This is a genomic window from Pseudofrankia sp. DC12 (assembly GCF_000966285.1).
Taxonomy (GTDB): domain Bacteria; phylum Actinomycetota; class Actinomycetes; order Frankiales; family Frankiaceae; genus Pseudofrankia.
In genome coordinates this window covers 6,810,660-6,868,330 of the sequence record NZ_KQ031391.1, presented here as the reverse complement: position 1 = coordinate 6,868,330, position 57,671 = coordinate 6,810,660, and the positions used below count along the sequence as shown (strand labels likewise).

Sequence of the window (57,671 nt, the reverse complement as noted above, 5' to 3'; positions counted from 1 at the left end):
TGGTCGATGAGATCAAGGCGTGGCAGTCCCGGCCGCTGGACGAGGTCTATCCGATCTTGTATGTGGACGGGCTGCGGATCCGGGTCAAGGACAACGGCGTGGTCACGACCAAGGTCGCCTACCTGGCCGTGGGCGTCGATGTCGACGGGCGCAAGCACGCGCTGGGCTGCTGGATCCAGGACACCGAGGGCGCGAAGTTCTGGCAAAAGATCCTCGCCGACCTTCGTAACCGCGGCGTGCGGGACCTGCTGATCGTCTGCCGCGACGGCCTGACCGGCCTGCCCGAGGCCGTCGTCGCGGTCTTTCCCGAGACCGTCGTCCAGACATGTGTCGTCCACGTGATCCGCAACGCGATGCGTTTCGTCTCCTACAGCGACCGGAAATCCGTCGTCAGGGCGATGAAGGAGATCTACACCGCGCCCACTCTCGAAGCCGCCGAACTCGGCCTCGAAGCCTTCGACAAGAAGTTCGGAACCCAGTATCCCGGCGCCGTCGACGTGTGGCGCCACGCGTGGACCGAGTTCATCCCTTTCCTCGACTACCCACCCGAGCTCCGGAAAATCGTCTACACGACCAACGCCATCGAGTCGATGAACTTCCAGCTCCGCAAAATCACGAAGAACCGCGGACACTTCCCCGACCGCGACGCGGCAATGAAACTACTCTACCTGGGGCTGAGAAACATATCGAGCCAACGAGGCGGCGAGTCCGGCACCGGAACCCACGGCTGGAAAATAGCCCTCAACACGCTCGTGAACCTCTTCCCGGGACGACTACCCTTCTGATAACCTGAACCCGTAAGCCGCAGTTTCACCTTCGGCTTACACGGAAATCGTGACAGGCTCCGCGCCGAGCCTGTCAGATTTTTTGTGTAAGGGGTTTTCCCGCGTTCCGGTAGTTACCGGTCCACGTCTTTCGCCCTGCCGGTGACACCTGCTGTTCTATGGTCCGGTCTGTGACCGGTGATCGCCGATCCGGGTGTTCCACTCAAGTGGGGAACGGTGCGGCGTGTCTGGAGTTGTGGGGTGTTCCGGCTGTGCCGCTCACCGGTCCGGCCGGTTTCCCGTGGGCCGTTGGGGCGTGTGTTCACCATATCGCCGCGGACGGGCTGGTCGATACCGACACGCCGCTTCGGGTGGTGTTTCCTGTGGCCTGGCCTGGTATTCACAGGTCGTCGGAGAGAAGGTCGCCTGATGCGAGCAGCAACTCGAACATGAGGTCCTGCAGGCCGGGGTGGTCAGGGTCCGCGAGTTCGGCGCAGGCGGCCTCGGCCGCTTCGACCCCGAGCAGCCGGGAGCACAGCGCGCCGGCGCGGCGGAGCAGGTCGGCGAGGTCCTCGGCGTCGGCGCGGCGCAGCGTGACGGTGGCGGCGAGCGCGGCGGCGACATCGTCGGGCGGGCGGGTGGCGGCCATGACATCGAGCATCACCCGGTCACAGAGCCAGGGCGGGGATCCGCCCCGGAAACGCGGTCGCGAGTTCGGCGAGCGCGGGCCGCCAGCCCTGCGCCGTGTGCCCCTCGATGAGCTTCCCCGGCGCGGCCCGCTCGGCGCGGGGCTTCCCGGCCTCCTTCGCCCGCGCACGGGCCCGTTTGTCCTCGATGTCGACGATCGCCAGCCACAGCAGCTTCACGACCGCGTCGTTCGTCGGGAAATGCCCCCGATTCTTGATGATCTTCCGTAGCTGGTAGTTGAAGCTTTCGATCGCATTCGTCGTATAAATGATCTTCCTGAGGTTCGGGGTGAACTCCAGAAACGGCACGAACTGGTCCCAGGCCCGTTCCCACACCCCGACCGACGCCGGATGCTTGCGCCCGAGCGCCGACTCGGCGAACTCCAGCAGCGCCTGCTCGGCCGCGTCCAACGACGGGGCGGTGTAGATCGGCCGCATCGCGGCCGCCAACGCCTTGCGGTCCGTGTAGGACGCATACCGCAGCGCCGCGCGGATCAGATGCACCGTGCACGTCTGCACCGTCGTCTTCGGCCCGTAGGCGTTGCCGATCGCCTCCGGCAGGCCCGTCAGCCCGTCGCAGCACACGACCAGGATGTCGCGCAGCCCCCGGTTCCGCAGCTCGGCCATCACCTGCGCCCAGTGCCGCGCCGCCTCGACCTGCTCGACCCAGATCCCCAGCACATGCTTGACCCCGTCCAGGTCAACCCCGACCGCCAGGTGCACCGCCTTGTTCCGCACCGCCGAGCCCTCACGGACCTTCACCACCAGCGCATCGACATAGACGATCGGATACACCTCGTCGAGCGGCCGGTGCTGCCAGGCCTTCACCTCCTCAAGCACCTCGTCGGTGATCCGCGAGATCGTGTCATGCGACACCTCGACACCCACCGTGCGGGCCAGATGATGCCCGATGTCGCGGACCGTCATCCCACCCGCATACAGCGAGATCACCGTGTCCGACAGGCCCCCCAACCTGCGTTCACCCTTCGGGATCAGCCGCGGCTCGAACGTCCCCGCCCGATCCCGCGGCACATCGAGCTCGACCGGCCCCAACCTCCGTCATCACCGTCTTACGCGACGACCCGTTCCGCGCGTTCCCCGCCCCCGCGCCGGCGTCCTTCCCGTCGGCCAGGTGCGCGTCAAGCTCCGCCGCGAGCCCCCGCTCCAACACCTGCTTCAGCAGCCCCGACAACAACCCACCCTGCCCGGTCAGCTTCACCTCACCACCCACAGCCGTCCGCGCGAGCAACGCCGCGACCAACTCGTCAGCGACCCCGTCCGGCAACACCAACTCACCCGGCCGCCCCGCACCACCCTCACCAGCCGGCTGCACCGGCACCAGCACCCCGCCCTGCCCCGACTCCAGGTCCTGGACCCGCCCCACCTGTCCGTCTAGCGTCGCCATTTCGGTCCTCCTCCGCTCCAGGGGCCTTCACACCCCTAGAACCTAACTCTAGGTCTCCACCCCCTTACACAAAGTTCCTGACACCCTCGCAGCGGCGCCGCCACGACGAGGCCGACGATCACCCAGTTGTTCCCGAAGCCGACCTGGTCCGGGCCCTTCGCGGAGCCGTCGTGGAACCAGCCCGCCGCCCACACCTTCTTCCCCGCCCGGTGGAACAGGGTGTCATCGACCACGACCCGCAGCGGCCCGGCCGGGACGAGCCGGTCGACGACGAGGCGGGCGAGCGCCAGGCCGACGTTCTCGGGCGACCAGACGGCCCGCGCGAAGAACCGGTGCGCCCGGTCGTGCGGCCACAGCGCCGACAGCCCGCAACCGACGAGCATCCCGCACACCGTCCGCCGCCCGCCCGTGGCCAGCATCCCGACGACCAGCGCCCGGAACACCCGGAACGACGGGGCGGTGAAACACGGCCGGAAACCCTCCAGCAACACCGCGAGAGAAACCGGTATCGTCACGTCCGGGAGCATCAGCGTCCAGCTTTCGGGTTGGTACAGGAAACGCTGATGCTCCCGCCACCGGCCCCCAGAGCTGGCCTTCCACCCCCCCGCCACGCGCCGCGATACCACCGGCAGGCACCCGGGAATCATCCACCCGAAAACGATCAGGCCAATCATCCAGCCATTACCAGCCGCAGATCCTGATCAAGAAAACTGCGAAACTCTAGTCAGGATGCCATTAACCACTCCACCTTGCTGCAGAGAACACGCTTTGCAGTGTGGATAGAGAGTAGTGATAGCCCGTCGATAGGCGCGATGGCCAGTGGCGGGTGCCGTTGTCATCCCAGACCATGCCGGCGGCGTCGTCGGAATCGACCGACGTGGCGTGACTGGCAGGCCGCGGGCGCTGGCCGAGGCCCATCACGCTGCTGAAAGGTCAGATCCGGGTCTCGCGCGACGATCTGAACGTCTGGCTCGACGGTCTGACCCCCGGCGTCTCCGCTGATGAGCCGAGCCCCCAGTCGGTGGCCTGGTCCCCTCCGACGACGAACGGAGGACGACCTTCGACGTCCGGGTTTGGTCCAGGGCCTCGCGAAGATCGCACTGCGTGTTGATCGGCTACGCTAGGTAGCGAGGTACTGGACGGCTCTATTACGGTCGCGGCCAATCTCCTGCACAGTTTCCTTGATCTTGGTGACGCCGTGGAGGCGTAGTAGGCCGAGCGCGAGATTGCGGATGATCGCGAGATTGTGCGGGCCGTTTTCTTGGTGGGCTTGGCAGGCATCTTCCCGCCAGGTGGTGTCGCGGACGTAATGGACACGGTTCTCTATGCCCCAGTGCATTCGGACGTGGGTGTTGATAGCGTCCGGAGCGGCGCGCTCACCGCGCAGGCTGGTGACAATGAAGGCGTATTCCTTGCTGAGACGGGCGCCGGTGAGATCGAATTCTTCGCGGCAGATGACGGCTATTGTTCGGGCCCGTGGGAAACGGATGTCATCCACGGGTCGCGTCCAAGTCGTCCAGCGCTTGATACTTCCGCGGGAGCATTCCTCGACCTCATGCCCCGGTGTTTTCTGAATAACCGGCAGGAGGCGATCGAAGATTTGCTGGAAGAGCTTCGTCTGGTTCCCCTTGACAGTGAACACGTAGTCGATTCGTTTTTTCCAGAGTAGGATCGCGGTTTTGACCTGCGTGTGCGCGGCGTCTGCGGTGATGACGGTTCGGCCGCGCTCGTGTTTGATGTTTTTGAGTAGGTTCGCGACCTGGGTGATCTCGTTGGTATCCGCGGGGACCTTGGTCTGGGCGATGACGACCCCCTGGTTGTGAGTCATGGCAGAGAACAGCGTGAACTGCTGGTTCTCCGTGCTCCAAGCGCCGCGCAAGACCTTACCGTCCAGGGCGATCACCAGATCGCCGTTGTGATCGCGGGTCGCTTGTTCGTGCAGCCAGGTGCCGACGACCAGGTCCAGCACATGCGAGTTGACTCCTTTGAGGGTCTCGCGGATGGTGGATTCGCAGGGAACGGTGTAGCAGCCCCGAAAATAGCCGTAGGGCGCGCCGAGTGCGGCGAGGAGCCCTTGGGAGAGGTCGGCCGCCTCGCTTCCGATCTCGCGGTAACACGTGGCGCCAGCGAGCGTCGCGACGGTCGCCGTGGCAAGCACGAACTCGAGGTCGTAAACCCGGCCCCGGGCGTCGCGGAAATCCTTCACAAGACGCAGCATGGCAAGAAGTCGACCGATTTTTTCTTTGCCGGCGTTGTCAAGGCCGCTCGACAAAGCGGCGCCGGTCTGGCATGATGACACTTGGCGGCCTTCTGTCTCGGGGGATTGTTTGTTCGCACTCTCATTGTCCCGATCAGGAGGCCGTCGTTTCGCAACGGCGGCTCTTGTTTTCGTCAATTCAACGGCCATGGCGACTGGGCGCACAGCGGCGGATTTTCGGGTAGGCATTCGTAGCTGCCGATGGCGTCATTTCCGATAGCTCGGAAGCGCGGGCGGCGAGATTCCGGCCGGAAGGAACTGCACCCGCGAGACCCGTCGAAACCTGGACCGAGAGCTTGATCGTGACGATTACTCAGAGCGATAGTTCGCTACCTGGAGTGATCTTCCCTTGGCCCTGGGGTTTGGTCCCTCAAGCGGATCCGCCTCAAGGCGGTTTCTGTAGGCAGGTTCTCTGACAGTTCGGGGGCCGGCCCCGCGCGACGCGGAGATCCTCGAACGGTCCCGGGAAGCAGGCGCGTTCACGAAGTCGCTGTTGTCCACGACGTTGACGGCGGGGTCGCTGCGAGCCGTGATCGTCGATGACGCGGAGCCGGGTTCGATCGAAACGGCCGAGCTGCCTGCGAGGGGAGCGGCAGCGTCAAAGGCTGACTTGCTTGAGTTCCGTACTTGTCGCGCCTTGGCGGCTCGCCATGGCGTCCCCCCGGCGTGGCCTATTCAGGAAGCTTGACTCCGGCTCTCTGAATCCAGGCCACGCCGGGCGTGGCGTTCAGTAGTGGCCATGCTGGCTGGGACAGGCACTCCTTCGGGCCCGAGGGGATGCCCCGGGCCGGGTGATGGCGCTTCCAAAGTCGATCTCTGGCCTGTTCTGGGCCTGTTTGAGGTAGCGAAACGACGACAGACAGAGCGAGATCTCGAAAGGCAAAGTTCCTGGTAGACCAGCTGATCGTCTCGTTCGTGCTGGTCAGGGAACCAAGGTCTCTGAATCCGGCTTACAGGCCGACTCGTCCCCCAAACGCCTGTGGCACAGGCACTTCGCCTTCGTGATCTAGATCGTGATCTAGATCGTGGCCTGTTCTGGGCCTGATTCTTCTTCGATCATGGTTCCGAGTGTGCGGTCCACGGCGAGTCGGGTGCCCTCGTCGTTGTCCGGGCCCCGCGCGAGCACGGGTTGGGGCGGGGCGGCTCGGGCGGCGGTGACGACCTGGACTGGGCCGTGGTGCCAGCGGCGTGCGGGATTGTCGGCGTGCAGCAGCCGTCCGTAGCGGTGCCGCGGGCCGGGTACGCCGCGGACGACGCTGTCCCGGGTCGGCTGGTAGGTGGGTGCGCGGATCGCGTTGCACCAAGCGGTGCTCGCCGTTCGTCTCCTCGGCGGCATATCGGGCCAGCTCCTGCGCAAGGTAGGTCTTGCCGGTGCCGGCGATGCAGGCCGGCCTCGCCGTCACGGTCGCGCCGCACCATCTGCTGCTGTCCACCCAGGAAGCCGCGGACCTGCTGCGCATCTCGCGCACCACCCTGGTCCGGCTGCTGGAGACCGGAGTCATCCCGCTCGAGAAACCCAGTCGCCACCGTAGAGTCCGCCTCGATGACCTCCTCGGGTACCGCCGCCGCCAGCGCAACGCCGCGGAGCTCGCCTTCGCGGACATGGTTACCGACACCGAACGTCTCGGCCTCTATGACGTCGACCCGGACGAGGCACGCACGGCTCTCAAGGCCGCGCGTACGAAGACCCAAGGCTGACCGCAGGTGTTCAGCGCGCCGCTCGACACCTGCGTCCTCGTGCCCAGCGGGGCACGTGACGTGCTACTTGAGATCGCCAGTACCGGTGCATACCGGCCACCGTGGCCCACGGAGGTCCTCGGTGAGCTCGACCGGACACTGCGCACGCTGCTAGGTAAGCGAGGAACCTCTCCGCAAGAGACCGAGGCCTGCCTGACTCGTCTCTTCCGGCAGATGCAGACCGCCTTCCCGGACGCGGTCGTGACGGGCTGGGAGCCGCTTGTGCCCACCGTCGGACTGCCCGACCCCGATGACCGGCATGTGGTCGCCGCCGCCCGTGCTGGCCGCGCCGACGTGATCGTCACCGACAACCTCGCCGACTTCCCGCTCAGCGCGCTACCGCGCCACTGACCCGTCAGTCCCTGGACGGCTTCCTCCTCGACGAGCTCGATCTTCACCCCGACCAGGTCGTGACCGCTGTCCGTGCCATCGCTGCCAGGACGGGAAGGTCAGGCCCCGCGCTGACGGCCTACGACATCGCCGGCTACCTGCGCACACACGGGACGCCGGTCTTCGGCGAACGCCTCTTGGCTGCACTCGACCCCCCGCGCACTGGCCACGCTGGCTGATCCGCTGACGGCGCCTCGCCGCCTCTGAGCAAGCCCCACCACCCGACGACGATGACGCCGAAGATCAGAAAGACGCGTTGCCCTGGGAGTTCAAGGACCTGCGGCTCCACCGCGCACGGGAGAGACTCAAGCTCGCCGAGTGGGCCGTCGTGCTCGCCTACGTCGACGGGACCGGACCCGAGAGCTGGGACGACGCCGCCCGCGCCGCCGGCCAGACACCCAAGGCCGCAGCGCGCGTCCGCCGCAAGATTCGCAGGGACAACAAGGAAATCACAGCGCGACGAAGTCCGGACATGGTCTCACCCTCAAGGTGGCATACCGCAGTCAGATGACGCCAAACCGTGGCGGCCTCCGACTAGACGGACAGCTTGGGCCGGTATCGCCGCAACCTGCGGGCGACCCGGTTGGCACCGTTGCGCGCTCGGACCGGCTATGCTGGCGGTAATCAGCTCGTCGAGCTCCTGCCGCGAGTTGTCCGCGCGTCGTAGCGCAGGCCTGTCAACACCCGTTTCTCAGCATCGGGCCTTCGCTCCGCGTGTAACTGGTCGAGATCCTCGGATCCCCGGTTGTCGGCGGGACATCGCACAGATAGCGATTTTTCTTGTCTTCGTTCACCGATCTTGGCGTGCCTGCGCGCCTGACCGCCGTTCTCACCCGTCTCGCCATCGAGACGCCCACCCCCATCCAGCGGGCGACGCTGCCGGACGCCCTCGCTGGGCGTGACATCCTCGGCCGCGGCCGCACGGGATCCGGCAAGACATTCGCGTTCCTCCTGCCCGTGGTCGCACGGCTGTCGGGCGGGCCCCGGGCCCGCGCCGGGGCTCCGCGCGCGCTGATCCTGGCGCCCACCCGCGAGCTCGCCGCGCAGATCGACACCGCTCTGCGGCCGCTCGCCGCCGCGGCCGGCCTCACCTCGTGCACCGTGTTCGGTGGCGTGGGCCAGAACCCGCAGGTGGCCGCGATCCGGCGGGGCGCCGACATCGTCGTGGCCTGTCCGGGCCGGCTCGAGGACCTCCTCGCGCAGGGGCACTGCTCGCTGGCCCAGGTGAAGATCACCGTGCTGGACGAGGCCGACCACATGGCCGACCTGGGGTTCCTTCCGGCCGTACGCCGGCTGATCGGCCAGACCCCGGCCGGCGGGCAGCGGATGCTGTTCTCGGCCACCCTGGACCGGGCGATCGACACCCTGGTGCGCCAGTACCTGCGCAATCCGGCCGTGCATGAGGCCGACTCCACCCAGTCCCCGGTGGGCACCATGGCGCACCATCTGCTGCACGTCGAACGGGACAGCCGGCTCCCCGTGCTCGTCGATCTGTCCAGCGCGCCGGGACGCACGGTCGTGTTCACCCGCACGAAGCACGGGGCCAAGGCTCTGGCCCGCCACCTCAACCGCGCCGGCGTGCCCACGGTCGAGCTGCACGGCAACCTCAGCCAGAACGCCCGTACCCGCAACCTCGACGACTTCCGCGAAGGCCGGGCCTCGGCGCTGGTCGCCACCGACATCGCCGCCCGCGGCATCCACGTCGACGACGTCGCCCTCGTGATCCACGCCGACCCACCGGCCGACCACAAGGCATACCTGCACCGTTCCGGACGCACCGCGCGCGCCGGCAACAGTGGCACCGTCATCACCCTGGCGACCACGGATCAGATCCGTGAGGTCACGCTACTGGCCCGCGCCGCCGGCATCCGGCCGACGACCACGCGGGTCGCGACTGCCGACCACCCGATACTCTCCACGCTCGCTCCCGGCGCTCGGTCGCTCACCAGCCCCGCGGTCGCGATCGAGCCGGAGACCAGAACCAGCCCAGCCCGGCGAGTGCCAGCCGGCGCAGGCCGCGGCAGCGAGCCGGCACCTCGGACGGGCAGACGGCGTGGGGGCCGCCCCGCCGGCGGCCGCGGCCACCGTGCCGGGCGAGGCACGGCCGCTCGATCTCTCGCGACCACGGCGCGCGTCAGCTCAGCAGATCACGAGGCCGGCCCGTCGACCGCGGAACGACCCAGGTCGCGACCGGCCCACAGCGCCGCGATGTTCAGCGCGCGCGCCCGCTGACCAGACGCACGAGTCAGGAGAGGCGAGGTCGCCCGCCAGGGTGCTGACGGGCGGGCGCAGACGCCGAGGCCCGCGGTGACGGAGCAAGCCTGTCGGCGCCGCGGCGGTGATCACCGCGGCGCCCCGCCCGATCAGCTGGAGCGAGTTCCCTGGCGGGTCTTGGGCAGGCCGAGTCGTTGTTCGGCGACGAGGTTGCGGGCGATCTCGGTGGTGCCGCCCTGGATCGTGACGACGCAGGAATGGCGCGCGGCGCGTTCGATCTCGCCGCCGGCGGCCGGCGCCGCGGCGCCCCCGGCGCGGCCGGGCAGGATGCCGCCGAGACCCGCCGCGTCCTGGAGCTCACGGCTGGCCCGCTGGTAGGCGGTCGAGGCGAACAGTTTCGCGATGGTGCCCGCGACCGCGGGCGACTTTCCGGCGACGCTGAGCCAGGCGGTCAGCGCGGTGAGCAGAAAGGCGGCCTCCGCGTCAGACCTGGCTCGGGCGATCGCCGTCAGCACGGCAGGGTCGTCGGCCGGGCGTTGCCCGCCGAGCCAGCCGTCCGCGGGCGCTGGAACCCGGGCCCACGCCGTCACGGCGCCGAGCAGCGGTTCGAGCATCGCGGTGCTCCCCATGACCCCGCGCTCCAGGCTCAGCCCGATGGCCATGACCTGCCAGCCTCCGTCCACCTCGCCGAGCCGGCAGGAGTCCGGAACGATCACGTCGTCGTAGAAGACGATATTGGTCCGCTCGTCGGCGATCGTGTGGATGGGCTGGATGGAGATGCCCGGGGTGTCCATGGGCACCAGGAACATCGTCAGGCCGCGGTGCTTGGGCACGTCAGGGTTCGTCCGCGTGAGCAGCAGGCAGTGGGCGGCGGTGTGCGCGAGGGTGGTCCACATCTTCTGGCCGTTGATCCGCCAGGCGGAGTGCGCCTCGTCGACGGGCACGGCCCGGGTGCGCGCCGCGGCCACGTCGGAGCCCGAGCCCGGCTCGGAGTAGCCGAGTACCGCCGTGGCCTCACCCGCCAGCAGCGCCGGCAGCACACCCGCGCGCAGCGCCGAGCCTCCGATCTGGTCTAGGACGCCGGCGACGATCATTGTTGTGCCGATCCCGTGGTACGGGGCGTCGGCCAGTTCCAGCTCGCGGAACAGGACGGCAAGTTCGTAGGGGTCGCGGGCGGCCCGGCCGCCGGGCTGCGCGGCGGCGAGCCAGCCCCGGCGCGCCAACGCCCGGTGCAGCGCGGGCACATGCACGGTGCCGGTCCGGCGTGCCTCGTGGCGGATCTCGTCCGTCAGCCAGGAGCGGACGAAGCCGCGGACCTCGGCGGCGAACGCGGCGAGAGGCTGGTTGTACGCGAAGGACGTGCCGTCGGAGTCCCGCGGGCCGGCCGGGGCCACCGTCCCGACCACCCCGGGCGCCCGCCCAGCGGAGTCGGTGCCGTCGGCCGGTCCGTCGACAAGGTCGCGGCCAAGCTCCCGGGCGAGGCCGCGCGGTGCTCCGGCCAGGGCCGGGTAGGCGCGCGCCCGGCGGAAGAACAGCTGCGCGTCGTGCTCGACGGCGACGCCAAGGCCTCCGTGGTACTGGACGGCGCGTTCGGAGGCCTGCCGGGCTGCGTCCGTCGCGAACAGGGCGGCCATCGCCGCGAGCTGGGGGCCGTCGGCACCGGTGACCGACGCGTGTCCGGTGTCGAGGCTCCAGGCCGCCTCCCGGGCGAGCAGCGCCGCCGCGTCCACCAGCCCCGGCAGGTCGGCGAGGCCATGCTGTACGCCCTGGAACGACCCGATCGGCACGCCGAACTGGACGCGATCCTTCACCCACCGGACCGCGAGCCGCAGCGCGCCGTCGGTGAGGCCGGCGAGCCAGCCGGCCATCAGGACCAGCCACTCCGATCGGGCCCGGGCAAACGCGGCCGGCGCCGCGTCGCCGCCGAGCACCTGCGCGCCATGCAGGTCGCGGTCTGCGACGGCGAGGTCGCCCTGGTTGGGGAGCGTGGCGTCGGGCGGAGGAGCGGACCGGCTCGCGACGAGCTGCCCGTCGACGACCGCCAGGACCAGTCCCGCGACCGCCCCCGCCGGCACGGCCACCCCTACACCGGCGCGCACCCGCGTCGCCAGTGTCGCGATCAGCTCGCCGGCCACGACGGCCGGTAGGTCGGGGTGCTCGGGCGCGGCCGCGGCAAGCAGCCGCGCGGCCGCGACGTGCTCGGCGAACGGCACGGGCGCGAGCACACGGCCCAGCTCCACCGCGGCCATGACCGGCGCGTGCAGCCCGGTCCCGCCACCGTCGAGCTCCTCGGCGACCGCCAGGCCCGCGAGCCCCGCCGCGCACAGCTCGGCCCAGAGCGCCGGGTCATGCCCCGACGGCTCGGCCTCCCGCGCCGCCACCAGGCCGGGACGCCTGGCGAGCACGGCCGCGGCCAGCTCCCCAGCCGCCCGCCCTGCCTCGTCCACCGACAGATCCATCCGCGCTCCCCATGCTCGTTCCGCGCGGCGGGCGCTGCTGACGGCCCGCCGAGAGACGCAACATGTATATATTATTCGCCGCCGGATCCCGGTCCTGGGAGTCGGTTCGCGCTGGTCCTGGGCTTGCGGGCTCGCCACGGACCAGGTGACCGACCGCCTGTCCGCCGACGGCGGGCCGTGAACGCCCTTGCCGTCCGTTCCACGTGGATGCTAGATAAATCTAGAGCTTTCAACGAGGGGACGTCGTCGCATGAAGGTTCCGTTCACCTGGAGGCCGACCGGCTGGTTCATGATCGGCTGGTCCCAGGAGTTCCCCACCGGCCAGGCGCGCCCGCTGCGCTACCTGGGCGAGGACCTGGTCGCCTACCGGGGCGACGACGGCGCGCTCCACGTCCTGCAGGCCCACTGCCGCCACCTCGGCGCGCACCTGGGCCACGGTGGCAAGGTCAACGGCGACTGCGTCGAGTGCCCGTTCCACGGCTGGATCTGGGGACCGGACGGGCGCAACCGCTACATCCCGTACCAGGACCGGCCCAACCGTGCCGCGGCGCTGCGGGTCTATCCGGTCCGCGAGCAGTACGGCTGCGTGTTCCTCTGGCACCAGCCGGACGGCGCGGCCCCCAGCTGGGAGATGCCTGACATCTTCCGGCTCTACCCGCAGTACGAGACCGACCCGGCCGCCTACTACCCGCCGTACCCGGCGCTGTCCCGCAAGTCGCAGCGGGAGCCGGTGCACCCGCAGATCCCGGGCGAGAACGCCGCGGACAGCATGCACTTCCGCTACGTCCACCACGCCACCGTCACGCCCGTCCTGCTCGACTGGCAGGCCGACGACCACGGATGGCTGTTCGAGACGGGCTGGCCTGACAGGCGGAGCGACGACCCGAACGCGATGGCGCTGCGCATCCACAGCTACCTGTTCGGCCTCGGCGGAGCGATCAGCGCGTTCGACGGCGCGGACAACTACCGCCTCATCTTCGCGACCACGCCCGTCGAGGACGGCTGCTCGGACATGTTCTACTCGATCTGGTGGCCCCGTCTTCCGGGTGACACCGCCGAGACTCCGCCCGCCGACGTGCTCGAGCGTCTCGAGAAGGAGTTCCTGTCCACTCTGGACGACGACCTCGAGATCTGGCGCTACCAGGACTACATCGAGCACCCCGTGATGGCCGTCCAGGATGCCAAGCCCTACATGGCCTATCGGCGCTGGGCGACGCAGTTCTACGAGATCGCGCCGGGGGAGTAGCCGCCGGGATGGAGCCAGGGCGCGAACCGGGCGCGTCTTTCTGGACGGAATCGCGTGACCGTAGATCGCTGGTCAGTAAATACCCAAAGGTCTGCTGCCAGGCTCGGGTGATCAGACTGGTGGTCGCGGTCATCTGGGCGCGCGACTCCTTCTTGGCGACCTTGCCGGTCGCCGTCCTGGGCAGCTCGGCGACGAGGTGCGGCGCCTCCGGGCACGTGAAGACGGCCAGCCGCCTGAGGCCCGGTCCCACATCGCCTCGGTACGCATGGCCTGGTCGGGTGGGTGCGCTCGTGCCGGTGTGCCGTCGCGCGGAGGCGCCGCGAGCCGCTCTCGTCCGTGCGTCCCGTTGCAGTGACCTGAAACATCTACATATACCCAGAGGTCACGCGACGTCGCGCCTCGGAACGCGGTCAGCGTGGCCGGGCCTCGGCGGGCTCGATCAACGCCCGCCTGCACGTCACCTGGGACGGGGCGGCGGCGCCGCGCAGGCCGGGACCAGCCCGCTCGACTCGCGCCTTCACGCTCGCCGTCGTGTGAGTTCTGGTACGGGTCTTCCGGCGAGCCGGCGAGTATCAGCGCAAGATCCAGCTGGAGAGCATGGCGATCGCCTTCGCCGCCGTCCTCGTTGGCCTTCAGGTCGCCGTGCTGCTCGATGCCGCTGACATCATCGGGCTGCGTCCCCAGCGAGGCGATCGTCATCGGGGGCGTGGGGATCTGTGAGCCCGGGTGTGAATCGGGCGAGCGGGCAGACTTGTCGTGACCATAGAGTCACTGCCTGCTGTCATGGAATGGGGGTCGACATGAGACTTCTCACCGAGCGGCACCCGGCGCCGTACCGGACGCCCTACCCCGCACCGCTTCTTCCCTCTCGCCCCGCGCCGTCGCGCGTGGCTGTGTCCGCGGACGATGTCGGGCGGCTGCTCCTGCGGGCAACCGTCGGCCTGCTGCTCGCCGGGCACGGCGCGCAGAAGCTGTTCGGCCTGTTCGGCGGAGAGGGCCTCGCCGCGACCGGCAGAGGCTTCACACACCTCGGCTACCCTCCCGGCAACCTGTTCGCCGGGCTCGCCGGAGCCTCGGAACTCCTCGGCGGCCTTGGCCTCGCTGCCGGCCTGCTCACGCCCTTGTCGGCCGCGGCCGTCGTCGGCGTCATGATCAACGCGATGGTCGTGACCGCCTCGAACGGGCTGTGGGGCACCAACGGAGGCATCGAGTACCCACTGACCATCGCGGTCGTCGCGCTCACCGTGGCGGCGATCGGCGCCGGACGTCTCGCGCTCGACCGCCTGTTCCGGCGCCGTGACGGCGGACTGCCCGAGATGCTCTTCGCTCTCTGCCTGGGCGGTATCAGCGCCGCCATCGTGCTGGCGATCTAGTCAGCCCGGATCAGAGGCGAGGGAGTACATCGGTGAGCAGGGTGTCGAGCGTGTGGCGGGCGCTGGCGTCGTCGTGGCCGAGAACCATCGACAGGTCCGCGACGCCGAGCTCGCGGTAGCGGGTCAGACCGTCGAGGATTCGCTCAGCCGAGCCGGCGAGCACGTGGCGCTCGACCTGGGCCCCGTCCGGCACGGCCGATCCGGCCTCGACGTAGATCCGGTGGGTGAGTGGTCCGCCGCCGAGATCGCGCCACCGTGCGGCCAGCGGCGCGTGTTCGTCGGGCAGCGCCCGGGATGCCTGACAGGGCAGCCCGAGCCGGGCTGCCAGCCGCATCGTCGCCGCGGCGCCTGCCAGCCAGATCGGCGGGCCACCCGGCGTGAGCAGCTGCGGGGACAGCAGCTCACCGCGCAGGCCGGCGCGCAGTTCGTCGAGGCATTCCCGGAAGCGTCTGCCGCGCTCGGCCGGCGTCCCCCCCGCGGTAGGCGAGCTCGTCGTCCCAGAACCCGGCCGCGACGGCGAGCACGAACCGGCCCTCGGCCAGCTGGTCAAGGGCCGCGGCCTGCCGGACCGGCCCGTCGATGTCGCGTACCGGCAGAACCGCGGCGGTGATCCCGATGCGGATGCCTGGGTACCGCCCGGCGAGCCAGGGGCACCGGCGAGGCCGTCGCGACGCCGGCCAGTACGACGGCCGCGACCAGCAGGCACCCGATCGCGTGGGCAGGCTCCGACGGGAGTGCCGCTGGTGGTGACGCCGCCGGTGGCCGAGGCGTACGCGGGCAATGCTGTCGCCCACAGCATCACGAAGACCGCCAGGAAGAGGCCGCCGTAGCCGACGGCGAACGACGGGCGTTCGGTCTGCGGGGCCGAGCCGGTCCGCGTGGCCCGCCACCGCTGGTAGAGGACGGGGCCGGCGACGACCGCGAACGCCACGACACACAGCCACAGGACGACCGCTTGTGCGCCGTTGTTGCCGTCGCCGACGACCGGCGACGGCAGGCTGCGGTCCTCGAACGGCACGTGCTCGTTGATCCCGGCCGCGATGACCTTGAGCAGGCGGTTGATGTGCCACAGCACGGCGGGCAGCACGCGCAGCCGGTAGACCTCGCCACCGAACTCCCGGTAGATCCGCAGGCCGGAGCTGAGTCGTAGGACGTGCGGCCGGTCCGCCTGAGCCAAGAGTCGGCCCGCCGCCGAAGGGCCTGCCTTGCGGTGCCGTCCGTCGCACCCGCCCGGCGCCCGGGGGTCTCGTCGCCTGGCTGGCCGGCCCGTGTCGGCACCCTCGCGCGGCTGCTCCGGCGGGCTGAGAAGACTGTCCGACGACGCACGCGGCGCGCTGAGCGGGTCTTCTGGTGCGCTGTAGATCTAGACTGAGAACGGCAACACGTGCCACGTCGCAGGGGAGTGGGTCAGGTATGACCGCGCCAGGGCAGCCCGCCGGCAGCTACGGATACGTCAACCCGGCGCCGGGGCAGATCCCGCCGCCGACCGCGCCGAGCGGGCCGACGCAGGTGGGTCCGCCCGGCCAGCCGACGGGCAGCCAGCGCCGCAACCACGGCGGGGTCAGCTGGGTCGTCTACGCGGTCACCGTCCTCATCCTGATCCTGGCGATCCTGGTCGCGCTGTTCGTCGCGAAGAACGGCCAGACGGTCCCGATCTGGCTGTTCGGCAGCCGCAAATACATGTCTGTCGCCGCGGCGCTGACCATCGCCTCCGGCGCCGGCCTGGTCGTCGGGCTCCTGGTCGGCGTGATCGCGCAGATCCCGCTGCGCCGGCGGCTGAGGGCGGCCAAGCGGCGGCTCGAGGGCTGAGCGGCCCCGCGTGCCCTCGCGCGGGTGAGACGTTGGCCGCGCAGCGTCTCTCGGCGGCGGGTGCTTGGATATGGTCCGGCGAGTGACGGCCTATCGCACCGACATCCCGACGGACGCGGTCGAGCCGACCCGCCACCCGGACGCGCCGGCGCCCGGCTTCGTCCTGCCATCGCACTACGCGAGCTGCTTCGGCTGCGGGCCAGCCCAGCCGCACGGCCTGCACATGCGGATCGTCGTCGGCACGGGCTGCGAGCTCACCGCGACGTTCGAGGTCACCGCGGACCACCAGGGCGCGCCCGGCCTCGCCCACGGCGGGCTGCTGGCGTCAGCGCTCGACGAGATCCTCGGCATGCTCGGCCACCTGACCCGGATGAGTTGCGTCACCGCTCGGCTGGAGACCGACTTCCGCCGGCCGGTCCCCGTAGGTACCACCCTGTACCTGAGCTCCCGGGCCGACGCGGTGGCCGGCCGCAAGCTGTACGCCAGCGGGGAGGGGCACCTGGACGCGTCGGACGGGCCGGTCGCCGTGCGGGCCCGCGCGCTGTTCGTCCAGGTCGGCCTGGAGCACTTCACCAAGAACGGTCGTTCCGACGAGATCGCCGCGATCAGCCGCGACCCGAGCCTGATCACCCACATCGGCGACTACACCGTCGGCCCCTGAGCTGCCCTGAGCGTCCTTGGCCAACGGGCCCGGGGGCGGAGGGTTCAGTGCCCGCGCGCCACCCACGCGTCGTAGTCGTGGGCCTCCAGCCCGATCCAGGTGTCGTCGCCGTGGCCGGGATGCACGATCGTGTCGGGGGGCAGGGCGAAGAGCTTCTCCCGGATCGACATGAGGATCGTCGGGAAGTCCGAGTACGACCAGCCGGTGCCCCCTGGCCCGCCGCGCATCAGTGTGTCGCCGCTGAACAGCGTCGGCCCGGTGGCGAACCGCCCGAACAGGCAGATCCCGCCGGGGGAGTGCCCCGGGGTGTGCAGCACGTGCAGCGTCCCGCCCGGGACGGGGATCGGCGCGCCGTCGACGAGGGCCCGGTCCGGCCGCCGCGCCGGGTAGACCGACTCCCAGAGCAGGTGGTCGGCCCGGTGCAGGGCGATCGGCGCGTCGACGAGGTCCGCGAGCTCGACGGCGGCGTTGATGTGGTCGTTGTGCCCGTGCGTCGCGACGATCCCGTTGACCCGCCGGCCGTCGACCGCGGCGACGATCACCGCCGGGTCGTGCGCCGCGTCGATGACCAGCACCTCGGTGTCGTCGCCGAGCAGCCACACGTTGTTGTCGACCTTGACGGTCTGCCCGTCCAGGCTGAAGTCCCCGCGGGTCAGCACGCGCTCCACCCGTGGAATGACCGGACTGCTCACGAGCGATCCTCTCGGCCTCGGCCGGCGCGGCCGTGCGGTGGCCGGCGCGTGGTCAGTGCGACGGCGACGGTCACCCGTCAGGCGCGTTGGACACGCATGATCGCACCTGAGCCCCCCACCGCGCTCGCCTGGTGACCCACCGCACCCGGCCCCAATTTTGGCGGTCGCTCCGCAGCCCCGGCCAACGGGTAACCAGGAAGAACGCTTTGAGCCAATCGCGGCCCTGTTCCTGACCCTGGACGGGGGCCCGGCCTCGATTTCCCGCCTTGGCGTGTCGGCCCCACCCATCGCCGCTTACGGCCCATCTTGTCGGTACGCTCCAGACGCGCCCCGGGTCTGCTGCTGCCCCCACGGCCTGTGCCAACGCAGGCCGTGCCACCCGGAAAGACGAATGGCAGGTTCAGTCGTGGCTGGTTTCTCCGACGCGCCCTCGGTGGGCGGCACCTCTCGGGTGCCCTTCGGCGAGGTCAACATCGACAAGCCGCGGATCCCCGCTGAGGGCCGGCTGGAGATGGCGCAGGACGACGAGAACGTCGGCCAGGTCGGGCCGACCGGGCGGCCGATGCCGTTGTTCCCGGTGCCCGAGCAGCTCCCGTCGCACGGTCCCGCCTGGATTCTCGCCATGTGCAACCAGAAGGGCGGCGTCGGAAAGACGACCAGCACGATCAACCTGGGCGCCGCGCTCGCCGAGTACGGCCGCCGGGTGCTGCTGGTCGATTTCGACCCGCAGGGCGCGCTGTCAGTCGGCCTCGGCATCAACCCGAACCAGTTCGAGCTGACGGTGCACGACCTGCTGCTCGGCGGCGGGGACACCCACGTCAACGATGTGATCATCGAGACGCAGGTCGAGGGCCTCGACCTGCTGCCGAGCAACATCGACCTGTCGGCCGGTGAGGTGCTGCTGGTCAGCGAGGTCGGCCGCGAGCACAGCCTGGCCCGCGCGCTGACACCCGTCCACGACGAGTACGACGTCATCCTCGTCGACTGCCAGCCGTCGCTGGGCCTGCTCACCGTGAACGCGCTGACGGCCGCTCATGCGGTGATCATCCCGCTGGAGTGCGAGTACTTCGCGCTGCGCGGGGTGGCCCTGCTCCTGCAGACGATCGACAAGGTCCGCGAGCGGCTCAACTCCCGCCTCGACCTCGCCGGCATCCTCGCGACCATGTACGACGCCCGCACCCTGCACGCCCGTGAGGTGCTGGCCCGGGTGGTCGAGCGGTTCCCCGAAGAGGTCTTCCACACCGTGATCAACCGGACGGTCCGCTTCCCGGAGACCACGGTCGCCGGCGAGCCCATCACGACCTACGCGCCCACCTCGGTCGGCGCCGCCGGCTACCGGCGGCTCGCCCGGGAGCTGATGAGCCGCCACGCGCGGCCTCCGCTGGTCGGCTGACTCGGCCCTTCACCGCGAGAGCCCCGCGCCGCGCCGGCGACGCCGATCTGGCCGGGCTGGGGCGGGCAGGCGCCCTCCTGGGCGCTGCGCGACCCGCGGGTGGGAGAATCAACGCGACCCGGGGCGTTAGACGGGTGACGGAGACGGACTGGCGGGTCGGGACCGGTCCGCTGCCCTACAGAAGACGGACGAGTCGTCGTGCTGTTTCACCTGGCCGAGCCTTCGGCCCTGCTCGGGATCGTCGTCGCCCTGCTCATCGGGGTCTACGCACACGACACCGCCCAGATCTACGCCGCGAAGCTGCTCGGCGACCCGTCGGCCCGCCGGTCCGGGCGGCTGACGGCCCGGCCGCTGCCTACCCGGGTCAGCCCGTTCAGCGCGGTGTCGATGGTCCTGGTCGGCAACGGCTGGACCGAGCCGATCCGGATGAACGAGGTCTGGCGTAAGCGGCGGTTCCACATCTGCGCGGCGCTGCTCGCCGGGCCGCTGGCCTACCTGCTGCTCGCGTTCGGTGCGATCGCGGCACTGGCGGCGGTCACCGACCCGGGCCACATCGCCGACGGCAGCCGGGTGATCGAGGTCGGCCGGGTCGGCGGGTTCGGCGCGCACCTGCTCCTCTGGATGGCGATCACCTTCGCGTCGATGTTCGTCCTCAGCCTGATCCCGATCCCGCCCACCGACGGCGGCAGGGTTCTGTTCCTCCTGGCCCCGGCCTCGCAGGGCTGGAAGAACGCCAACTACAAGCTCACGGAGTCCCACCTCGGCGTCGTCCTGCTGCTGGTGATCCTCCTGATCCCCGTCCTGCTGCCGAGCCTTCCGAACGTCGTCGGCCAGCTCGTCCCGCCCTTGCTGCGCGGGCTGGGCGGCATCGTCGGCATCAGCCTGTGAGCAGGCCCAACGAGGGGTGACCGCTTCGCCCGCTCCCGGCTGGCCATGTCGCCGGATGGTCGGTGATCGGCGGTAGCGTTGCGCCATGACGCCGGGCCGTGGATCCGCTTCTTCGGGAGCCGCGGTGCTGCGCGCGGTCCCTGACGAGGGGGAGGCCGCCGTGTCGGCCGAGGAGGCCGCCGAGCCGATGGCCGCCCAACCTGCGCCGCCACCCGGCCCACCCGAGCCGACCGCCGGCGCCGGCACCCCATCCGCGGACGCGTTGCCGCTGACCGCGCGCAGCGGCCGGTCCGAGGCGTTCCTCGTCGAGCTGGAGAACTTCTCCGGCCCGTTCGACCTGCTGCTGTCCCTGATCGCCAAGCACAAGATGGACGTCACCGAGGTGGCGCTGGCGAAGGTCACCGACGAGTTCGTGGCCCACCTGCGCCGGCTCGGCGACCGGTTCGACCTCGGGCAGGCCACCGAGTTCCTCGTGATCGCCGCGACCCTGCTGGACCTGAAGGCCGCCCGGCTGCTGCCCACCTCCGGCGGTGACGGCGAGGACGAGGACCTCGCGCTGCTGGAGGCCCGCGACCTGTTGTTCGCCCGGCTGCTGCAGTACAAGGCCTACAAGGAAGCTGCGGCGATCTTCCAGACGCTGATGGCGCTCGAGTCCCGGCACACGCCGCGCGCCGTCGCGCTGGAGCCGAGGTACGCCGCCGCGCTGCCCGAGGTGCAGATCACCGTCGGCCCTTCCGAGCTCGCCGCGATGGCGGCCCGGCTGCGCGAGCCGGTGCTGCCGCCGGTCGTCGCCGTCGACCACGTGCACGCCCCGCGGGTCAGCGTCCGGGAGCACATGCTCGTGCTGATCCAGCGGCTGCGCGAGCTGGGCGCCGCGTCGTTCCGGACGCTGTGCGTCGGCTGCCGGGAGACCATCGAGGTCGTCGCCCGGTTCCTGGCGCTGCTGGAGCTGTTCCGTGAGGGCCGGATCTCCTTCGAGCAGGACACTCCGCTGGGCGAGCTGATCGTGCGCTGGAGCGAGCAGCAGCCCGACGGCACGGACATCGGCGGCGGCCTCACCCCTGTCGCCGAGCTGCCCGCGCGCAGCGACTTCGACGACGACCTGGACCCTGACAACGAGGACGCGGACGAGGAGGCCGGGCGTTGACCGAGGACCCCGCCGAGCAGCATCCCCAGAACATCCCCGGCCCGCGCCCAGCCCCCGAGAACGCCGCCATCGAGCCTGCGGAGGCACGGGTCGAGGACCCGGCGGCAGTCGACGAGACCGGGTCCGCGGGTGAGCCGGACGAGACGGTGGCGCAGGCCGAGGAACCGACCGCGGCCGGCGCGGCCCAGTCCGCCGGCGAGGCCGACGGCGTGCCTGCGCGGGTCGAGGACCCGGCGGTGGTCGGCGAGACCCTGCCCGCAAGTGAGCCCGACGGCGTGCCCACGCGGGTCGAGGAACCGGCGGCGCTCGGCGAGACCGGGTCCGCTGAGGAGCCGACGCCTGGCGACGAGCCCGAGCCCGATCTGGCGAACCGCCCGCCGCTGGTGGCGCTCGTCGAGGCCGTGCTGATGGTCGCGGAGAAGCCCGTCGGCGTCGCCGAGCTGGCCACCGGGCTGTCCGCGCACGCCCTGGAGGTCGAGCGGGTGCTCGCCGAGCTCGCGGCCCAGTACCGGGCGGACGGCCGCGGCTTCGACCTGCGCAACGTCGGCGGCGGCTGGCGGTTTTACACCGCGGAGGAGTGCGCCCCCTGGGTCGAGCGGTTCGTGCTCGCCGGCCAGATGTCGAAGCTGTCCCAGGCGGCGCTGGAGACGCTGGCCGTCGTCGCCTACCAGCAGCCGGTCAGCCGCGGCCGGATCTCCGCTGTCCGCGGGGTCTCGGCCGACGGCGTGATCCGCACCCTCACCGCCCGCGGGCTGGTCGAGGAGGCCGCCACCGACCCGGAGACGGGCGCGATCCTCTACCGCACCACCGACTACTTCCTCGAGCGGATGGGGCTGCGCGGCCTCGACGAGCTTCCCCCGCTCGCCCCGCTGCTGCCCGGTTTCGACGACATTGAGGACCTCATCGCCCCGTGACGGTGCCGGCCCGCCCGGCTGGGCCGGAGCGCGCGACGCCCGCTTGCCCGCGGTCCGTAACCTGGACATGAACATCCCCGGAACGCGGCGACGAGGCCGCGGCGGTGTGGCGGACGTGGCGGAAGTGGTGCGCAGGTGAGCGGGACGGCAGAGCGTGGGTCGACGGCAGAGCGTGGGTCGACGGCGGGGCGCGGCGGCGGGCGCGGTGAGGCGGCTGGCCAGGAGGGCATCCGCCTGCAGAAGGTGCTGGCGGCGGCCGGAGTCGGCTCGCGCCGGCACAACGAGGAGCTGATCGACGCCGGCCGCGTGCGCGTCGACGGGAAGGTCGTGCGTGAGCAGGGCCGCCGGGTCGACCCGGAGACCGCCGTCATCGAGGTCGACGGCGAGCGCGTCGTGACCAGGACCGGGCTGGTGCACCTGGCGCTGAACAAGCCGCGCGGGGTCGTGTCGACCATGTCCGACCCGGAGGACAGGCCGACGATCAGCGACCTGCTCACCGAGTTCGGCGCCGGCGCCGGGCTGTTCCACGTCGGCCGGCTCGACGTCGACAGCGAGGGCCTGCTGCTGGTCACCAACAACGGGGACCTGGCCCACCGGCTGACCCACCCGTCCTACCAGGTGCCCAAGACCTATCAGGTCCAGATCAACGGCCCGCTGCGCAAGGAGACGATGCGCCGCCTGCACACCCGCGTCGAGCTGTCCGACGGCCCGGTGCGCGTGGACAGCGCCAGGATCATCGACCAGGCCGGCTCGCAGATCCTGCTGGAGATCGTCCTGCACGAGGGCCGCAACCGGATCGTTCGCCGGATGATGGAAGAGGTCGGCCACCCGGTGGTGCGGCTGCTGCGCACCGAGTTCGGCGCCGTGCACCTGGGCACCCTGCGCTCCGGCCGGGCTCGCCACCTCACCCTGCACGAGGTCGGCGCGCTGCACAGCATGGTCGGCCTCTGAAGCCTCGGGGCTCGCCGCCGAGCGGCCTGAGGCCGGCCCCGGGCCCCGGACGGTGGCAGTCCTGCGCGCCCGACGTGGGGAAGGCCGCGTCCGCGCGGCCCGGCCACGGCCCGTAACGTGGGCGGACGTGACACCTGCGCCCGTCTCATCGCCAGACCTGCCCCGCCGGGTCGGCATCGTCGGATCCGGTCTGATCGGCACGAGCATCGGGCTGGCGCTGCGCCGGGCCGGTGTCGAGGTGCTGCTGCGCGACACCGACCCCGAGCAGGTCAAGCTCGCCGAGGCGCTGGGCGCCGGCTCGCTGTGGCAGGGCGAGCGGGTCGAGCACGCCGTCGTCGCCGTGCCGCCGCACGCGGTCGCCGCCGAGCTGCGCGCGCTCCAGCAGGCGGGGATCACCGGCTCGGCCAGCGACGTCGCGAGCGTGAAGAGCCGCCCGATCGCAGAGGCCGTCGTCGCCGGCTGCGACCTGACCAGCTGGTGCCCCGCGCACCCGATCGCCGGCCGGGAACGCGGCGGCGCGGCCTCGGCGCAGGCGGACCTGTTCGCCGAGCGGACCTGGGTGCTGTGCCCCACCGCGCACACCGCCACCGCCGCGGTCGCGGCCACCGAGGCGCTCGCCCTGGCCTGTGGCGCGCTGCCGGTGCGCACCACCCCCGACCGGCACGACGAGGCGATGGCCGCGCTGTCACATCTGCCGCAGGTGGTCTCCAGCCTGCTGGCCGCCGCCACCCCGCACCTGCGGCCCGGGGAGCTGGCGCTGGCCGGGCAGGGCTTCCGCGACTCCACCCGGCTGGCGGACTCCGACCCGGCGCTGTGGTCCTCGATCCTGGAGGGCAACCGCGGGCCGGTGGCCGCGCAGGCCCGCCGGGTGGCCGCGGAGCTCGCCGCCCTCGCCGACGCCCTCGACCATGCGTCGGAGGCCTCCGTCGGCAAGGTCGTCACCGACCTGATGGACCGCGGCCGCGCCGGCCGGACCCTGCTGCCGCGCAAGCCCGGCCGGGCCGCTGCCCGGCCCTGGGGCTGGGTCGGCGTCGTGCTCGACGACCGGCCCGGGCAGCTGGCCGCGCTGCTGACGACGATGGGTGACTGGCGGGTCAACCTGGAGGACATCGGGCCGTTCGAGCACAGCCTGCAGGCACCGGCCGGCGTGATCGAGCTCGCCGTCGCCCCGGACGTCGCCGCGGACCTCGTCGACCGCCTGAACGCCGCCGGCTGGTGCGCCTATCACCGTTCCTGAGGCGTTCGGCCGGAACCGGGCGCGGAGCGCCCTTCGCCGACCTCCCGGACCGCCGCCCTTCCCGGACCGGCTTCGTCGATCCGGGAGGAACCCTGTCGCCGATCCGGCAGGCAGGGACCCCGGTCCTGCCTGCCGGGCGCGGAGCGCCCTCCCAACGCCTGGTTGGCTACAGGCCGACGGCTAGGGCGGGTGCCTCCTGGAGTCGGCATCTGCGGTTGCGTCATCGCCGATGAGACGCGCGGAGGGCCGAGCCGACGGTCGGGGACGAGGCGGGCCGAGTAGCCTGATCCCGGCCGTCCCGCCGGTCCCCGGGGACGGCCGGGACCGATCACTACAGGTTTCGAGACGACGAGTGGCAGCGGCTGCTGCTGTCCGGACGGAGGACGCGGGTGGAGCACGACCACGGTTCCGGCGTGAGGTCGGGCGGCGGCCGGAGCGGGCCCGGTCTGGTGGTCGCGGTCGACGGGCCGGGTGGGTCCGGCAAGTCCACCGTCGCCAAGGCGATCGCCCGCCGGCTCGGCCTGCGCTACCTCGACACCGGTGCGATGTACCGCGCCGTCACCCAGCTCGCCCTGGAGCAGCGCATCGACCTGGAGGACCCGCAGGCGGTCGCCGAGCTCGCCGAGCGGGCCGTGCTGACCTCTGGCACCGACCCGGACGGCCCGACGATCTCGGTCAACCAGGTCCGGGTCGACGCGGAGATCCGGACCCGCGCGGTGACCAACGCCGTCAGCGCCGTCAGCGCCGTGGCCGTGGTGCGCCGCCGGCTCGTCGGCCAGCAGCAGCAGATCATCACCGGCGCCGTCGACACGTCCGGCGGGATCGTCGTCGAGGGCCGCGACATCGGCTCCGTCGTCGCGCCGGACGCCCCGGTGAAGGTGTTCCTGACGGCGTCGACCGAGGTGCGCGCCCTGCGCCGGTCCCGGGAGCTGGGGGAGAAGGGCGTCGACGACGTCGCCAGGACCCTCGCCGAGCTCGGGCGGCGCGACGAGCTGGACAGCACCCGCAAGGTCGACCCGTTGCAGGCGGCACCGGACGCGATCGTGGTCGACTCCAGCGGCATGTCGGTCGACGAGGTCGTCGCCGAGGTGCTGCGGCACATCGCCGCGGCCGGCTTCGCTGCGGCCATTCCCGGTTCGGCGCCGTGAGCGCGCCTGAGTCCGAGCCGGCCGTCGCCGCGGCTGACGCGGCCGAGGATGCCGGCGTGAGCACGCCCACGGCCGAGCCTGGCGTGGCGCTGGCCGTTCCCGCCGAGCAGGAGCCTGGCCGGGCCGAGCTGGCCGGCGAGGCTGCCGTCTCCGCGGCCGAGCCAGCCCCCGCGTCGTTGCCGGCGGCCACACTGACGAAGCCCGCGGCGGCCGAGCCAGGCCCGAAGCAGCCGCTGCACCGGGGTGCCGAGTCGTCCCCGTACAACGACATCCTTCACCGGACGCTCAAGCCCCCGGTGCGCTTCCTGCTCAACCGGCTGGTGATGCGGATCCGGCTGGAGGGCGTCGAGAACATCCCGCGTGACGAGCCGCTGATCTTCGCGGGGAACCACTCGAGCTGGCTGGACGGCCCGCTGGTCGTCATTGAGGCGCCGCGCACGGTCCGCTGCCTGGCCAAGGTGGAGATGTACAAGGGGGTCCTCGGACGGCTGCTGCGGCTCGTCGGGCAGATCCCGATCGACCGTGGCAAGGCCGACCGGGTCGCCCTGCACACCGCCCTCGACGAGCTCGGCCGGGGCAAGGCGATCGGGCTGTTCCCCGAGGGCACCCGCGGCTCCGGCGAGATGAGCGCGGTCCAGGCCGGCATCGCGTACCTGGCCGTCCACGGCCGCTGCCGGGTGCTGCCCGTCGCCTGCCTCGGGACGGGCGACGCGCTGCCGAAGGGGGCGCACTGGCCGAAGCGGTCGGTGCGGGTGCGGGTGGTCTTCGGCGCGCCCTTCGCCGTCGAGATGCCCGCCAACCCCCGCTCCCGCAAGGCGCTGGCGGCCGTCGCCGAGGACATCCGGGTGCACCTGGCCGACCATCTGGCCGCCGCCCGCGCCAGCGACATCTCCTAGGCCCGGACATCTCCCAGGCCGTCCGCCGGCACCGCCTGGTCCTACGTCGGGGTCGCGCGACCTTCAGGTTCCGCGACCCGACGTAGCACTCGGCCGTTGCCGACCGGCCCGCCGGCTGGCGGGAGCCGGTCTGGCGCGCGCGCCCGGATACCCTCGGAAGCACCAGATCCACCCACGCGAGACCTACCAGGAAGTCGGCACCACGGTGAGCCCACGAGACCACGACAGTGCCAGCCAGGACAGCGGTGCCAGCCAGGACAGCCCGGGCCCGACAACGGGCACCGTGGCCGGTGGCCAGCCCGTGCTCGCCGTCGTCGGCCGGCCCAACGTCGGCAAGTCGACGCTGGTCAACCGTATCCTCGGCCGGCGTGCCGCGGTGGTCGAGGACGTCCCCGGGGTGACCCGCGACCGGGTCGCCTACGACGCGAACTGGTCCGGCCGGCGGTTCACCCTCGTCGACACGGGTGGCTGGGAGCCGGACGCCAAGGGCCTGGCCGCCCGGGTCTCCGCGCAGGCCCAGCGGGCGCTGGCCACCGCCGACGCGGTGCTGTTCGTCATCGACGCCACCGTCGGCGCGACCGACGCCGACGAGGCGGTCGCCCGGGTGCTGCACCGCTCCGGCCGTCCCGTCGTGCTGGCGGCGAACAAGGTCGACGACCAGCGCCTGGAGGCCGACACGGCGGCCCTGTGGAGCCTCGGGCTCGGCGAGCCGTACCCGGTGTCGGCGCTGCACGGCCGGGGGAGCGGTGACCTGCTCGACGCGGTGCTCGCCGCGCTGCCGGCGGCCCCGCCGGAACGCTTCGACGAGGAGGACGGCCCGCGCCGGGTGGCTCTGGTGGGCCGGCCCAACGTTGGCAAGTCGTCGCTGCTCAACCGGCTCGCCGGTGAGGAACGGGCGCTCGTCCACGACGTTGCCGGGACCACCCGCGACCCGGTCGACGAGCTCGTCACCGTGGGCGGCGAGCAGTGGCTGTTCATCGACACGGCGGGCCTGCGCCGGCGGGTCGGCCAGTCCAGCGGCGCCGAGTACTACTCGTCGCTGCGCACCGCGGCCGCGATCGAGGCCGCCGAGGTCGCGATCGTGCTGCTCGACGCCGGGGAGACCCTGACGGAGCAGGACCAGCGGGTCGTCCAGATGGTCGTCGACGCGGGCCGGGCCCTGGTCCTGGCGTTCAACAAGTGGGACCTGCTCGACGAGGACCGCCGGCTCACGCTGGAGAAGGAGATCACCCGGGACCTCGCCCGGGTGGCCTGGGCGCCCCGGGTGAACGTCTCGGCGCTGACCGGCCGGGCCACGGACAAGCTCGCCCCCGCCCTGCACACCTCGCTCGAGAGCTGGGGCACCCGGATCTCGACCGGCCGGCTCAACCAGTGGCTCGGCGAGGTCGTCGCCGCGACCCCGCCGCCGCCACGCGGCGGCCGGATTCCCAAGGTCCTGTTCGCCACCCAGGCCGGCGTGCGCCCGCCCCGCTTCGTCGTCTTCGCCTCCGCCTTCCTGGAGCCCGGCTACCGTCGCTTCCTGGAACGCCGGCTGCGGGAGGACTTCGGCTTCGTCGGCTCCCCGGTCGAGATCTCGGTCCGCGTCCGCGAGCGAGAGGACCGCAAGGCCCGCCACTAGCCCGCGCCGCGGCCGCCACTCCCGGGGCGGGTGCCAGCCTGTCGTGACGTCAGGGCCCGGCGGGCCTGGGCTGGCTGGTGAGCGTGACCAGGAGGTTGGCGTAGCCGCGGGCGTCGTCGATGGCCTGATGGGTGTGGGGGACGTCGCCGAACCAGCTCGACGGCAGGGTCGCGCCACCGACCGACGCGACGGGAAGGCCCGTGACGGCGGCGGCGTAGCTGCGCAGGCACAGGCCGGGGCCGGTGAACAGCCGGTCGGTCTCGTACGGCCCGTGGATCAGGCCGTACCGGGTGAAGCGGCGCAGGTAGTAGTCGATCCAGCAGCCGTCGAACGCCAGCGGGGACGCGGCGAACATCCGGCGCTCTGGCAGCGACTGGACCCAGGCGACGTACTCGGCCATCACGACCGGGACGGGCCGCTGGCCGGTCGTCGCCGCGGCCCACGCCGCCGGCTGTCGCTCGAACCAGGCGAGCGTGTCCGGGTTCGGCGCGGCGCCCGGAAGCTGCTCCAGAACGGCCTCGAACTCGCCGTACCGCGCGCCGTCGACGGACACCGCCACAGACGCGAAGGACCGCATCGAGTTGGGACCGGCCCAGGGACCGTCGGTCTCGATGTCGGTCACGACGTAGACCCAGTCGTCGGGCGAACGGTCACCGGCCATGAGCTGATCCTGCCGGACCGTGCCCTGTCAGGTCCCCGGTTTTCGCGGGGACTAGCCGCAGGCGGGCCTGTGGGCGTGGTACGTGAAGGACCGCGCGGCCGGCTTCCGCCCTGCTCGGCGGCCTGTCGCGGGACTCGCCGAAATGCAACAGCCGAACCTATTGTAATAGGTTCGGCTGCCCCCGATGTCCTGAGACATCACGCTGTCGGGACGACAGGATTTGAACCTGCGACCCCCAGACCCCCAGTCTGGTGCGCTACCAAGCTGCGCCACGTCCCGGAACGAGGCCCCTGAGACGGGACCGTCCTGCGTTGCACCGGCCGGCGAGGTCGCACTCGACCGCCGGGCCGGCCCGCTGGTTTCCCGGCGGGTTCGCCGTGTCCTTTGAGGGCTGGCCCTGTGGGGGCCCGGCGACGTTGTCACCTTACCTGATCTGGGGGGTGCTGTGATGGCTGTGGGGTATCGCGGCAGCGGGTGCCACAGCCTTGAGGCTGTGGCACCCGCTGCCAGTTGCCGCCACGGGCCCGGAAAGGCCCGTGCCTGACCGACACACCGCCGGGCGGGACCCGGGGTCCCCGCGGATCCGCGGGCGCGGATCCGCGGGGAGGCGCCAGGCCGGGCCGGCGTGGGGCGGGCGAGCCGCCTCGACGCCGGTGGTCGGACGCCCGTGCGCGTCCGACCGGTCAGCCCCACGGGTCAGTTGGCGCCTTGCTGGCGGCGGCGGTTGGCGAGACCGACGGTCAGCAGGACGGCGCCGAGGCCGGCACCGGCCAGCGGGAGGGCGGTGCTGGAGCCGGCCATGCCGCCGCCACCCGCCGCGACGCCGCCACCGGCGCCACCGCCACCGCCACCGACACCCACGCCGACGACACCGACACCGACACCGCAGTTCCTGTTGTTCTTGTCGTCAAGGATGCCGTTCGGGAACAGGCCGCCGTCCTTGCCGTCCTTGCCGTCCTTGTTGTCCTTGTTGCAGTTGTCCTTGTCGTTCAGGATCCCGTTCGGGAACAGCCCGCCATCCTTGCCGTCCTTGTTGTCGAGAATGCCGTTGCTCGACTTGTCGCCAGAGGCCGTGTCGGCGTACGCGACGCCGAGGCCGGGCCCGAACGTGAGAAGCATGCCGGCGACGCCGGACAGTCCCAGCAGGGCGGCGCTCCGTCCCAGTCCCTTCATCAGGTCCCCTCTCCCAGAGTTAGTGACTGCGTGATTGCTGCGAGCGACAACATAGCCACTCGACGACGGAATCCAGCGCAGCCTGCGGGTGGCCTCGGACCTGGCGGACGGGGCCGCCGGGCACACGCCCCGGTCGACGGCTGCTGGTGGCAAATGCCCGTGCCGGTGGGATGTCCGCCCGTTCTCTGTGCTTCGGCGGCGCCCGTTTTCCCGACTCGTTCTCCGTATTTCCGGAAACCAGGGCCACGGTGTTGGCGCGGTACGTCGCCCGTGGGCCGGGTGACCGTTTTTCCTGGCCCGCCCAAACCGCGCCCGGATACGGCGGCGACAGGCCGGGAAACGACGTCGCCGGCCGTAGCATCCGGGCGTCGGGGCAGGGGGAGGGAGCGGTTTTCGTGGGCCTGGAACCGAGGCGACGTGACCCCGCGCGCGGTGCGCGGCGCGGGCCGGCGGGAAGGGAACACCCCCGGCGGGAACCGTCGCGGGGCAGGCAGACGGCGGCCGGGTCCGCGCCGGCCCAGCCCACGGCTCCCCGGCCGGCGGGCCCACCGAAGCCGGGTCGGCAACCGGGTGCGCCCAGGCCCACCGCTGGCCGGCGGGCCGCGTGGCTGCGGGCTGTCCCGACGAGGGCCGCCCGGTCTGGCTCCGCCAGGCCCAGGACCGTTCGTCTCGCCGGGGCCTCGCGGACGGCCCTCGCCAGGGCGGTCGCGGCCGGCCGCGACAAAGCCTTCGCGGCGGGACGCTTCAGGCGGACGGCGACCGGTGGTGCGGGCGAGGCGGCAACCGGTGGCGGGCGCGGGCGGCGGCTGGGTGGCCTGTCGTGGCCGCTGGCGCTGGCTGGCATGGCACTCGTGGTGGCCAGCGGCTTCCAGCTGGCGGTACCGATGATCCGGTCGGCCGAGGCTCCGTCCGGGCGCGCGCTTCCACCGCCGCCCGCGCCCGTCACGGCCAGCCCGGCCGGCCAGCCGACGGCCACCCCCAGCCCGCCGCCCCCGCCGCCGGTGGTGACGGGCCCGGTCCGGCTGAAGATCCCGGCGATCGCGCTCGACGCACCGGTCGTCGGCCTGGGGCTGGACCCGCAGGGCGCGATCGACGTGCCGGCCCAGTGGGGCGACGTCGGCTGGTACAAGCCGGGGGTCGCGCCGGGCGCGGTGGGCCCGGCGGTGCTCGTCGGCCACTACGACTCGAAGACCGGACCGGCGGTCTTCTATCGGCTGGGCTCGGTGCTACCCGGCGACCAGTTGGTCGTCGTCGGCGCGTCCGGGGCGAGCGTCACCTTCGTCGTCGACCGCCTCCAGGAGGTCTCAAAGGCGACGTTCCCGACCCAGGAGGTCTACGGGCCGGTCACGCGGCCGGAGATCCGGGTCATCACCTGCGACGGCGCCTTCGACGAGCACACGCACCACTACGTCGACAACCTGGTGGTCTATGGCCACGCCATCAGCGTGCCGCCGACTGCGGTCCAGGCACCGTCCGCGCCGCGGCCGTCCGCTGCCGTGGCGGCCCCGCGGCCGGCGGCCACGACAGCCGCCGCCGCGAGCTCGAGCGCCCCAGCGGCCGGGTCGCCCGCGCTGCCGCCCGCCGCGCCGCTCGTTGCGCCGTCGCCGACCACCCCGGTTCCGACCACCCCGCTGGCGGGTGCCCCAGCGGCATCCAGCGAGCCCGCGGCGCCCCGGCCTTCGGCGACGCCGAGCTGATAGTCGCCCGCCCTTCGGGACGTGTGACGGGCGACGCAATCTGGGGCCGGAGCGTCCGCGCGCGGCTAGCCCCCCGCCGGGCCGCGTTGTTGGGACTTTGGGCCCCTAGAAATGATCGAAACTAAAGTCCTCACAACCTTGTGTCCAAGGTCCTAGAGCGCTGTGAGTCAACTTGTCTGGAACACAACGGGAGGCCAAGTCGGCCGGCTCGGCGGCTTCCGGGCGCCCGCTGTCACCGCGGCCCGGGAGCGGCTGCCCCGCTGTGGGGAACGTGCGGGGAACTCGCCCGACACCTGTCGGTAACCCCCGGAAGGTGTCCGACTGTTGTGTTTACGGTGGTTGGAGTACCCCCGTAGACATCCACTAAGGTCGGCAATGCAACATTCTTCACCTAAGGCACCAATGCGTCGGGCTGAAACGCCGAGTCCTGCCCCCGGCCCGACGCTCCCTCCGACATGCCGGGGCAGGAGCGGGGGACCCATGGTTCCGCCGGGCAAGGCCGGGAGACCGGCCAAGCCCTTGGGGTGAAGTCGCCGTCCCCAGGCGGCCGGGCTACATGAACCCAGCCCGAACCCGACAGCTGACCTCGCAGGCGTCAGGGAAGGACGAGCGTTGTCCCGTCGTGGCATGGCCTGGCTCCCGGACGACTGGGATGAGCTGGTCCGCGGCCGGCATCGCACGGGGGGCGCTCCGCGGGAGGCCCGTCGGCGGTCCGCGCCAGGATCTCGTCGGGTCGGCACCATCGCCGCCTTCACGACCGGAACGCTCGCCGTCTCCACCGCCGCCTTCGCCGCGACGGTCCCGTCGGCTCCCGAGCAGCCGGCCACGATCGACCCGAGCGCCCAGAACCAGAGCATGCCGTTCGCGTCGAACGCGCTGGCCGCAGCGCTCGGCGGTGGCGACACCGCCACCCCGACCAGCCACGGCTCCAGCGGCCTCGCCGGCGCGCTCGCCAACTCGGACCCGGCCTTCACGAACCTGACGCTGTCCGCGGACAGGACCACCGTCGCGCCGAACTCGCCGGTCGTCCTCACGGTGAAGGCCACCGAGGCGATGAGCGGCGCGCCGCTGGCGCACGAGCAGGTCCAGATCGTCGTCGTCGACGGGCCGAAGTGGCAGACCACCGCCGCGCTGACCACCGACGACAACGGCACCGCGAGCATCTCCGCCCGGCTGCTGTCCACGACCACGATCACCGCGGTGTTCGACGGCGGCAGCACGTTGCGCCCCTCGGTCGCCGGCGCCACGACCATCACGATCTCGTCGGGCCAGGCCGCGAGCAGCTACCTGAACAACGCGATCCCGAGCGTCATCCCGGGCAGCACGATCGGGGAGAAGGCCGTCTACCTGGCCTCCCTGCAGAAGGGCAAGCCGTACGTCTACGGCGCCACCGGCCCGTACTCGTTCGACTGCTCCGGCCTGGTCCAGTACGTCTTCCGCCAGCTCGGCCGCAACCTGCCACGCACCGCCGACGCCCAGTACTGGGCCTCCGTGCACGTCGCCCAGTCGGCCAAGCAGCCCGGTGACCTGATCTTCTTCGGCGCCCCGGGGAGCATCTACCACGTCGGCATCTACGCGGGGAACGGCTACATGTGGGCCGCCCCGGAGACCGGCGGCGTGGTGTCGCTGCGCCCGATCTACAGCTCGACGTACCACGTCGGGCGGATCATGTAGCGGACGCGGGCGGCCACGCCCGCCCGGCCTGGCGAACGCGGCCAGGCCCGCCACCAGGCCTTCGCCGCCGCAGGTCCCGCCCGCGTACGGCTGTTTCTCCTGCCCCGGGGGCGCCTCTCGCCGCCTGCAAACGGCTCCACAGGGCTAGTTTGACGGCCGGCGGAGTGGTCTGCGGTCGCCTCGCGACGTTCGCCCCGGTGGTCATCGGCTAGCGTCATGCCGAGGCGAGAGACGCGCCGTCCTTGCCGGCCCGTGCCGATGCGCCCGCGCACCGACGCGGGCAGGACATTTTCGCGTCTCCTTCTGCCCGTAGTGTCTCGGGGACAGGCCACTGACGAGTGAGGAGATGCGCATGGCGAGCGCTCCCGCCCCGTCAGGCGACGGTTCCGGCGGCGCCCCCGCGCCCCCGGGCGGGGGGTCCCCGGACGGGGAGCCGGCGCCGTCCGACCGGATCCTCACGATCCCGAACCTGCTGTCCACGCTGCGGCTCGTCGGCGTCCCGGTCTTCCTGTGGGTGGCGCTGGGCCCGCGCGCGGACTGGGTGGCGCTGGGCATCCTGATGTTCGCCGGCGTCAGTGACTACCTGGACGGCCGGCTGGCCCGGGCCCTGAACCAGACCAGCCGGCTCGGCGCCCTGCTCGACCCGCTGGCCGACCGGCTCTACATCCTCGCCACGATCGTCGCGCTGACCGTCCGGGGCAACATCCCCTGGTGGCTCACCGTGGTCATCATCGGCCGGGACGTCTTCCTCCTCCTGCTGCTGGTGCCGATGCGCCGGCTGGGCCTCGGCACCGCGCTGCCCGTGCACTACCTGGGCAAGGCCGCCACCTTCAACCTGCTCTACGCGTTCCCGCTGCTGCTGCTCACAGACGGCCACGGCTGGCTGTCGACCGCCGCCCGCCCGCTCGGCTGGGCGTTCGCGATCTGGGGCACCGCGATGTACTGGTGGGCCGGCCTGCTCTACGCGTTCCAGGTCGCCGGCATCGCCCGGGACCGGCGCCGCCGGGCCGGGGGCGGCCGGCCGGCCCCGGCGGGAGGGCCGCCGTGAGAGCGGTCGTCATGGCCGGCGGCGAGGGCACCCGGCTGCGGCCGCTGACCGCGAACGCGCCCAAGCCGCTGCTCCCGGTCGTCAACCGGCCGATCATGGAACACGTGCTGCGGCTGCTCAAGCGGCACGGCTTCGACGAGACGGTGGTGACCGTCCAGTTCCTCGCGGCCATGGTGCGCACCTACTTCGGCGACGGCGACGAGCTGGGCATGCACCTGTCGTACGCGACCGAGTCGACCCCGCTCGGCACCGCCGGCAGCGTGAAGAACGCCGAGGCGGCGCTGCGCGACGAGCAGTTCCTCGTCATCAGCGGCGACGCGCTGACCGACATCGACCTGACCGCGCTGGTCGCCGAGCACCGCAAGAACGGCGCGCTGGTCACCGTCGCCCTGAAGTCGGTGCCCGACCCGCTGGAGTTCGGGATCGTCATCGCCGGCGAGGACGGCCGGATCTCGCGGTTCCTGGAGAAGCCCACCTGGGGCCAGGTCTTCTCCGACACGGTCAACACCGGCATCTACGTCATGGAGCCGGAGGTGTTCGACCACGTCCCGGCCGGCGAGCCGGTCGACTGGTCCGCCGACGTGTTCCCCCGCCTCGTCGCGGCCGGTGCCCCCGTGTTCGGCCACGTCGTCTCCGGCTACTGGGAGGACGTCGGCACCATCGCGAACTACCAGCGGGTCCAGGCCGACGTGCTCAACCAGCAGGTCGACGTCGAGATCGGCGGCTTCGAGGTGTCGCCCGGGGTCTGGATCGGCCAGGACACCGACGTGCACCCCGACGCGGTCCTCAAGGGCCCGCTCGTCGTCGGCGACTACTCCAAGGTCGAGGCCGGCGCGGAGCTGCGCGAGTTCACCGTCGTCGGCAGCAACGTCGTCATCAAGAAGGGCGCGTTCCTGCACCGGGCGCTCGTCGGTGACAACGCGCTGATCGGCCCGCGGACGAACCTGCGCGGCTGCGTGATCGGCAAGGGCACCGACGTGCGCCGCGCCGCCCGGGTCGAGGAGGGCGCTGTCGTCGCGGAGGCCTGCGTCGTCGAGGAGGAGGCGTTCATCTCCCACGACGTGCGGATCTACCCATACAAGACGATCGAGGCCGGCGCGGTCGTCAACACGTCGGTGATCTGGGAGTCGCGCGGGCAGCGCTCGCTGTTCGGCCCGCGCGGTGTCTCCGGCCTGGTGAACGCGGAGATCACCCCGGAGCTCGCCGTCCGGCTCGCGGCGGCCTACGCCACCACCCTGCCCAAGGGCGCCACCGTCACGACCGCCCGCGACGGCTCCCGCGCCGCCCGGGCGCTGAAACGCGCGGTGATCAGCGCGCTGACCACCAGCGCGATCGACGTCCGCGACCTGGAGGTCGCGGCGATGCCGGTCGCCCGGTTCGATGTGCGCACCTCCGATGCCGCCGGCGGCATCATGATCCACAACACCGAGGGCGACCCGGAGCGGATCGACATCGTCATCCTCGACGCCGACGGTGACGACCTCTCGCCCGCCGCGCAGCGCAAGCTCGACCGGGTCTTCTCCCGGCAGGAGTTCCGCCGCGCGTTCCCCGGCGAGATCGGGGACCTGCGGCTGCCGGCCCGGACCGCCGACCGGTACACCCAGGACCTGCTCGACCGGATCGACACCTCCGGCGTCGCCGAGGCGGCGCTCAAGGTCGTCATCGACCCGTCGGGCGGCGCCGCGTCGCTGGTGCTCCCGACGCTGCTCGGCCGCCTCGGCGTCGACGTCCTCACCGTCAACGGCCGCCTCGACGACACCGCCGTCACCCACGAGGCCGGGCGCGTCGAGGCCGTCCGCCGCCTCGGTGGCCTCGTCGCGAGCTCCCGGGCCGCCTTCGGAGTCCGGTTCGACCAGGTGGGGGAGCGGATCACCATCGTCGACGAGCGGGGCGACCTGATCGACGACGACCGGGCGCTGCTGGTGTTCCTGGACCTGGTGGCGGCGGAGAACCGGGGCGCGGCCGTGGCCGTGCCGGTCACGACGACGCTGGTCGCCGAGCAGATCACCCGGTTCCACGGGCTGTCGGTGCGGCGCACCTCGCTGTCGGCGGCCGACCTGCCGCGGGTGGCGCGCGACCCGCTGGTGGTATTCGCCGCGGACGGCCGCGGCGGCTTCGTGGTGCCCGAGTTCGGTGCCGCCATCGACGGGTTCGCCGCGTTCGTCCGGCTGCTGGCGCTGGTCGCGCGGACCCGCCTGACGCTGTCCGCGATCGACGCCCGGATCCCGCCGGTGGCGGTGGTGCGCCGCTCGGTGCCGACCCCGTGGGCGGCGAAGGGAACGGTGATGCGCCGCATCGTGGAGTCCGTCGACGTCGCGGCCGGGCACGTCATCGACACCACCGACGGCGTCCGGGTCGTGCGGCCGGACGGCGCCTGGGTTCTCGTCCTGCCCGACCCCGCCGAGGCCGTCACCCACCTGTGGGCCGAGGCGGGCAGCTGGGACGAGGCATGCGCGCTGCTGGCCGGGTGGGCCGCGATCGTCGAGGCCGACCACCGGGACGCCACCGCTCGCTGAGCGCCCGGCCCGGGTTCGCCTGGGCGTGGGCGCGGCGTCGGCCCGCGGTGGCTTTCGGGGGGCTTCGACACCGTGGCGACACGTGATCGCGGGCGGCCGGGCGCGCCTCGCCGTACGGGCCCCGGCGTCGGTGAGAATGCCCGATGTGCCTTCGCCTGGATCCGCCACACCCGCGGGCGGGCGGCTTCCGGGACCACTGGCGGCGGTCGCGGCACAGGCACTCGACCCCGCCTATGCGCGGGCCCGGGCGTCCCGGCCCCGGCGGCATCCCGGGACCGCCGACCGGCGACGCGGCGGCTCGCCGGCGCGCCCGACGGGTGGGTCGCCGGCGAGGCTCGTCGCCGTCACGCTCGCGCTCATGGCCGGGCTGCTGGCCTTGGCCGCCGTGACCCAGCGGGCCGGCGCGCCCGGCCGAGCCAGGCTGGACGCGGCCCTGACCGCCGAACGCGACCGCGGCGCGGCGGACGTCGCGGCGAAGTCAGCCGAGGTCCGGGGGCTGCGGTCCACCGTCGCGGCCGCCCGCGCCGACGTCGCCCGCGACACCGCGTCCGAGCGGTCCACCGCCGAGGCGCTCCGCGTACTCGGGCCCGCCGCCGGCGCGGTCGCGGCGAGCGGCCCGGGCCTGCGCGTCCAGCTCGCCGACGCCGCCGACGACGGCCCGGGCACCGGTCCGCGCGGAAGCGGCCAGCGCGGCGTCGACGGGCTCACCGACCACGACCTCGCCACTGTGGTCAACGCCCTGTGGGCCGGGCACGCGACGGCGATCGCCATCGACGGCATCCGGCTTTCGGCAACGAGCCCGATCCGGACCGCCGGTGGCGCGATCCTCGTCGACTTCCAGCCCGTCGCCTCGCCGTACCGGATCGACGCCCTCGGGACGCCAGCAGGCCTGCTCGCCGCCTTCTTCGGCTCCCGGCCAGGCCGGCTCCTGGCCGACGACCGGCTGCCGGGCGTGCGTTTGCTCGCCGCCACCACGGCCCGCGTGCTGACCGTGCCTGCCGCGCCGGCGACGGCGCCCCGACTCGCGAGGAGGCTCAGCCAGTGATCGCGCCGTGACCCGCCCCGACGATCCGGCCGGCCCGCCCCCCGGCGGTTCCGCCCCGCCCGCGCCCGGCGGCCCTCCGCCCGGGGCCACGGAGCCTGGCCCAGCGGGGCCTCAGGCCGCGAAGCCCGGTGTCGTGGCCCCACCGGCCCGGCGCCGGACCAGTGGGGTGGCACGGCTGGCATCGCCCTGGCTGGTCCCGGTGCTCGCACTCACGGCCGGTCTCGTCGCTGGCTTCCTGGTGATGCCGACCGCGCCCGGCTGGCTCGCGCCGTATCTGCCCGTCGCCGTGGTCGCCGCGCTGGACGCGCTGGCCGGTGGCCTGCGCGCCGCGCTGGAACGGGTCTTCGACGACCTGGTGTTCGTGGTGTCGTTCCTGACGAACGCCGGCGTTGCGGTGGCGCTGGTGGCCGTCGGCGACCGGCTCGGCGTCGGCGGCGCGCTCACGACCGCGGTCGTCGTCGTGTTCGGCATCAGGATCTTCACCAACGCGACGGCGCTGCGCCGCCACATGTTCCGGGTCTGAGGAGCGCCCCGTGGACCGCACCGGCCCGGTGGTGGGCGAGCCCGAGCTGCCGCCTGGCGCCGCGATACCGGCGCCCCGGGCCGCGCCGGGCGACGCGCCGCGAACCAGGGCCCGGCCGGCGGCGCGCGCGGCCGTGGCCGTGCTGCTCGCCGCCAGCGGGTTCGCGATCCCGGTGACGATCTCCGCGGCGGGCCGGGCGGCGCCCGCCGGCACGACGACGGCCGGGCTGGTCGACCAGCTCGCCACCGCCGGCGCCGAGAACCGGAGGCTGTCCGGCCAGCTCGACCGGCTGCAGGGCGAACGCGCCACGCTGGCCGCCGCCGCGCCCGACCCGGACTCGCCCGCGACCGCCGCCGCCCGCGCGAGCACCCTCGCCGTGCTCGCCGGGGCCGTACCGGTCGCCGGCCCCGGCATCACGATGACCGTCACCGACCCGCGGGGCAACGTCGGCGCGGACGTCTTCGTCGACGCGTTGCAGGAGCTGCGCGACGCCGGGGCGGAGGCGATCGAGCTCGCCGGGGTCCGGCTGGTCGCCGAGAGCTACATCGTGGACGGGCCCGGAGGCGGGCTGCTCGTCGACGGCGTCGCCGCCCGGGCGCCGTACCGCCTGGTCGTCGTCGGCGACCCGCACACGTTGGCGGAGGCGATGCGCTTCCCCGGCGGCGTGCTCGATACGGTGGCAGCCCGAGACGGCGCCGAGGCCCGGGTCGCCGAGACCGACCGGGCCGAGATCCGCGCGGTGCGCAGGGTGCCGAGCCCGGCGACCCGGCCGGCCGGCTGATCCGGCGGCCGTGGCGGGGCGTGTGGATCCGCCTGGGCAGGGCGGGGCGGGGCGGGACGGCGGTGGCCCGGTTGGGCCGGGCCGCGGACAGGCTGGAGGTGGTTGCGCGTATGGGAGGGGACACGATGGCCGGTGACGCGGTGTACCCGGAGGACCTGAAGTACTCGCGTGAGCACGAATGGGTCCGCCTGGCGGGGGAGACGCTGCGGGTGGGCATCACCTCGTACGCGCAGGAGGCGCTGGGCGACATCGTGTACGTGTCGCTGCCGGAGGTCGGTGCGCAGGTCGCCGCCGGCGAGCCGTTCGGCGAGGTCGAGTCGACCAAGAGCGTCTCGGACGTGTACGCGCCCGCCTCGGGCGAGGTGGTGGCCCGCAACGAGGCGCTCGACGGGTCGCCCGAGCTGGTCAACTCCGACCCGTACGGCGAAGGCTGGCTGATCGAGGTCACGGTGTCCGACCAGGCCGCCCTCGGCGAGCTGCTCGACGCGGCCGGCTACAAGGCGCACGTCCAGAGCACCTGAGCGCCCGGCCGGGCGCCCAGGCCCAGCCGCCCGGCGTGGTCGGCCGTACGAGTGTGACCCGGCCGACCCGATGTCGGATACGCGACATTTGGGCGCAGGCTGATCGACCGCGGACGCGCCGAGGAGAGGCCCGGGGGCCTGGCGTGGTCCGGCACGCCCACAGTTGATCACACTGCGTGATCTCACCTGGTGGTACGGGTCGCTCCGTCGCCGCCCGAGAGGGGAAGATCTCGGCGCCACGCCGAGATCTGTTGTCGCACCCTTTTCACGAGCCTGCCCCTGATGCACTAGCCTCGGTGTGCATCAGTAGGCGGTGCGGCGCTCTCCGGTTACCTGGCCGTGCGGTGTGGACACCGCGCGGCGGCGGGGCTGGCCCGGCGCCCGTGCCCAGCGACCTGTGTGGGGGGTGGGCGGCATGGCTCGGCGACCCCCTCGGATTGGGAAGACAACGTTCTCGCCACCGCGCCGGTGGCACGAGCGGCCGGTGGCCCGCGCCCGCGGGCGCCGGCAGGAGGCGGACGCGACCGTGTTCTGCACCAGGTGCGGACAGCACAACCCACCCGACGCGCTGTACTGCGCGCGGTGCGGGTCCCCTCTGGTACGCCCCGGCGAGCCGGTCGCGCCCGAGCGGCCCGTGGAGCCACAGACGTCGACCCTGAACCTGGCGACCGCGGCGCTGCACCGCCTTGACCCGGACCAGGCTGAGGACGCGGGCGAGCGGGAGGCGGTCGCGGCCGTCGACGCGCTACCTCCCGGCTCGGCGCTGCTCGTGGTCAAGCGAGGCCCGAACGCGGGCAGCCGGTTCCTTCTCGACGCGGACCTGACCACGGCCGGCCGGCACCCGGAGAGCGATATCTTCCTCGACGACGTGACCGTCTCCCGTCGGCACGCGGAGTTCCTGCGGTCGCCCTACACCAAGGGCTTCACGGTGCGCGACGTCGGCAGCCTGAACGGCACCTACCTGAACCGGGAGCGCATCGACGCCGCCGATCTCTCCAGCGGAGACGAGGTGCAGATCGGCAAGTTCCGGCTGGTGTTCCTGACGGGGTCCCCCTACCCGGGGGGAGGTCCGTTGTGAGGCGAGGGGGCCAGCGGTGAGTTCCCGGCTGTCCGCCGCCGCGGCCGCCGCGGCACCGGCGCTCGGGCCCGGCGGCGGCCCGCAGCGCCCGGGCCGGCCCGGGCGGGCCGGCGCGCGCCCGATTCCGGACGCCGAGTCGGACGCGCGGATGGCCGCCAAGGTCCTGAACATCGGCGAGGTGCTCGACCGGCTTCGGGTGGACTACCCGGACATCACACTGTCCAAGATCCGTTACCTGGAGGCCGAGGGCCTCGTCGAGCCGGCCAGGACCAGCGCGAACTACCGCAAGTACTCGGCTGGCGACGTGGCCCGGCTCGGCTACGTCCTGCACGCCCAGCGGGAGCGTTACCTGCCGCTTCGGGTGATCAAGGACGAGCTGGCGGCGATGGACCGGGGTGAGGCCCCGCCGGCCGCTCCAGCCGGGCCGCGCGCGGTGCCCGCCACCCCGCCGGCCACCGGGCTGGACGTGCTGCTCGGGGCCGAGCGGGTCCGGATGTCGCGCCGGGAGCTGCTCGCCGCGAGCGGCCTGGACGAGGTGGCGCTCGCCGAGCTCGAGCACCACGGTCTGCTGCGCGCGGTGTCCGGCGGTGGCTACTACGACGCCGACGCGCTCGTCGTGGCCCGGACGGTCGGCCTGCTGGCCGCGCATGGCGTCCAGGCACGCCATCTGCGGGCCGCCCGGGCCGCGGCCGACCGGGAGGCGGGCCTGATCGAGGCCGCGGTCGCGCCGTTGCGAGCCCCGCGCAGCGCCGGCGCCGCCGCGGGCGACGACGACCTGCCGCGCGACTCCGTTGACGAGCTCGCGCTGCTGCTGGTCCGGCTGCACGCGGCGCTGCTGCGGGCCCGGCTGGGCTCGGGGCCGCGCTGACGGTTGGCGCCCGCCCTGCGCTGGCCTGACCTGGATCGGGTCGCCCGGCCGGTCAGGGGCGACCCGGCCCCGCGTGGGCCGCGCTGTCCGGGGTGTGCTTGGCTGGCCGAACTGGCGGGCGCGCTGACGGGCGGGTCGCGGCGGAGATACTGTCTCCAGAGTGGGGTTTTGGTCCCACACGCCGGGGGTCCGGGGGCCGTCCCCCGGATCGGGAACTGCCGGGGGTCCGGGGGCCGTCCCCCGGATCGGGAACTGCCGGGGGTCCGGGGGCGTCCCGGGTCCAGACCAGCCGGGGCCGTTGCCCGGATGGGAACCAGCCGAGGTTCTGGGCCGTCTCCGGTACCGGCGGTTCGGGGCCGCCTCCCTAAGCAGGCGAGGCAGGCCCGGCGTTGGGGTGGCCGTCCGGGTTGATGTGGGTGTGGGCGGGGGTGGCTCCCCGGGCATCCGCGCGAGGAGGTAGATCGGTGCATCGGCTGGACATCGTCGGAGTGCGAGTCGAGCTTCCCTCGAAGCAGCCGATCGTCCTGCTCAAGGAGGTCGGCGGCGAGCGTTACCTGCCCATCTGGATCGGCGCGGTCGAGGCCACGGCGATCGCGTTCGCGCAGGAGGGCATCACCACGGCCCGCCCGATGACCCACGACCTCATGCGGGACGTGCTGCGGGCCCTGCAGACCGAGCTCGCCCAGGTCACGATCACCGACCTGCAGGACGGCGTGTTCTTCGCCACGCTCCGGTTCGCCAACGGCGTCGAGGTCTCGGCCCGTCCGTCGGACGCGATCGCGCTGGCGATGCGGATGGGCGCCCCGGTCTACGGCGTCGAGGCGGTACTCGCCGAGGCCGGGATCACCGTGCCCGAAGAGCAGGAACAGGAGCAGGAGAACGAGCTCGAGAAGTTCCGCGAGTTCCTCGACACGATCTCTCCGGAGGATTTCAACACCCCGGGTTCGTGACGGCCGGTCACCCAGCCCGGGCGGCCGGCCGCTTTCAGCCTTGGTGTGCCACGGTCCCCGTCTTCGTCAGGCGGTGGGACCGGTTGGCATTGTGCCCTTCTGTGCGAGATGGCTGGCGTACGCTGAAATCAGCTTGACGGCTGGGTGGCCGGTGCGCTGTCGGCAGCAGGTTGGGCAGACAGGTAGTCGTGTCGGTAGCCAGCTCCACGCAGGCTTCGATCCTAGACGCCGCTGCTGTGTACGTCGTGGGCGGATTGCAGTTGTTTGGGCGTGCTTGAGGGGCGATTTGGGTTCGTCCAGCCGGTAGAGGAGTTCTGTCGGCTGGACGGGAGACACGCCGAACTGGATCGTTGAAGCCACGGAGCGGCGCTCCTACGGTCGAGGGGTCCGCATCGGGCCCGGCGCCGCAATGCCCGGCTTGGGGGCCGGCCGTCGGCCGGAGTGGCCGCGCCACGCGGGGGAGGCCCGGCCAGCAGGGGTGGCGCGCCCGCGTGGGCGTGTCGCGAAGGCCAAGGTCCGCCTGCGGGCTGGCGGCGACGGGAGGTCCGACGGTGCGGCTGGTCCCGCCTTCGGCGCGGCGAGGGTCTCTCTCGCCGCGAGGCCGCTGGCAGTCGTCGCGGTGCGGGGACGGGTGCGGTGGAGAGTCGGGGGCGGCGTGGCGACCGGGAACGAGACGGCGATGATCGAGCAGGGTGAGCTCTTCCCGGACGAGCTGCCCGGGCCGCCCGGTGACGACGTCGGCTACCGCGGCCCGACGGCGTGCGCAGCAGCCGGCATCACCTACCGGCAGCTGGACTACTGGGCCCGTACCGGGCTCGTCGTGCCGAGCGTGCGCGGCGCGACCGGGTCCGGCAGCCAGCGGCTCTACTCGTTCCGGGACATCCTGGTCCTGCGGGTCGTACGCAAGCTGCTGGAGGCGGGCGTCTCGCTGCAGAACATCCGGTCCGCCGCCGACCACGTCCGCTCCCGCGGTGTCGACGACCTCGCCGAGCTGACGCTGATCAGCGACGGGTCGACCGTCTACGAGTGCACCTCCGACGACCAGGTGATCGACCTGGTCCGCGGTGGCCAGGGCGTTTTCGCGATCGCGGTCGGCCGGGCGGTGCAGGACATGCGTGGCCAGCTGGCCTCGCTGCCGTCGGAGCGGCTCGGCCAGCCGCTGGCGACCCATCCCGGCGACGAGCTCGCCGGCCGCCGCGCGCGGCGCGACTCGGCCTGAGGCCCGGCGTCGCCGGCCCGCGGGCCGTGACCTGGAGGCCTGGCGCGGACGGCGCCGGAGGCCCGTAGCCCGGTGTCACCGGTTGCGTCGGATGGACGTTCACGCGACCCGAGATGTCGCATCCGCCCATTACGATGCGCGCGTGAGCGACAGCCATCCGCCCGCCCTCTCCGACGACGCTGTCCTGATGGAGGGGGTCCACAAGAGCTACGGGCCCAACCAGGCCCTGGCCGGGCTCGACCTGACGGTGGACAGGGGCACCGTGCACGGTCTGCTGGGTCCCAACGGCGCGGGAAAGACGACGGCGGTCCGCATCCTGCGCAGACCGTCGTCTTCGGCGCGATGCTGACCGGCATCGGGCTCGCCACGGACAAGCAGAACGGCCTGCTCGACCGGTTTCGTTCGCTGCCCATGTCCCGGTCGGCGCTGCTGGCCGGCCGGACCCTGTCGGACCTGGTCCGCAACACGTTCGTCCTGCTGCTGATGCTCGCAGTAGGGCTCGCGGCCGGGTTCCGGTTCCACCACACGACGGCCGCCGGTGTCGTCGGCGGCTTCGCGGTGCTGCTGCTGTTCTCGTACGCATGGATCCCGGCGACCATCGGGATGGCGGTGAGCAGCCCCGAGGCGGCCCAGTCGGGCGGGATCATCTGGGTCTTCCCGCTGGTCTTCGCCAGCTCCGGTTTCGCGCCGGTCGGCACGATGCCCGGCTGGCCGCAGGCCTTCGCCAAGCACCAGCCGGTGTCGGTGACCATCGACGCGTCGCGGGCGCTGTTCCAGGGCGGCCCGGTGGCGACCCCCCTGCTCTCGTCGGTCGCCTGGAGCGTCGGCATCATCACCGTCTTCGGCCCGCTGGCCGTCCGCACCTACCGCCGCAGCACCAGCAAGTAGCCCGCCGGCGCCCGCGGCGGTCTCAGGTGCGGCCCTCGACCTCCTGGGCGTTGCGCAGGGTGTTCTCGTAGGGCAGCCAGTCGGCGTGCACGACGGGCCAGCCGTCGTCCTGCAGCAGCGTGACCACGGCCGGGTCGTCGTCGACGACCACGGCGACCCTCCGGGTCCGGCCGAGCCGGCGCAGCTCGGCGCGCTTGAAGACCCGGGCCGAGCGGCGGTCGTCGTCGGGCCGCATCCGCAGCGTCCCGACGGGCAGGCCCTGGGCCAGCAGCCACTCCTCGGTGTCGGCCCGGGACCGCTCGGGCCGCCCGGTCAGCCACACCACGTCGTGCTCGGCGGCGAGCCCCAGCACCAGGTCGACGCCCTGCGGCAGCGGCGGGTCCGCCGTCGCCGCGGCGAAGAACGCGTCCCAGTCGCCGGGCCGCTGGCGCAGGAACCCGAGCCGGTGCCGGACGTCCGCGACCACGCCGTCCACGTCGATCACCGCCAGCGGCCGCGGCGCCACCGCCGCGGCGTCGACCACCTGGCCCGCCTCGTCCACGCTCACCCTCCTCCGCCCGGCCCGACGCCGGCCACCCGCTTCATTCCATACTGGCCGGTTGCACCCGGTGCCTCCGGCCCCGGGGTGGGCGCGGCGGCCGTGGTCTCGGTCTCGGCCAGGCCGCGGGCGAGGGCCCGCCGCCGGGCCGGCCAGGGCGTACGCCGGGACACATCGGTACCCGGCCGGCCAGACGGTCACCGCCCGGCGCAGTCCGGTACGGTCTCGACACAGCGCCATCTCCTCGGGCGGCGCCCGACCACGGTGGGGCCGAGGACGGTGGGGCCGAGGACGGCAGCCGAGCGGGCGGCCCCGGGACCCGCCGGCCGCGGCGCAAGGGGCCGCGGCATGGAGCGCGGGCACCGGACCCAGGACAACCTCCGCATGTCCGGCGTCGTCCCGACTGGGGGATAGACACCCCCAGTCGGGGAAAGGCGCCTGGAGGTCTAACTTTCTGGCTAGCGTGGAGTGTTGACGTTGGGGGCCGCCCGGGGGGCCGGCGGCCGGCGGCCGGCGCGGCCGGCGCCGGCGCGCCATCGGACTGGGAAACGGGGAGGTTCGCGGTGTCGGGCAGCCGGCGGGCACGCGCGCTCGCGACGGCGGTCCAGTCTTCCCTCGCCGCGGCGCTCGCGGTCGCGGACCGGCTGGACGCGCAGGCCGAGCGGCTCGCCGGGGCACCGGCACAGAACGGCGCCGGCGCGGCCACCGGCCTCGCGCCAGCCTTCGACGAGGCCACCGAGCTTGTCTACGGCCAGGCACCCGGCCTCGCTGGCGCGGGCTGGAGCGCGGCCGCCTGGTCGGCCGTCGCCACGGCGCCCGGGCTGACCGCCGGCGGGGGGTTCCGGCCCGGGCTGTGGCGGGTGGGCCGGGTGCTGGTCCCCGGCGGCGGGCGCGCCGTGCCGTTGGCGCTCCCGCTGCTCGACGGCGGCAACCTGCGGGTCACCGCCCCACGCCCCCGGCGCAGTGAGGCCGTCGACCTGGTCCGCGGCCTGCTGACCCGGGTGCTGGCGACCGTGCCGCCCGGCCGGGTCGAGCTGACGGTCTACGACCCGTCCGAGCTGGGCGCCGGCCTCGCGGGGTTCGCGCCGCTGCGCGCCGCCCGGGTCATCGGCCCGACGCTGACCGCCCGGACCGCGCTGGAGACAGCGGTGACGGAGCTGTCCGGCCACGTCGGGCGGATCACCGTCGACCGGCTCGGCGGCTCGTTCGCAAACCTGCGTGAGCGGGAGGACGCGGGCCTGCCGCGGTCGGAGCCGTGGCGGCTGCTGGTGCTGCTGGCCTGGCCGTCACTGCCCGACGAGTCGGCCCGCGCGCTGCTCGGCCTCGCCGGGCAGGGCCCGAGCTGCGGAGTGCACGTCCTCGCGGTCACGGAGCCGGAGACCCCCGACGCGCCGGCGACCGGGCGGGCGCCCGCCGGCCCGCTGCCGAACGAGGTCGCGCTGAGCGCCGACGGGCCGGACGGCGCGAGCTGGAGCTGTTCGCTGGCCCCCGGCCTGCACGCCGTGCTCGACGGGCCGCCGCCGGCCGAGCTGGTCGCCGCCGTCGCGGCCGGCGTCGCGGCGGTCGCCACCACCGCCGCCGCGACGGCTCCCGGTCTCGGCGCGCTGCTGCCCGACGGGCTGTGGGAGGACGACTCGGCCGCCGGGATCGCGGTCCCCGTCGGATTCGGTCCGGACGGCCCCTGCGTGCTCGGCTTCGACGACGACACCGTCCACGCCCTCGTCGGCGGGCAGGCCGGCGCCGGCAAGTCCACCCTGCTCCTCACCATGATCTACGGCCTCGCGGCCCGCTACGGCCCTGACCAGCTGCGCCTTCATCTGCTCGACTTCAAGGAGGGCCTGGAGTTCGCGCAGTTCGGACCGAGCGAGCGGGACGGCTTCTTCCTGCCGCACGCCGACACGGTCGGGATGGACAGCGACCGCGAGTTCGGCGTGGCGGTGCTGCGTCACGTCCGCGCCGAGATGTCCCGGCGGGCGGTGGCGATGCGCGCCGCGGGCGCCCGGGACCTGCGGGGCCTGCGGGCCGCCGTCGGCGTCGACGGCCCGGCGGGCCCCGGCGGCGGTGCCCGGGGGAGCACCCGCTCCGGCCGGGGCGCCTGGCCCCGGATCCTGGTGGTCATCGACGAGTTCCAGGTGATGCTCACGCCGCTCGACCCGGTCGCCCGGGAGGCGGTCGCGCACCTGGAGGCGATCGCCCGCCAGGGCCGGGCGTACGGCATCCACCTGCTGCTGGCCAGCCAGACCCTCTCGGGTATCGACGCGCTCGACGCGACCGCCGGCAAACGCGGCTCGATCTTCGGGCAGTTCGCCCTGCGGGTCGCGCTGCGCACCTCGATCAGCGAGTCCAGGGTGCTGCTGTCGACGAACAACGAGGCAGCGGGCGCGCTGTCGGGCGTCGGCCAGGCGGTGGTGAACCGCCGCAACGGCCACCCGGCCGGCAACGAGCTGATCCGGGTCGCCCGCCCCGACCCGGAGACGCTGGCGACGCTGCGGCCGCGGCTGGCGAAGGCGCTCGCCGCGACCGTCGACGATCCCACCCCGCCGCGGGTGTTCGTCGGTCACGCGCCGGCCCTGCTGGACACCAACTCGGCGTTCGCCCAGCTGCGCCCCGGTTCCGGCGGCGGTGACCCGCTGGCGTTCGTGGGCGCTCCGCTGGATCTGGCGCCGCCCGCGGTCGGGGTCACGCTGTCCGCGCAGCCGGGCCGCAACCTGGCGGTGCTCGGCCCGCTGCGCCGCGAGGCGGTCGGTGTGCTGCAGGCCGCCGTGCGCAGCGTCGCGGCGCAGTGCGCGCCGGGTGGGCTGCGGGTCGACCTGGTCGCGGCCGGGCCGGCGGAGCGCGGCGCCGTCGACGACCTGGCCGCCGCCCTGCACGCGGCCGGCACCGCCGTGACCGTCACCGGCCTGACCGGCCTCGCCGGCGTCGTCACCGAGACCGCCGCCGAGGTCGGCCGGCGGGAGGAGGACGGCGGCCACGGCGCCGCATCCGGGCATCCCGGCGCGCCGTTCCCGCTGCGGCTGCTCGTGCTGTTCGCCGCCGACGCAGGCCGGGCAGCGCTGGAGGCGCCCAGCGGCTCGGGCCGCCGCACCGGGCTGGACGACCTGCGGCAGGCGGCCCGGCGCGGCCCGGCCGTCCGGGTGCATGTGCTCGGCTGGTGGCGCAGCCCGTCGCGGCTGCTGGATGACCTCGGGCCCGGGCACCGCGACGATTTCGCCGCCTGGGTGGCGGCCGGCGTGCCCGGCAGCGAGCTGTTCGCCCTCGCCGGCCATCGCACGGTCGCCGCCGGGACCACGACGAACCGGGCCGTGCTGTTCGACCGGCACGCCCACGGCGAACCGCGCGCCCTGGTGCCCTTCGCGCCGCTCGACATCGCCCGCGGCGGCCCCGACGCCGATCCGCACCGGCTGGCGGGGTACGGCGGGACACCGGGCACAGGCGGGAGCGAACCCGCGTGGGGCGCCCCGGCCCGGCGGGACATGGCCGGGTGGCCCACGACGGGGCAGCCGGGCGCCGCCGGCGTGCCCAAGCCAGGACGGAGTGGGGCCAGTGGCTGACCAGGACCGGATCGCGCCGTGGTTCCCGGACATCCCGGCCGCGCCGCGCCCGTCGGTGCGTGCGCCGCGGCCCCCTGCGGGCCTGCCCCCCGGCCGCCTGGGCGCGGGTGGCGAGCCGCCTCGCCCGGTGTCGCCCGAGAGCCTCGGCGCGGGCCGCACCGGCGGCGACGATCTCGCGGACCTGCCCGGATCGTCCAGCGGCACCGGTCCCGGCGGCCCCGGCCACCGGGGCGGCGGCCCGGGCCCGGACGTCCCGGCCCAGACCGGTGGATGGGGTGAGAAAGGCCGGCCGGCCTACCTGCCGGCCGTGCCCTCGGTTCCTACGCCGTTGCGGGGTCAGGGGCCCGGCACAGGCGCCGACGCCGGGCCGATGGACCCGCGCCTGGCGGCCCGTAGGTTCGCGGAGCTGCTCGGCGAGGCCGACCGTACCCGTGGCGAGCGGGACGCGCTGGCCCAGGCCGGCCGCGAGGACGCGCTGGTCCAGGCCGAGCGGTACCGGGACGCGGCCGGCGACGTGCGGGACCGCGTTCAGGACGTGTGGCGACAGGTCGCCGAGACGCTCGCCCAGTTCGGGGTGACGGAGCTTCACCAGGTGCGGGACCACGCCCCGGTGCCGGGAGCGCTTCCCGGCATCGGCTTCGAGGACGAGCCGGCGCCGGAGGCCACTCGGCCCCGGCCGGCGCTGGGCCGGGACAGCCGGCGTGGCCAGAACAGCCCGTCGCCGCGGCGGCGACGCGGCGACGCCGCCCCACCGGTCGCGATCGGTGGCGGCGGGGCCGCGGTGGCCGAGCGGGACGGGGCGGTGAACCTGCCGGCGGAGCTGGAGCGGGCCCGGCAGCTGTGCCTGCGAGCGCTGGCCTCCTCGGCCGAGCTGCGCGGCGTGCGCGGGGCGTCGTCGTCGCTGTCGGTCGGCCTCGTGACGGCTGGCGGCTGCCTGCTGGTCGCCGTGGTCGTCGCGGTCGGGCGGGTGTTCTTCGCCGCGACCGGGCTGCCCTGCGTGCTCGGGGCGTTGGTTGTCGGAGGCGCCCTGGTCAGCGTCGGCACGGAGGGCGGCGGGGCGAAGGCCGCGGTGCGCTCGGCGTTGCTGGCCGCCGGTACCGCCGGAGCGGTGGTGCTGGCGACCCTGCGGCTGGCGCCGATCGAACCGCTGGGGATCGTCGCGTCGCTGGTGGCGCTCGCCGCCGCGATCCGGTTCGGGCTCGGTTTCGGCGCCCCGAAACCGGAGAAACCGGCCGCACGGGGGCCGGCGGGCCGGCGTCGCTAGCCGTCGACGCGACAGCGGCGCGCACCGGGCCCGCGTACGAGGGCCCGATGAGTCAGGCGCCGGAGTACCAGGGCCGGAGCCAAAGCGCGGGGCAGGCCCGGCGGCCAGGCATGGCCGGTCGGGGAAGGTCGGGGGTTCGGACCGGGCGGTGGAAGGGAACGGGCACGGGTGTCAGGCTCGATCGCGGAGGTCAAGGCACAGCTGGACGAGGCGTTCCGGCGCGCCGAGGAGGTCGCCGGCCAGCTGGAAGGGGCGTTGACCCTGCTGGAGGAGGCGCAGGCGATGGTGATAGCCGCGACCGACGGCAGCGAGCATCATGCCGTCGAACTCCTCACCAGCGCGCTGGTCGACACCCGCGACACGCTGGCGCACTCACTGGCGTCGCTCGGTTCCGCGGTCCAGGAGGTCCGCGACTACCGCGACAGCCTGTGACGCCTGGCGGGGACTCCCGGGCCCGCGCGCGCCGGGGCCCAGAGGCTAGGGACGGAGCGGCCGGGACTGGCGGTCGGGATGTCGCGTGCGCCACAGGTGACCGGACGCTGCCGCTGGCGGTGGGCATAGCCGTGTGAAGGCTTGGGTAACAACCGGCTAGCGGCGCCGCGACACGGTGCGCGACGGCTCGGCCCCGACTAGAGTCCGAATTGTTACCCGTGCAGCTGATCGCCTGTCTGATGCCTCGTCTGATCGCTTGTCGCGCGGCCCCCGCCCCGGGCCGAAGCCGGTCGGGGGCGGTCCGCTCGGCGGTGCCCGAACGCCCGCGCCGCCCCGGCCGGCCCCGCGCGCCGGGAAGGAGCCTCGAGCAGGAAGCTGACAGACTGAGGCGCCCTCAGCCCTGGTCGGCACTGCCGGGGCGGGGCGCGCAGGAGCCCACTTGTTCGGGGCCAGTTCGCTGCCGGGAACCCCGCCCGCCTGCCGGAACGATCACGGACGGACCTGTGCGTGATCGGCGGCCTAGGGTGGGCAACGGGCCGGTGGCTAGCCCTCTTTCGGCATATGCGCAGCTGTGGTCCCCGGGCAGGCGTCGCCGCGCGAGGGGCACCCGGGGGGCTGCGCCGAGGAACCGTCGGCGCCCTGTTGGCCGTGGAAAACGAACCGTTGAGTGAGCCACCCCTTCGTTCCCGGGGGAGCGCCGTAGCGGCGGATCTCGGGTGACGGGGCAATGCTCCTTGAAAACCACCAGGAGGGCCGTCCCCACGTGGCGCACACCGATGTGCTCGACCTGCCGCTGGTGCTGTTGTCCAACCGAGGCCCGGTCAGCTTTGGCCGGGACAGCGCTGGCCGGACCGTGAACCGTGGCGCGGGCGGACTGGTCTCCGCGCTGTCCGGCCTGGCCGAACATCTCGACGACGCCGTCTGGGTCTGCGGCGCGGCGACCGAGGAGGACGCCGTCGTGGCCCGCGAGGCCGCCGGCAAGGCGCTGCACGTGCAGACCCTGCCGGTTCCGCACCTCGTCGACTCCGCGTTCGGCGACCCCAGCTCCGACGGAGGCTCGAACAAGCCAGCCGACGGGCCGTCGATCAAGATCCGGATCGTCGAGACCGACCCGTTCGCCTACGCCGACTTCTACTCCGTCTGGTCGAACCCGATCCTTTGGTTCATCCAGCACGGGCTCTACGGCCGGGCATATTCGCCCGACTTCACCCAGGCCGAGCACGAGGCCTTCGAGAACGGCTACGCCGCCGTCAACCGGGCGTATGCCGACGCGGTGGCCGACGAGGTCCGAGCCCGCGGCGGGAAAGCACTGGTCCTGCTGCAGGACTACCACTTCTACCTGGTCGCCGAGCATGTCCGCCAGCAGTGCCCGGACGTCGTTCTCACCCATTTCGTCCACATCCCGTGGCCGGGGCCGGACGAGTGGCGGGTGCTGCCGGCCGACATCCGGGAGCGGCTGCTCACCGGGCTGCTCGGGTCGGACGTGGTCGGGTTCCACACCCGCCGCTACGCCCGCAACTTCGTCCTGTGTGCCAGCGAGCTGCTCGGCCTGCCGATCGACCTGGACGCGATGACGATCAACGTCGGCGACCGGGTGGTCCGAGCACGGTACTACCCGATCTCAGTCGACCCGGCGGCCCTGGACGCGACACTGGCCAGCGAGGACGTGGCCGCTCACGTCTCGATGCTGCGCTACATCTTCCTCGGCGACGACCGGCAGCTGATGCTGCGGGTCGACCGGACCGACCCGAGCAAGAACGTCGTGCGCGGGTTCCAGGCGTTCCGCACCCTGCTGGAGCAGCACCCCGAGCTCGTCGGCAAGGTGAGCTTCCTGGCGCTGTTGCAGCCGAGCAGGACCGACGTCCCCGAGTACGCCGACTACATCGCCCTGATCGGCGGGGTGGTCGCGGAGATCAACGCCCGGTTCACCAAGGACGGCCGCCAGCCGATCGACCTGCGGATGGTCGAGGACTTCGCGTTGGCGATCGCGGCCTACTCGATCTGCGACGTGCTCGTCGTCAACGCGATCGCCGACGGGATGAACCTGGTCGCCAAGGAGGTCGCGGTCGTCAACGGCCGCGGCGGGGTGCTCGCGCTGTCCGAGACCGCCGGCGCGCACGAGGAACTCGGCGAGCACGCCGTGACCCTGCACCCGTTCGACCTGCAGCAGATGGCCGACGCGTTCTACAGCGCGCTGACCATGCCGCTGGAGGAGCGGCACCGCCGGCTCGCGGCCGCCGCGGAACAGGTCCGCACCCATGACGTCGCCCGCTGGCTGAGCGACCAGCTGACGGACCTGCGCCGGATCGCCGGCTTCGCCTGAGCCCGGACGCGCGGGGTGCCCGGCCACCGGGCGCCCCGCGCGTCAGCCCGCCTGGGCCGGCGCCGGTCGCGAGGGGCTGGCCCGCCGTGCGGGTGCGGACCGGGCCCGAGTGGGGAAGTATCCCGGAAGACGGCCCGGCCGGCGGACGGCCGGGCCCCGACGCGGCGCGGGCGGATGGTTCCAGCCGTCACGCGGACCGGGACCGGGAGTGTGGCACGGTGGTGCGCACGGAGCGGGACATGCGGACGACGGAGCGGCCGCGGGCCGACGCGGGGCCGGCCCTGCCCGGCGCGGGCCTGTCCCCGCGGCCGGCCGGTGGCCATCGCCGGGCGAACGGCGGATCGTGGCTGGCCGTCATGCTGATCATCGCCGGTTTCGTGCTCGGCTGCTTCGCACTGCCGACCGGCTCCGTCGTGCTCTGGTTCCTCACCGGCGCCGCCATCGTCGTCGGCGGGGCGGTCGGCCTGGTGTCCCGGATCATGGAGCAGGCCTACTGACCCCGGTCGGGCGTCAGGACGCGTGCCGCAGGCTGCGCGGGGTGACGAACGAGCCGAAGCGGGTGCTGGCTGGGCCGAGCTCGGCCCAGCGCCGGGTGCCCAGGTCCAGCACGGCGAGGGCCGCGGTCGGGAAGGTCGGGATGAGCGCCCGGTCGGGCTGCGCCAGCAGCCCGACGGCGAGCGCGTGGATGCCCGGGTTGTGCCCGACCAGCAGCAGGCTCGGCACGCCGTCGTCGACCTCGCGCAGCCGGCCCAGCAGCTCGTCGGGGCCGGCGAGGTAGAGCCGGTCCTCGGTGAGCACCGGCACGTCGGGCGGCAGCGCGGCCGCGATCCGCTGCACGGTCTGGCGGGTCCGCAGCGCGGACGAGCACAGGATGAGGTCGGGCGCGAGGTGCTCGGCGGTGAAGTGCGCGGCGACCAGCACGCAGGCCTCGCGGCCGTCCGGCGACAGCGGTCGTTTCGCGTCCGGTGTCACCGCGTCGGCCCAGTCGGACTTGGCGTGTCGTAGCAGCATGAGGCGCCGGCCGCCGTTCACCACCACGCCGTCCAGGGCTCGCCGCCTCGGCCACCGAACACGGGTCTCCTCCTCGGCGCGCTGGTGCTCTGGGCGCCGTGATGCTGGGCGCGGTGGTAGGGCGTACGGCGGCAGCGGTGGCGGACGGCCCAGACAAGGCTATTCCGAACGTTCACTACGGGGAAGGCCCGGTATCCACGCGGGGTGCGGGTGGATACCGGGCCGGAGACCGCCAGGTGTCGGGCGTCGTGAGCGCCGCCCGGTCCGCGGGTCGCGCGGCCGGACCGGCACCGGCCTCCCGGGGCGCCGCCTCCGGGGGTCGGGGGTGCCGTCCGGCCGAACGGCCGGCGGGTGGTGCGGGAACCGCGAGGGATCAGTGACGAGTGGTGCTGGTGATCAGTCTTGCTCGGCGCCTGCCGGGACGGGCACCCTGTGGGACGGGTGGTGATCGGCGCCCGGCCGGCCGGTCAGCCGGCGGCGACGGCGGCCGCCGGCAGCAGCCGGTCCGCGATGAGCAGGGCGTCCTCGGCGGAGATCCGGCCCCGGGGGATGAGGTTCGTCCGCTGGTCCGAGGTGAGGCCGCCCCACACGCCGTGCTCCTCCTGACGGAAGATCGCGGTGGCCAGACACGGCCGGCGCACGGCGCAGGTCGAGCAGATCTTGCGGGCCCGGGTCTCGGCGGCGGCCCGTGCCTTGGTGTTGCGGCCGTCCGGCGGGAAGAACGCGTCCGGGTCACCGTCGCGGCAGGCCGCGTCCTGACGCCAGTAGGCCGGCCAGCCTGGGCCGAATGGCTGCGGCTCCAGGTCGCGACCGGGAAGAACGGGGACGCCCGCGCTCATCGAACCGCCTCCGTCCGGGTGTTGCGAGACAGGTTGATCCTGTTACTGGTGAGTAGAACGGTGGGCTGACTGGGCATACCGTCTCCTGCGAGTGATGCGGACAGGCGTGCGGAGGACCGCGGCCACGGCGCCACTGTGGGCACGCCGGCCGTCGGTCCGACCAGGTTGAGCCGAGTAGCCCCCGGGTGATTCGTGCGAACACGGCGCACTTGTCCGGTAAGCCACCGGTACACCGCTGCGTGGAAACGAACCCGTCTCGTCTCGTTAACGGAGGAACGTAGACGTCTCTCGACCGGATGACAAGGGTTCCGGAACGCGGACGTCCGAATACCTCCGGGCGGCCTGTCGTGTGCGATCGGTCAGGTCTCGGCTACCGGAGGTCGCCGAGCTTGGCGCCCGCCTCGACCCGCCAGAGTGTCCGGCTGGGTGGCGCAGGTCACTTTCGGGCGCTGCCGGGGGCCGAGAAAACCCATGCCATACAGGCCTTTTGGCGGTCGCCCTTGCAGGGCAGTCAGGGCCGCGGCGGGCGTGGGCGCGGCGCTGACGGCCTGGACGGGCGGCCTGCGCGGGTCGCCGGCGCCGCGTGCACGGGGCCGATTCGGTGCCACGTCGACCCAGGTGGGCGGGCATCTCCGGCCGGCTCTGTCGCCGAAATGTGCGTAGTACCACAACCGGTCGACGGGTCTTGAAAGTGCCGTTCCTCCGCGTTACGCGCATCGTCACCGGGTGGTCCCGGGGGGACGGTGCGAGGCGCCCGTCCGGCCCGGTCGGCGAGCTCCGCCCGCGGGGCGCGGCTGGCGCAGCCAGGCCCGCGCCCGCCCGCGGGAGGCGACCTCGGCGTCCGGGCGCGGTCGCGTCTCTGGCCGCAGGCCGGCTGCCGTGGGCTCGTCCCGTACCAGGTCCGCAGGGTGTCCGTAGTGTGCTCGCTCGGTCAATGTAGGGCGAAATCGTGGTAAAAGCGTCTTTAGTCATTCTTCGGAGATGCCTGGAACCTGTGGCTGGCACGGCCTGGACGGCGCGCCGTGGCGGCGCGCGTGAACGCGAGGAGACCGAGTCGGCGTGGTGGGCGGGTGACGGCGGCCCAGGCTCCGGCCGCGAGGGCCCGGCGCACGGCGGCGCCCGTGCGCTACCACTACCTGGACGCGTTGCGGGCCGCGCTGATGTTCATGGGCGTCTTCGTCCACGCGGCGCTCGGCGACGACCGGGTCTTCCGGCTGATCGCGCACCTGTCCGGGCTGTTCCGGATGAACGGGTTCTTCCTGGTCTCCGGGTTCTTCTCCAGCATGCTGGTGCTGCGTTACGGCGCGGGCCTGATGGTGCGGCGGCGGCTGCTGTCGATCGGGGTGCCGCTCGTCGCGGTGCTGGTGCTGCTCAACCCGGTCGCCCGATGGCTCATGTACAACCAGTACAACCCGCGGATCGGCCTGGTCGACTACCTGCTCGGCCACCGGGTGGCCCACCCGGCCGGCCCGATGACCTGGCACCTGCAGCTGTGGTTCCTCGTGTCGCTGCTGGTCTACACGCTGTGCTCGCCCGTCGTGTTCGCCGCGCTGACCCGGCTGTTCACGACCCGCGCGTTCGGCCGGGTCGCCGCGAGCAGGCCCTGGACGATGGCGGCGCTGATCGCCTTCGTCCTGCTGGCGACCCTGGTGCTGCAGGGCGGCTACCTGCTGGCGCTGCGCCCGCTGATCGAGACGACGCCCGCCGACTACGTGGTCGACGCGACGCTGCGGTACCTGCCTTTCTTCGTCGTTGGCATGGCGCTGTTCCTCGACGGCCAGCGGGTGCTGCCGGCGTTCAGCCGGCCGGCACCGGTGCTGCTGGTCGCCTCGGGCTGCCTGCTGGCCGTCGCGGAGCTCCGACTGGTCGCGCCGCTGGGGACGGAGCTGGGGGACGCACTCGTCCGGTCAGTCTTCGCGCTGGCCGTCGTGGCGAACCTCTTCGCGGTCTTCGGGCGGCTCGTGACCCAGGAACGGCCGATCCTGCGCTACGGCGCGGACGCGGCCTACAGCGTCTACCTGTTCCACTATGTGACGATCTACGCGCTCGCCGCGCTGCTGGGGATCGGCGTCAACGCGCACTGGCCGAAGCTGCTGCTGATCACGGTGCTGACGTTCGTGATCACCCTGTCGGTCCACCACTTCCTGATCCGGCGGTTCCACATCCTGGCCGTGATCTTCAACGGGAAGTTCAACATCGGCAAGCCCGGCCCGGCCCGGGCGGCCGAGCGGCGGCCGGCGTTCGCGGCTGTCCCGGCGGCGGCCGGGCCAGCTCCGGGCCGGTGGTCGGTGGACCGTGACGACCGGGTCGGGGCGCGACCCGAGGCGCGGGAAGCCACGCAGGTCGGCGGCGGCCGGGGCGGCCGGCATCGGGCCCCCAGGAGGCCGGACCGTCGCCTCGCCGGCCGCTGAGGTGGGCAGCGCGCCGACGGGCGGCTGGCTACCGCCGTTCCGCGTGGTGGGGACACGTCAGTCCGCGTCGGGTTGGCCTCGTCTACCTGCCACGACGTGACCGTCCGCGTCGGCTCGGCTGGCCTCCGTGATGCTGACAGCGGGCTGGGGGAGGGCGCAGTCACGGTGGAAGCAGACAAAGGCTATTTTCAGAGAAATTCTGATGGCGCCACCCGGGCCGGGAGACGACCTCTACCGTCGACGTGGCGGACGGCATCGCGCTCCCAAGGGGTCGCTCGCGCCGCCGGCTCGCCTCGACGGCGCCGCGCCGGCCGTTGATGCGCCGCGCCGGCCCACCCGCAGCGCTGACCGCCGTTGGCCGGTCCGGGCGGCACCTCGGTGCCGGAAAGTTGGGCCGTCCGGCGCGCCGCGTGAGGCTTTCGGGCAGCTACCAGGCCTGACGACATCGTTCGGGTACCTTCTGGTCGCCCTCCGTCGCGATGGTGGGGCTTTGGGCCGGGCGTGACGTCGTATTGTGCTGGGCAGAGCGGCCTGTTTCCGGCTGTCCAGATCCGGCCGGGCCAGCGCCGTCCGGGCTGCTGTCGTCCGGCGCGCCGGCCACGATGGGGTGAAGGTGGTGGAACGGTGACCAGCGAGGCCGGGCAGCCCGGGCCACCCGTCCCCGCGGCGGTCGCGGCCCAGGCCTCCACCGGTGGGCGCCTCGCGGGCGGGACGCAGCCAGCGGCGGCGCCGGTCGGCTCCGGCGGCCCGGCCCCGCCTCGCGCGACGGCATCGG

51 protein-coding genes, 1 tRNA gene, 3 pseudogenes and 1 riboswitch (2 of these 56 cut by a window edge) are annotated in these 57,671 nt (G+C 73.0%); of the genes and pseudogenes, 41 read left to right on the top strand and 14 right to left on the bottom strand.

Annotated features, from left to right (window positions below; translation table 11 throughout):
- On the top strand, positions 1-785 hold the 3' portion of the coding sequence (locus tag FRADC12_RS27870; protein ID WP_232304089.1) for an IS256 family transposase. Its footprint begins 499 nt before the window's first position; the window shows 785 of its 1,284 coding nt (coding positions 500-1,284); the start codon falls outside the window, past its left edge; the stop codon is at positions 783-785.
- A gap of 379 nt (positions 786-1,164) precedes the next feature.
- Here FRADC12_RS27870 and FRADC12_RS27865 read toward each other — a convergent pair whose 3' ends face one another.
- From FRADC12_RS27865 to FRADC12_RS27845, 5 genes and pseudogenes are all read right to left on the bottom strand, one after another.
- Positions 1,165-1,413: a hypothetical protein gene (locus FRADC12_RS27865; protein ID WP_157489091.1), complete on the bottom strand. Its 249-nt coding sequence runs from the start codon at positions 1,411-1,413 to the stop codon at positions 1,165-1,167.
- Positions 1,414-1,432: 19 nt separating this feature from the next.
- Positions 1,433-2,783 (bottom strand): annotated as a pseudogene (locus tag FRADC12_RS27860) (IS256 family transposase).
- A 107-nt stretch (positions 2,784-2,890) separates the two neighbouring features.
- Positions 2,891-3,370 carry a transposase gene (locus FRADC12_RS27855; protein WP_232304088.1) on the bottom strand — a complete coding sequence of 160 codons (480 nt, stop codon included), beginning with the start codon at positions 3,368-3,370 and terminating at the stop codon, positions 2,891-2,893.
- Between the two features lie 605 nt (positions 3,371-3,975).
- Entirely contained in the window at positions 3,976-5,154 is a 1,179-nt protein-coding gene (locus FRADC12_RS27850) for an ISAs1 family transposase (protein WP_045878828.1), read from the bottom strand.
- Positions 5,155-6,130: 976 nt separating this feature from the next.
- Complete coding sequence (locus FRADC12_RS27845) at positions 6,131-6,448, bottom strand: hypothetical protein (RefSeq protein WP_045878827.1); 318 nt, start codon at positions 6,446-6,448, stop codon at positions 6,131-6,133.
- 44 nt (positions 6,449-6,492) lie between these two features.
- Between FRADC12_RS27845 and FRADC12_RS27840 the strand changes: the two genes are divergently transcribed.
- From FRADC12_RS27840 to FRADC12_RS27830, 5 genes are all read left to right on the top strand, one after another.
- On the top strand, positions 6,493-6,810 hold the full coding sequence (locus FRADC12_RS27840; protein WP_084011440.1) for a helix-turn-helix domain-containing protein: 318 nt from the start codon (positions 6,493-6,495) through the stop codon (positions 6,808-6,810).
- 6 nt (positions 6,811-6,816) lie between these two features.
- Entirely contained in the window at positions 6,817-7,200 is a 384-nt protein-coding gene (locus FRADC12_RS27835) for a PIN domain-containing protein (protein WP_052711229.1), read from the top strand.
- Complete coding sequence (locus FRADC12_RS35295; protein WP_502685326.1) at positions 7,197-7,418, top strand: VapC50 family PIN domain-containing toxin; 222 nt, start codon at positions 7,197-7,199, stop codon at positions 7,416-7,418. The genes FRADC12_RS27835 and FRADC12_RS35295 overlap by 4 nt, the downstream gene beginning before the upstream one ends.
- Positions 7,419-7,495: 77 nt before the next feature.
- Positions 7,496-7,750, top strand: a complete 255-nt coding sequence (locus tag FRADC12_RS31880; protein ID WP_157489089.1) for a hypothetical protein — start codon at positions 7,496-7,498, stop codon at positions 7,748-7,750.
- Between the two features lie 293 nt (positions 7,751-8,043).
- Positions 8,044-9,471, top strand: a complete 1,428-nt coding sequence (locus tag FRADC12_RS27830) for a DEAD/DEAH box helicase (protein ID WP_084011236.1) — start codon at positions 8,044-8,046, stop codon at positions 9,469-9,471.
- Positions 9,472-9,602: 131 nt separating this feature from the next.
- Here FRADC12_RS27830 and FRADC12_RS27825 read toward each other — a convergent pair whose 3' ends face one another.
- The gene (locus FRADC12_RS27825; RefSeq protein WP_045878825.1) at positions 9,603-11,912 is read right to left on the bottom strand and encodes an acyl-CoA dehydrogenase family protein; all 2,310 of its coding nucleotides are present in this window, start codon (positions 11,910-11,912) and stop codon (positions 9,603-9,605) included.
- Between the two features lie 250 nt (positions 11,913-12,162).
- Between FRADC12_RS27825 and FRADC12_RS27820 the strand changes: the two genes are divergently transcribed.
- The 3 genes from FRADC12_RS27820 to FRADC12_RS27810 all read left to right on the top strand — a co-directional run bounded on the left by FRADC12_RS27820 (position 12,163) and on the right by FRADC12_RS27810 (position 14,531).
- Positions 12,163-13,158 carry an aromatic ring-hydroxylating oxygenase subunit alpha gene (locus tag FRADC12_RS27820; RefSeq protein ID WP_045878824.1) on the top strand — a complete coding sequence of 332 codons (996 nt, stop codon included), beginning with the start codon at positions 12,163-12,165 and terminating at the stop codon, positions 13,156-13,158.
- A gap of 597 nt (positions 13,159-13,755) precedes the next feature.
- Positions 13,756-13,878 carry a hypothetical protein gene (locus FRADC12_RS33965; RefSeq protein WP_255355232.1) on the top strand — a complete coding sequence of 41 codons (123 nt, stop codon included), beginning with the start codon at positions 13,756-13,758 and terminating at the stop codon, positions 13,876-13,878.
- Positions 13,879-13,958: 80 nt separating this feature from the next.
- Complete coding sequence (locus tag FRADC12_RS27810) at positions 13,959-14,531, top strand: DoxX family protein (protein ID WP_045880356.1); 573 nt, start codon at positions 13,959-13,961, stop codon at positions 14,529-14,531.
- Between the two features lie 10 nt (positions 14,532-14,541).
- Here the strand turns inward: FRADC12_RS27810 and FRADC12_RS33700 are convergent, their stop codons facing one another.
- Positions 14,542-15,708: a hypothetical protein gene (locus tag FRADC12_RS33700; protein WP_045878823.1), complete on the bottom strand. Its 1,167-nt coding sequence runs from the start codon at positions 15,706-15,708 to the stop codon at positions 14,542-14,544.
- A gap of 236 nt (positions 15,709-15,944) precedes the next feature.
- Here FRADC12_RS33700 and FRADC12_RS27800 point away from each other — a divergent pair, with 236 nt between their 5' ends.
- Both FRADC12_RS27800 and FRADC12_RS27795 read left to right on the top strand, forming a co-directional pair.
- Positions 15,945-16,340, top strand: a complete 396-nt coding sequence (locus FRADC12_RS27800; RefSeq protein ID WP_045878822.1) for a lipopolysaccharide assembly protein LapA domain-containing protein — start codon at positions 15,945-15,947, stop codon at positions 16,338-16,340.
- Between the two features lie 82 nt (positions 16,341-16,422).
- Entirely contained in the window at positions 16,423-17,001 is a 579-nt protein-coding gene (locus tag FRADC12_RS27795) for a PaaI family thioesterase (RefSeq protein WP_232304087.1), read from the top strand.
- A 44-nt stretch (positions 17,002-17,045) separates the two neighbouring features.
- On the opposite strand, the gene FRADC12_RS27790 is transcribed toward FRADC12_RS27795, so the two are convergent.
- Entirely contained in the window at positions 17,046-17,693 is a 648-nt protein-coding gene (locus FRADC12_RS27790; protein WP_045878820.1) for an MBL fold metallo-hydrolase, read from the bottom strand.
- Between the two features lie 406 nt (positions 17,694-18,099).
- Here FRADC12_RS27790 and FRADC12_RS27785 point away from each other — a divergent pair, with 406 nt between their 5' ends.
- From FRADC12_RS27785 to der, 9 genes are all read left to right on the top strand, one after another.
- On the top strand, positions 18,100-19,086 hold the full coding sequence (locus FRADC12_RS27785) for a ParA family protein (RefSeq protein ID WP_157489088.1): 987 nt from the start codon (positions 18,100-18,102) through the stop codon (positions 19,084-19,086).
- 198 nt (positions 19,087-19,284) lie between these two features.
- Positions 19,285-19,974 carry a zinc metalloprotease gene (locus FRADC12_RS27780; protein ID WP_045878818.1) on the top strand — a complete coding sequence of 230 codons (690 nt, stop codon included), beginning with the start codon at positions 19,285-19,287 and terminating at the stop codon, positions 19,972-19,974.
- Between the two features lie 187 nt (positions 19,975-20,161).
- Positions 20,162-21,121: a segregation and condensation protein A gene (locus FRADC12_RS27775; RefSeq protein ID WP_045880355.1), complete on the top strand. Its 960-nt coding sequence runs from the start codon at positions 20,162-20,164 to the stop codon at positions 21,119-21,121.
- A gap of 362 nt (positions 21,122-21,483) precedes the next feature.
- Positions 21,484-22,035, top strand: a complete 552-nt coding sequence (gene scpB, locus FRADC12_RS27770) for an SMC-Scp complex subunit ScpB (protein WP_045880354.1) — start codon at positions 21,484-21,486, stop codon at positions 22,033-22,035.
- A gap of 228 nt (positions 22,036-22,263) precedes the next feature.
- Positions 22,264-22,986: a pseudouridine synthase gene (locus FRADC12_RS27765; RefSeq protein ID WP_045880353.1), complete on the top strand. Its 723-nt coding sequence runs from the start codon at positions 22,264-22,266 to the stop codon at positions 22,984-22,986.
- Between the two features lie 127 nt (positions 22,987-23,113).
- Positions 23,114-24,223, top strand: coding sequence for a prephenate dehydrogenase (locus FRADC12_RS27760; protein ID WP_045878817.1), 1,110 nt, complete (start codon positions 23,114-23,116; stop codon positions 24,221-24,223).
- A 389-nt stretch (positions 24,224-24,612) separates the two neighbouring features.
- A complete protein-coding gene (gene cmk, locus FRADC12_RS27755; protein WP_045878816.1) occupies positions 24,613-25,371 on the top strand; it encodes a (d)CMP kinase in 759 nt (252 codons plus the stop codon).
- A 56-nt stretch (positions 25,372-25,427) separates the two neighbouring features.
- Positions 25,428-26,267: a lysophospholipid acyltransferase family protein gene (locus tag FRADC12_RS27750; RefSeq protein ID WP_502685296.1), complete on the top strand. Its 840-nt coding sequence runs from the start codon at positions 25,428-25,430 to the stop codon at positions 26,265-26,267.
- 205 nt (positions 26,268-26,472) lie between these two features.
- Positions 26,473-27,885 carry a ribosome biogenesis GTPase Der gene (gene der, locus FRADC12_RS27745; RefSeq protein WP_045878814.1) on the top strand — a complete coding sequence of 471 codons (1,413 nt, stop codon included), beginning with the start codon at positions 26,473-26,475 and terminating at the stop codon, positions 27,883-27,885.
- A gap of 49 nt (positions 27,886-27,934) precedes the next feature.
- On the opposite strand, the gene FRADC12_RS27740 is transcribed toward der, so the two are convergent.
- From FRADC12_RS27740 to FRADC12_RS27730, 3 genes are all read right to left on the bottom strand, one after another.
- Positions 27,935-28,546 carry a hypothetical protein gene (locus tag FRADC12_RS27740; RefSeq protein WP_045878813.1) on the bottom strand — a complete coding sequence of 204 codons (612 nt, stop codon included), beginning with the start codon at positions 28,544-28,546 and terminating at the stop codon, positions 27,935-27,937.
- A 205-nt stretch (positions 28,547-28,751) separates the two neighbouring features.
- Positions 28,752-28,825: transfer RNA gene (locus FRADC12_RS27735), tRNA-Pro, on the bottom strand.
- 417 nt (positions 28,826-29,242) lie between these two features.
- Complete coding sequence (locus tag FRADC12_RS27730) at positions 29,243-29,719, bottom strand: hypothetical protein (RefSeq protein WP_045878812.1); 477 nt, start codon at positions 29,717-29,719, stop codon at positions 29,243-29,245.
- A gap of 842 nt (positions 29,720-30,561) precedes the next feature.
- Here FRADC12_RS27730 and FRADC12_RS27725 point away from each other — a divergent pair.
- The 14 genes and pseudogenes from FRADC12_RS27725 to FRADC12_RS27665 form a co-directional block, all read left to right on the top strand.
- Positions 30,562-31,416 carry a class F sortase gene (locus tag FRADC12_RS27725; protein WP_045878811.1) on the top strand — a complete coding sequence of 285 codons (855 nt, stop codon included), beginning with the start codon at positions 30,562-30,564 and terminating at the stop codon, positions 31,414-31,416.
- A 446-nt stretch (positions 31,417-31,862) separates the two neighbouring features.
- Positions 31,863-32,025: riboswitch (cyclic di-AMP (ydaO/yuaA leader) on the top strand.
- A gap of 3 nt (positions 32,026-32,028) precedes the next feature.
- Positions 32,029-33,090 (top strand): C40 family peptidase, encoded by a 1,062-nt coding sequence (locus FRADC12_RS27720; protein WP_045878810.1) that lies wholly within the window; start codon positions 32,029-32,031, stop codon positions 33,088-33,090.
- A gap of 352 nt (positions 33,091-33,442) precedes the next feature.
- Positions 33,443-34,138 (top strand): cardiolipin synthase ClsA, encoded by a 696-nt coding sequence (clsA, locus tag FRADC12_RS27715; RefSeq protein WP_232304086.1) that lies wholly within the window; start codon positions 33,443-33,445, stop codon positions 34,136-34,138.
- Between the two features lie 11 nt (positions 34,139-34,149).
- Positions 34,150-36,654 carry a mannose-1-phosphate guanyltransferase gene (locus FRADC12_RS27710; RefSeq protein ID WP_045878809.1) on the top strand — a complete coding sequence of 835 codons (2,505 nt, stop codon included), beginning with the start codon at positions 34,150-34,152 and terminating at the stop codon, positions 36,652-36,654.
- Positions 36,655-36,799: 145 nt separating this feature from the next.
- Positions 36,800-37,699, top strand: coding sequence for a DUF881 domain-containing protein (locus FRADC12_RS27705; protein WP_045880351.1), 900 nt, complete (start codon positions 36,800-36,802; stop codon positions 37,697-37,699).
- A 166-nt stretch (positions 37,700-37,865) separates the two neighbouring features.
- Positions 37,866-38,222, top strand: a complete 357-nt coding sequence (locus FRADC12_RS27700) for a DUF1290 domain-containing protein (protein ID WP_502685295.1) — start codon at positions 37,866-37,868, stop codon at positions 38,220-38,222.
- 10 nt (positions 38,223-38,232) lie between these two features.
- Complete coding sequence (locus FRADC12_RS27695; protein WP_052711228.1) at positions 38,233-39,003, top strand: DUF881 domain-containing protein; 771 nt, start codon at positions 38,233-38,235, stop codon at positions 39,001-39,003.
- Between the two features lie 125 nt (positions 39,004-39,128).
- A complete protein-coding gene (gene gcvH, locus FRADC12_RS27690) occupies positions 39,129-39,524 on the top strand; it encodes a glycine cleavage system protein GcvH (RefSeq protein WP_045878808.1) in 396 nt (131 codons plus the stop codon).
- 526 nt (positions 39,525-40,050) lie between these two features.
- Positions 40,051-40,602, top strand: a complete 552-nt coding sequence (locus tag FRADC12_RS27685; protein WP_045880348.1) for an FHA domain-containing protein — start codon at positions 40,051-40,053, stop codon at positions 40,600-40,602.
- Positions 40,603-40,618: 16 nt separating this feature from the next.
- Complete coding sequence (ftsR, locus tag FRADC12_RS27680; RefSeq protein ID WP_045878807.1) at positions 40,619-41,470, top strand: transcriptional regulator FtsR; 852 nt, start codon at positions 40,619-40,621, stop codon at positions 41,468-41,470.
- A 464-nt stretch (positions 41,471-41,934) separates the two neighbouring features.
- On the top strand, positions 41,935-42,420 hold the full coding sequence (locus FRADC12_RS27675; RefSeq protein WP_045878806.1) for a bifunctional nuclease family protein: 486 nt from the start codon (positions 41,935-41,937) through the stop codon (positions 42,418-42,420).
- Between the two features lie 679 nt (positions 42,421-43,099).
- Complete coding sequence (locus FRADC12_RS27670; RefSeq protein WP_157489183.1) at positions 43,100-43,639, top strand: MerR family transcriptional regulator; 540 nt, start codon at positions 43,100-43,102, stop codon at positions 43,637-43,639.
- A 91-nt stretch (positions 43,640-43,730) separates the two neighbouring features.
- A pseudogene (locus FRADC12_RS31875) lies at positions 43,731-43,958 on the top strand (ATP-binding cassette domain-containing protein); the annotation flags it as partial.
- Positions 43,959-43,960: 2 nt separating this feature from the next.
- Positions 43,961-44,527 (top strand): annotated as a pseudogene (locus FRADC12_RS27665) (ABC transporter permease); the annotation flags it as partial.
- Positions 44,528-44,549: 22 nt separating this feature from the next.
- On the opposite strand, the gene FRADC12_RS27660 reads toward FRADC12_RS27665, so the two are convergent.
- On the bottom strand, positions 44,550-45,068 hold the full coding sequence (locus FRADC12_RS27660; RefSeq protein ID WP_045878805.1) for a phosphatase domain-containing protein: 519 nt from the start codon (positions 45,066-45,068) through the stop codon (positions 44,550-44,552).
- 560 nt (positions 45,069-45,628) lie between these two features.
- Between FRADC12_RS27660 and FRADC12_RS27655 the strand changes: the two genes are divergently transcribed.
- From FRADC12_RS27655 to FRADC12_RS32600, 5 genes are all read left to right on the top strand, one after another.
- Positions 45,629-48,616, top strand: coding sequence for an FtsK/SpoIIIE domain-containing protein (locus FRADC12_RS27655; RefSeq protein WP_045878804.1), 2,988 nt, complete (start codon positions 45,629-45,631; stop codon positions 48,614-48,616).
- Positions 48,609-49,880, top strand: a complete 1,272-nt coding sequence (locus tag FRADC12_RS27650) for a hypothetical protein (RefSeq protein WP_045878803.1) — start codon at positions 48,609-48,611, stop codon at positions 49,878-49,880. The genes FRADC12_RS27655 and FRADC12_RS27650 overlap by 8 nt, the downstream gene beginning before the upstream one ends.
- A gap of 168 nt (positions 49,881-50,048) precedes the next feature.
- Complete coding sequence (locus FRADC12_RS27645) at positions 50,049-50,312, top strand: hypothetical protein (protein WP_045878802.1); 264 nt, start codon at positions 50,049-50,051, stop codon at positions 50,310-50,312.
- Positions 50,313-51,075: 763 nt separating this feature from the next.
- Entirely contained in the window at positions 51,076-52,635 is a 1,560-nt protein-coding gene (locus FRADC12_RS27640; protein ID WP_045880345.1) for an alpha,alpha-trehalose-phosphate synthase (UDP-forming), read from the top strand.
- A gap of 86 nt (positions 52,636-52,721) precedes the next feature.
- Entirely contained in the window at positions 52,722-53,132 is a 411-nt protein-coding gene (locus FRADC12_RS32600) for a hypothetical protein (RefSeq protein WP_045878801.1), read from the top strand.
- A gap of 13 nt (positions 53,133-53,145) precedes the next feature.
- On the opposite strand, the gene FRADC12_RS27630 is transcribed toward FRADC12_RS32600, so the two are convergent.
- A complete protein-coding gene (locus tag FRADC12_RS27630; protein WP_045880344.1) occupies positions 53,146-53,646 on the bottom strand; it encodes a SixA phosphatase family protein in 501 nt (166 codons plus the stop codon).
- A 467-nt stretch (positions 53,647-54,113) separates the two neighbouring features.
- Positions 54,114-54,485: a WhiB family transcriptional regulator gene (locus FRADC12_RS27625; RefSeq protein ID WP_045878800.1), complete on the bottom strand. Its 372-nt coding sequence runs from the start codon at positions 54,483-54,485 to the stop codon at positions 54,114-54,116.
- A 1,070-nt stretch (positions 54,486-55,555) separates the two neighbouring features.
- On the opposite strand from FRADC12_RS27625, the gene FRADC12_RS27620 reads away from it, so the two are divergent.
- Complete coding sequence (locus tag FRADC12_RS27620; RefSeq protein ID WP_052711227.1) at positions 55,556-56,896, top strand: acyltransferase family protein; 1,341 nt, start codon at positions 55,556-55,558, stop codon at positions 56,894-56,896.
- A gap of 624 nt (positions 56,897-57,520) precedes the next feature.
- Positions 57,521-57,671: the beginning of a sensor histidine kinase gene (locus FRADC12_RS27615; protein WP_045878799.1), read on the top strand. It continues 1,856 nt past the right edge of the window; 151 of the gene's 2,007 nt are visible here — the first part of the coding sequence; the start codon lies at positions 57,521-57,523; its stop codon lies off the right edge, out of view.

Bases quoted from the DNA above. Each gene is read 5' to 3' on its own strand.
- FRADC12_RS27865 (WP_157489091.1), bottom strand. From the start codon at position 1,413: ATGGCCGCCACCCGCCCGCCCGACGATGTCGCCGCCGCGCTCGCCGCC.
- FRADC12_RS27845 (WP_045878827.1), bottom strand. From the start codon at position 6,448: ATGCCGCCGAGGAGACGAACGGCGAGCACCGCTTGGTGCAACGCGATC.
- FRADC12_RS27840 (WP_084011440.1), top strand. From the start codon at position 6,493: ATGCAGGCCGGCCTCGCCGTCACGGTCGCGCCGCACCATCTGCTGCTG.
- FRADC12_RS27825 (WP_045878825.1), bottom strand. From the start codon at position 11,912: ATGGATCTGTCGGTGGACGAGGCAGGGCGGGCGGCTGGGGAGCTGGCC.
- FRADC12_RS27820 (WP_045878824.1), top strand. From the start codon at position 12,163: ATGAAGGTTCCGTTCACCTGGAGGCCGACCGGCTGGTTCATGATCGGC.
- FRADC12_RS33965 (WP_255355232.1), top strand. From the start codon at position 13,756: ATGGCGATCGCCTTCGCCGCCGTCCTCGTTGGCCTTCAGGTCGCCGTG.
- FRADC12_RS27810 (WP_045880356.1), top strand. From the start codon at position 13,959: ATGAGACTTCTCACCGAGCGGCACCCGGCGCCGTACCGGACGCCCTAC.
- FRADC12_RS27800 (WP_045878822.1), top strand. From the start codon at position 15,945: ATGACCGCGCCAGGGCAGCCCGCCGGCAGCTACGGATACGTCAACCCG.
- FRADC12_RS27775 (WP_045880355.1), top strand. From the start codon at position 20,162: ATGGCCGCCCAACCTGCGCCGCCACCCGGCCCACCCGAGCCGACCGCC.
- FRADC12_RS27740 (WP_045878813.1), bottom strand. From the start codon at position 28,546: ATGGCCGGTGACCGTTCGCCCGACGACTGGGTCTACGTCGTGACCGAC.
- FRADC12_RS27730 (WP_045878812.1), bottom strand. From the start codon at position 29,719: ATGAAGGGACTGGGACGGAGCGCCGCCCTGCTGGGACTGTCCGGCGTC.
- FRADC12_RS27725 (WP_045878811.1), top strand. From the start codon at position 30,562: ATGGCACTCGTGGTGGCCAGCGGCTTCCAGCTGGCGGTACCGATGATC.
- clsA (WP_232304086.1), top strand. From the start codon at position 33,443: ATGGCGAGCGCTCCCGCCCCGTCAGGCGACGGTTCCGGCGGCGCCCCC.
- FRADC12_RS27710 (WP_045878809.1), top strand. From the start codon at position 34,150: ATGGCCGGCGGCGAGGGCACCCGGCTGCGGCCGCTGACCGCGAACGCG.
- gcvH (WP_045878808.1), top strand. From the start codon at position 39,129: ATGGCCGGTGACGCGGTGTACCCGGAGGACCTGAAGTACTCGCGTGAG.
- FRADC12_RS27670 (WP_157489183.1), top strand. From the start codon at position 43,100: ATGATCGAGCAGGGTGAGCTCTTCCCGGACGAGCTGCCCGGGCCGCCC.
- FRADC12_RS27630 (WP_045880344.1), bottom strand. From the start codon at position 53,646: ATGCTGCTACGACACGCCAAGTCCGACTGGGCCGACGCGGTGACACCG.
- FRADC12_RS27625 (WP_045878800.1), bottom strand. From the start codon at position 54,485: ATGAGCGCGGGCGTCCCCGTTCTTCCCGGTCGCGACCTGGAGCCGCAG.